Origin of the sequence: Streptomyces sp. NPDC001315, from assembly GCF_042896175.1 — a bacterium.
Lineage (GTDB): Bacteria > Actinomycetota > Actinomycetes > Streptomycetales > Streptomycetaceae > Streptomyces.
Window position 1 is genome coordinate 283,356 of sequence record NZ_JBIAWZ010000005.1, and the last position, 56,962, is coordinate 340,317.

The following is a 56,962-nucleotide window of genomic DNA, read 5'->3' on the forward strand; positions in this document are numbered from 1 at the left end:
CCGCGTCAGCACGGCCGGCCCCTCCGGATCGGCGCGATACCGGTCGCCCCACTGCAGGAGCCCCATCACGGCCGGCACGAGATCCATGCCCTTCGGGGTGATCACGTACTTCGGCCGGCTCCGCGCACCCGGCTCCTTGTAGGTCTCGGTGGCCAGGATCCCTTCCTCCACCAGCATCCGGAGTCGCGCCGCGAGCAGGTTGCGAGGACAGCCCAGGACGCGTTCGAAGTCACCGAAGCGGGACGAGCCGTACCAGACCTCGCGGAGGATCAGGATCGTCCACTTCTCCCCCACGACCTCAAGGGTCCGCGCGATCGAGCAGTTCGACATGTCCCGGTCGAGACGGGGGTCCATGCCGGAGTCCTGAAGAGCTTCGGTCCACACATCCATGGGGTGATACTAACCTCGCCTAAGTTTACTTTCCTATACCCAGCAAGTAGCGTCACAACTGGCACATCAACCCGGCCGCGCACGCGAAGCGGGGCCTCCCAGAAAGGCGGCCGGCATGAAGGCATTCGTCGTCGCGAAGTACGGCAAGAACGGCGCCCGCGCCGCACAGGTACCCGAGCCCACCGTCGGGGACCGCGACGTCCTGGTCAGAGTGAGCGCCGCCAGCATCAACCCGCTGGACAAGATGGTCCGCAACGGAGAGTTCAAGCAACTCCTGAAGTACAGGCTTCCGTTCACCCTCGGCCACGACGTGTCCGGCGTCGTGACGCGTGTCGGTTCCGCCGTACGCGGCTTCGAAGTGGGGGACGAGGTCTACGCCCGTCCCCGCGACCTGCGGATCGGCAGTTTCGCGGAGTTCATCGCGATCGACCAGGACGACGTCTCGCCCAAGCCGGCCTCACTCACCTTTGAAGAGGCAGCCGCAGTACCGCTGGTGGCCCTGGCTGCCTGGCAGATCCTCGTCGACCGCGCCCGCGTGCAGCCGGGCCAGAAGGTACTCATCCACGCCGGTGCCGGTGGCCTCGGATCGACGGTCATCCAGCTCGCCAAGCACCTCGGCGCCACAGTGGCGACGACGACTGGCACCGACACCGAGAAGCTGGTCAGGAGCCTCGGCGCCGACGTCGTCGTCGACTACACCAAGGAAGACTTCTCCAAGGTGCTGTCCGGCTACGACCTGGTGCTGGACTCCCTGGGCGGGACAAACCTCGAGAAGTCCCTGACGGTGCTGAGGCCCGGCGGTCTGGCCATCGGTGTCGTCGGCCCGCCGGACGCCGGGTTCGCCAAGCAGCTCGGCGCCCCCTCGTTCATGGGCCTGGTGATGAACACGCTCAGCCGCAAGGTCCGCAAGCAGGCCAAGGCGCTGGGCGTGCGCTACCAGTTCCTCTTCATGCGGGCCGACGGCTCCCAGCTGCGCAAGCTCAGCGCCCTCTACGACAGCGGGAAGCTCCGCCCGGTCGTCGACAGGACCTTCCCGTTCGACCAGACGCTCGAGGCGATGGCGTACGTCGAGCAGGGCCGCACCAAGGCCGGCAAGGTCGTGGTCTCGATGGTGCCCGACGGCGACTGAGATCAGGCCGGGCCGCTACGCCGCCCCGAGCCGTGGTCGATACCTCGCACCCGTTGCGCGTCAGGCTGGGTCACGGCTCCGAACCACTGCGCCTATGCGAGCCCGCCGAGGCGGAGAGACGGAGATTTCACCGCGCCAGGCGAAATCCCCTTACGGCTCGCGGTAATCGCCGCTCATGACGGACAGGGCCTGACAGGCTTGCATCGACCACGCACCGGCGCCGTGGACGGCTCCGCGTCCCTCCCGACCCCGCGGAATTACTCAGGACTGCAGCGTCCGTCCGCCGTGCGACGCGCGTTGCCAGTGGGGACTGCAGTCCTTGTCGACCAGGGCCGCACGGACGCCCTCCAGGAAGTCCGGCGTGCGGATGGTCGTGCGGGTGAGAGCGAGTTCGATGGCGAGGCATTCGCGCAACGTGTACTGCCTGCCCCGCGCGAGCAAGGCGTGAGTGATCTCCAGGCTCTGCGGCGAGGCCCCCTCCAGGGCGGCCAGCGCTGCTGCGGCCCAGGGGGCGTCGAGGTGGTGCAGGCGTTTCTCGATCTCGCCGAGGGTCGGCGCACCGAACGCCCAGTCCACGTCACCGCGTACGTCCGCCAGCCTGCTCTCCGCCACCGGGGAACGGCCGGCAAGACGGTTCAGGACGACGTCCACCGGGTCACCGGGGCTGTCGGCCAAAGCGTCCGCGACCGCGGCGAGCCGGTCGCTGGGGACGAAGTGTGTGGCCAGCCCCGTGTACAGGGCGTCGGCCGCGTCGAGCCGGTGCCCGGTCAGTCCCAGGTACATGCCGATCGCGCCGGGCAGCCTCGGCAGAAAGTAGCTGGCCCCGATGTCCGGGAAGAACCCGATCCCGGTCTCGGGCATCGCCAGCACCGCGCTCTCGGTGACGACGCGGAAGCCGCCGTGGACGGACAGCCCCAGACCGCCACCCATACAGAGGCCGTCGATGAGCGACACGATCGGGACGGGATACTCGGCGATCCGGGCGTTGAGCCGGTATTCGGAGGCGAAGAACCCTTCACTGGCCGCGGCATCCCCGGCAAGGCTGTGCTCTCGGATCGTGCGAATGTCTCCGCCGGCTCAGAACGCCTTCGTGCTGGTGCTGGCGAGCACCACAGCGGACAGGCGGGTGTGCTCCCGTGCGGCGAGTGCGCCGTCGATGGCGCCGACCATGCTCGTCGTCAGGGCGTTGAGCGCCTTGGGCCGGTTCAGCAGGATCCGGCCGACGCCTCGGTGCACGTCGGTGAGAACCTCGACCGCAGCGGTATCAGTCATGGCTCGTCATCTCGCACTCCGCGTGGACCTGACTGTCGTGGCCATCACGGTTCCTCACTCGCCGGGTGTCAGGCGTAGATCTGGGCGTAGAGATCCTGGATCTCGTCCGCGGTGGGTACGACGGGGCTGTTGGCCGGGGATCCGGACTCGAGCGCCTGCTCTGCCATGAGGGGCAACAGGCGGAACCACTCGTCCTCGTCGATGCCGTGGGCCCGAGGGGTGGGCACTTCAAGATCCTTGCACAGGTCACGGAGCGCCTCCACGAACCTCTCGGCGGCCATGGCGTCACTGTCGCCGTCGGTGGCGGCTCCGAGGGCGCGGGCGCAGTCGGCGTACCGGCTCTCGGCGGCGGGCACGGAGAACGCCGTCACCGCGGGGAAGAGCATCGCGTTCGACAGACCGTGGGCAACGTGGAAGTGAGCGCCGATAGGACGGCTCATGCCGTGCACGAGCGCCACGCTGGAGTTGGAGAAGGCGATGCCGGCCTGGGTCGCGGCGAGCATCATCGCCTCGCGAGCCTCGACGTCTCCGCCGTCGACGTAGACGCGGCGGAGGTGGCGGCCGATGGTCCGGATCGCGTTCAGGGCAAGGCCTTCGGAGAACGGATTGGCCCTGCGGCTCACGTACGCCTCGACGGCATGAGTGAGCGCGTCGACACCGGTGTCCGCGGTCAGCCGGGCCGGCATCGACAGGGTCAGTTCGAAGTCGACGACGGCGGCGACCGGCAGGAACGCCGGCCCCGGACAGAGCATCTTCTCGTCCGTCGCGCTGTCGGTGATGATGGTGAACTGGGTGGCCTCCGAGCCGCTGCCCGCAGTGGTCGGGACCGCGATCACCGGAAGCGCCGGGCCGAGGCTGGTGTGCGGGGCCTTGTAGTCCCGCATCCGGCCGCCCTGGACGCCCAGCAGGCCGAGGGCCTTGGCAGTGTCCATCGGGCTGCCGCCGCCGAACCCGATCACCGAGTCCGCCCCGTGTTCCCGCAGCACGGCCAGGCCCGCCTCGAGCGAGTCGGTCGTCGGATCCGGGACGGTGCCGGCGAACAGGCACGGCTGTAGCCCGGCATCCCTCAGCGTCGACATCAGGCGTTCCGCCACACCCGTCCCGGCAAGGAACGCGTCCGTCACCAGCAAGGGGCGGTGCAGGCCCAACCCTGCAACGACGTCACCCAGCTCGCCGACGGCACCGCCGCCGACGCGCAGGATCCGCGGGAGGGAAAGGCTGGCAACCATGGCGGCCCTTTCGGCAAGAACAGCGGAGCATGTCGCGCCCGCTGCCCCGACTGTGCGACCCCGCACCGTGTGCAAACAACCACCAATGGCGCACACCGACTGTGCAGAAACGCAGATACGGTGGGACTGTGCATCCCCACTCCCCGGACGAGAGCCCCGCTCCACGGCCGGCCGGCTCGCCTCGCTCCATCGATCCGCGCAGACTCCGCGCGGACGACCTGCGCTACCTGCTCGCGGTCTCCCGTACCGGAGTCGTTGACCGGACAACGGAAGGACACGCCGGACGGGTACGCATCCCCCGCTTGGTCTAGTCGGTAGACGTTGTGCATCCCGACGACGAAGGAGCGCAACGGAGTTGAACGAGCAATCCCGTGACGTCCGCACCATCCAGCTTCCGCAGTGGGGGCGGGTGGCTGCAGACCCAGGCGTCGTGCCCTGGCTGGTCCTCGATGAGGAGGGGAAGGCCGTGCAGCCGGTCCGCAGGTTCCTGATCGACTTCATCGCCCGGGACAACCGAACCGGCAGCGTGCGCAGCTACGCCTACGACCTGCTGCGCTGGTGGCGGTGGCTACGGGTGATCGATGTCGAGTGGAACCGCGCGACCTCGGCGGAGGTGCGGGACTTCGTGCTGTGGCTCAGGGCCGCGACGAAGCCGCGCAGATCGGCGCGTACACATTCCGCGTTGACCGCGGGCACCACGAATCCGATCACGAAGAAGACGTACCTGGACGACCGCTACAAGCCGCGGACGATTCGGCACAGCAACGCGGTGCTGCGCAGCTTCTACGACTTCTGGATCGAATCGGGCGGCGGCCCGCTTGTCAACCCGGTGCCGCTGGCGCGATCCGATCGGCGCCGGCCGCATGCCCATCACAACTCGCTGGAGCCTTTCCGACGGGGCGAGGGACGGCTGCGCTACAACCCGAAGGTGCCCCGGCGCAAGCCCCGGCAGATGCCGGACGAGCGGTGGAACGAGCTGTTCGGGGCCCTGCGCTCAAACCGGGACCGGGCGATCCTGGCGCTGGCGGTCAGCAACGGCGCCCGCGCGTCCGAGCTGCTGGGTGTCCGCGGAGTCGACCTCGACTGGGGTGATCAGCTCATGCGGGTCGTGCGCAAGGGCACGTTGGCCGAGCAGTGGCTGCCCGCCAGCCCGGAGGCGTTCGTCTGGACTCGTCTCTACCTCGCCGAGGGACCGCCGACCGATCCCCGGGCCCCGCTGTGGTGGACCCTGCGCCGCCGGGATCACGGTGAGGGGCTGGCCTACCAGTCCATGAACTACGAGGCTCTGCGCGCCGTCTTCCGCAGGGTCAACGCCCTGCTGGGTACGAACTGGTCGATTCACGACCTACGCCACACCGCCGCCCTGCGCATGGCCCGCGACGAGAGCCTGTCCCTGCGGGACGTGCAGACCATCCTTGGCCACGCCCACCTGAGCACGACGGCCGACGTCTACCTGGTGGAAGAAGAGTCCCAGGTCATCCGACGCGTTCAGGACCACCTGGCCGAGCTCAAGGAACGGGCGAAGCGCCCCGCCCCACCCGTCGCGGCGGGCTACGACGCGAGCGACCTGGACGTGTTGTTCGGCGGGGGTGCGGCATGACCCGCCAGGCACCCCGTCGCGCCAATTCCATCCGCCGGGCCGGAACCGGCCCGACGCCACCACGACCGCTGTTCGTCGAGCACGACCTGAAGGCTGACGAGGGCCGCATCGGCCCGCACGACCAGCTCGGCCGAGACGAAGTCCTCGCCCTGCTGCCCACCTTGCGGGCCTGGCCGCAGAGAACGTACTGCCGCGGAGTCGCTCCTGGGGCTCGACGCCTCGCAGGAGCGGGCAAGATCCTCGACTGGCTGTTGACCCACCCCGGGGAAGGCTGGCAGGCACGCTGGCGCGCCGCCGACGCCGACCGCAGCAAAGAGTGGGTCAGCGCCCTGACCGAGGGCGATCCACGCTGCGAAGAGACGCGGCGCAGCGAAATCCTCCTGGGCCTGAACAGCCTCATGATCAGCAAGATCGTGCTGCCCCGCCACGGGTTCCTCCGCCGCTTCAAGGCCCTGACGCTCCTCAAGGACGTTCAGCGGATGTTCCCCGCCGGCCGACTCGATCGCATGCGCGAGTACGGGGCCGAACTCGGCATGACACCTCGACACATCGACGAGGGCCTACGGGTGATCTCCGCGATCATCCTGCACACCGGGCGTGACCTCGAAGAACTCACCAGCGAGGACATCTTCCACCTGCGGGCTGTCGCCCGCCGGGACCGCGGAGAAGCCTACGTGGGCACGCACTCCGCCTGGGACCTGCTGCGCGGCATCGGCGTCATCGACTCCAAGGACACCCTCAAGGACGCGCTGCGGCACGGCCAGCGGCCCACCGCCGAACTGGTCGACGCCTACAACCTCCAGTCCAACCCCGTCCGTAACATGCTGGTCCGCTACCTCGAAGAACGCCGACCGGGCGTCGACTACGGAACCTTCCGCGGGCTGGTAAGCGAGTTGGCGGGCATCTTCTGGGCGGACATCGAGGCCCACCACCCTGGCATCGACACCCTGCGCCTACCCCAGGACGTGGTCGACGGCTGGAAGGAACGTCTGACGACCTACACCGACAAGAGCGGCCAGGTGCGTGAACGCCGTTCCCGCATCGACGTGATGATGCGTGTCCGCGGCTTCTACCTGGACATCCAGGAATGGGCCCACGACGACCCGTTCTGGGCCCAGTGGGCGGTCCCCAGCCCGATCACCCGCGGCGACGGAGCGGGCAACCACAAGATCATCGCCCAGGTCCACTCCCGGATGCACCAGCGCGTCCGTGAACGCTTGCCACACCTGCCGCTTCTGGTGGAGACCGCCGAGCGCGTCCGGCGCGAAGCGGCCGCGCTGCTGGAAGCCGCCCGCGCCACCCCCTTCGAAGAGGTCTTCGAGCACGAAGGCACCCGCTACCTGCGCATCCTGCCCAAGGTCAACCAGATCCCCAGCCGCCTGGACCACGGTTCCCAGCACGTCTACATCAAGGAGGTTGGCAGCACAGGTCGTCGGATCAACCAGAGTGTTGTCGAAGACGACGCTTTCTGGGCCTGGGCAGCCATCGAAACCCTCCGCCACACCGGTGTCCGCGCCGAGGAACTGACCGAGCTGACTCATCTCGCGCTGGTCTCCTACAAGCTCCCCGAGACCGGCGAGATCGTCCCGCTGCTTCAGATCGTGCCGTCCAAGAGCAACGAGGAACGGCTTCTGCTCGTCAGCCCCGAGCTGGCTAGTGTCCTGGCCACCATCGTCAAGCGCCTACGTGACGCGAACGACGGCAGGATCCCACTGGTTGCCCGCTACGACCACCACGAGCGCGTCACCGGCCCGCAGCTCCCTCACCTCTTCCAGCGTCGGCCCTACTGGCAGGCGCAGGTCATGAACGAGACCAGCATCAAGCGCCTCCTCGACCGCACCCTCGTGGCGACCGGGCTGCGCGACGCCGCCGCGGGCGAGCCCTTGCGCTACACCCCGCACGACTTCCGTCGGATGTTCGCCACCGAAGCTGTCACGGGCGGCCTGCCCGTCCACATCGCCGCGCGAATCCTCGGTCACAAGACGCTGACCACCACCCAGGCATACCTCGCCGTCTTCCAGGACGACCTGGTGCGGACCTACCGCAGCTTTTTGGACCGGCGCAGGGCTGACCGGCCCCAGGAGGAGTACCGCGAGCCCTCCGAGCAGGAGTGGCGCGACTTCCAGCAGCACTTCGAGCTACGCAAGGTTTCCCTTGGCACCTGTGGACGGCCCTACGGCACTCCCTGCAAGCACGAACACGCCTGCATCCGCTGCCCTGTCCTCCAAATCGACCCCTGCCAACGGGGCCGCCTCATCGAGATCATCCAGAACCTCCGCGAACGCGCCCGCGAAGCTCGCGGCAACGGCTGGCTCGGCGAAGTCGAAGGACTCCAGGTCAGTCTCGACGCCGCCACTGCCAAGCTCAACAGCCTCAGCCGGGCCCCGGCCGACGGCCGACCCCAACTGGTCGACCTCGGCATGCCCGTCTTCACCGACCCACCCGCCACTCCCACACCCCCAGGAGAGTCCCCGCATGCACCCGATGCGCCTGATCTCGTTCGGCTGCCTGCACCTCCCCACGGGTCCGGGCGGCAGGCCGATCCCGCCAGCCGCTGACCGCGTCGAGGGTGGAACCACCGGAGCCGGTGGCGGTCGACTGGCCTGGTCCGCGGCCCGGAATCTTCTTGGGTCAGCGCGGCGAGCTGCGGCAGAACTACCACGAGGGTATGAAGGACCAGCTCGGCGCGCTGGGACTGGCCCTGAACGCCGTGGTGCTGTGGAAAAGCCTCTACCTGGACGGGCGGTCAAGCAACTCGCCGCTGGCGGCTTCCCCGGCACCGACGACCTGCTGGCTCGCCTGTCACCGCTGCAGTTTGACCACATCAACTTCCTCGGCCGCTATGCGTTTTTCCGTCCGCAGGAGGCCGGCCGCAGGCCGCTGCGCGAACCCTCGACCGGCGGGGAGGACGACGGCGAGTGATAGGAGCGCCAATCGCGCAACGGAAGGGCTGCGCGGACGCGGACAGCCGGCCTTGCGAAGGCCGCGCCCGGATGGCGACGGCATTCCTGAGAGTCTTGGGCGGACCGCGCAATGCGCGGCCCGACGCTTCTTACGGGATGAACTTCACCTCTGGGAAGGCCGCGCTCGGGCCGTCGAGCAGATGTCCCCGGCGGTGTCGCAGGTGTCGGTCGAAGAACGCGAGCGGGTAGGCCTGCTGGATCCGGACCGCCCGAGCCGGATCGAGGGTGCCGATCATGTCCTGGATCTGCTGGCTCGTCATGCCGAGGACCTTGCCCGCTTGCGGGATCAGTGTCGCGTCGTCGCCGTACGTCTGGTGGATGGCCCCGTCGGCCTGGATGTTCAGCCGCCAACCGCGAAGGTGTGTCCAGAACTCGGCGACGTCCGGCATGGCAGCCCGGGTAAACGAGGCGGTCATCATCATGAACGGCCGGTCCAGGTCGGTGGTGATGGTCGGCTGCATCGGACCGTCGATACTGAGCCCGGCGCCAACGCGCTGGTCGGCAAGCATGGTGAGCGCGGTGGCGGTGCCGCCCTTCGACCAGCCGAACGCGCCGATGCACCTCGGGTCGAGGGCGCCGGGCAGTCCCTGGGGCAGTGGCCTGCCGTCGACGTCGGGGTTGTGCCCGGCGGCCATGGCCTCGACGGTGTCGAGCACGAACCGGAGGTCCGTGGCGAAGTCCCGGGGACCCAGGAACGGCGGGGCCTCTGCCGGCACGGTGAGTCGGCCGTCGGGGAACTCGCTGAACGCGTCGTACGTGTGGTCGACGGTGACCACGGCGTAGCCGTGGCTGGCGAGTTCCTGGACCATGATGGTGTGGTCGCCGCGATGGCTGCCCGCGCCGTGCGAGTACACGAGGATGGGCAGGCGGTGGTCCGTTTGGTGCACGGGTGCGCCCATGTGTGCGGCGGTGAGTGGGCCGAGGGCGGGATCGAGGGGGAAGCCGACGTCCGCCAGAATCGCCCGCAGCGCACCCTGGGTCATCCAGGGAGCACGCGGCAGGTCCTTCGTCTTGCAAGCGGGGTACCAGACGCTGGCCATCAGCTCGCGGTGATGTCCTGGGCCGGCCGCAGGATCCGGACGCGAGGTGTCGACGAGGTGGAGCGGCACCGTGCCCACTGGGTGCGGCCCGGTGGGCTTGGGCAGCGTGAGCCGCGACAGACCGGGGGCGGTCGGAGCCGCCCACGCCTGGCGCGCTGCGCTGATCGGCACGGCGGCCCCGACCCCCGTTATCAGTGCGGTTGCGAGCATGCGACGGCGCGTCATGTCCGTCGTGGTGACCGGTGTGATGGTCACGTGTCCTCCCTGGGTTTCTTGGACGATGTTCGGCGTGCTGTCCGGGTCCGCCGGACGTCGGCGGGAGCCGCTCACGGCTCACCACGGTTCGCCGGGATGCGGATCAAAACTCTGGGGCTGAGCTGCCGTGCTCGATCTGGTGGATGAGTCGCTTGAGCTGGGTTACCTCGTCCCGCAGGGCGCGGTCCCCCGCGGGGGTGAGGGAGAGCCAGGTGCGGGCACGTTTGCCCTCGTAGCCCTTCTCGATCTCCACCAGCCCGGCCTTCTCCAGCACGGACAGATGCTGGCTGAGGTTTCCGGCAGTGAGGCCGAGCGCCGTGCGCAAGAAGCCGAACTCGACCCGGCGCGCCTGGTGGGCAACGGTGAGGATGCCCAGGCGCACGCGCTGGTGGACCACGTCGTCCAGGCCGGTGACGGGGTGCTGCTCGGGCTGATCGGTCATGACGCGTTGCGCCTGCCGGACAGCTCGGCCAGGCCGAAACCGAGGGCACCGAGCAGGAGAAGCACGCCGGGGATGCCGAAGGTGGGCAGAGCGGACCACGGCGAGGTGAACGGGATCCCCGACCAGCCGGTGGTGAGCGGCACCAGCTCGATGGCCAGGTACACCACAGCGAGCAGCAGCAAGGCGAGGCTGCGCTCCACCCAGGCCAGCACCAGCAGTGGCAGCCCGACGGCCATGGCGCTCCCGGCGAGCCGTTCGAGGAACCTCGTCACCTCGGAAGCGGGGTCGAGGTGCAGGCCCCAGAAGTCGAGTGGTTCGCCGAGCTGTGGCATCCCGTGTCGCAGGCTCCACATCGCGGTGGCACTCGCCAGGGCGACCAAGACGATCCCCGTCAGGACGTAGGGCCGGACCCGGGTCCCGACGCCGCGGTTGCGGGAGCGGCGGATGTAGAAGAACGCCGTCGCGGCGTAGGCCAGGGCGAGACCGAGGGGCCAGTAGACCGCCGAGCCCTGCGTGACCAGGGTGCAGCCGCTGCCCGCGGCTTCACCCGCTGGGCAGGCAACGGTCTCGACCTTGAAGGTGAAGCGGCCGACCAGGATCCCGCCCAGTGTGAGAACGCCCAGCAGCAGGAGGGGGAACCAGGTGCCGCGCTGCGCGGCACGGACCTGGCGGGTCAGGTCGCCGAGGCCTGCGAGGACTTCGTGGGGAGTGCCCGGAGAGGACGTCGATGCGTCTGTCATGCCGTCAGCTTTGCATCACAAACTAGTTATGGCAAGAAATCTGTGTGCACTCCAAGTTCGGATCCGGGAACCCGGCGGGCAAAAGCTCGACCGCCAGATCGACGCACTCACCGCCTCCGGGTGCCGACGCATCTTCGCCGACAAGAAGTCCGGCAAGGACGACCTCCGGCCCGAGCTCAAGGCCGACCACGCCTTCCTCGCCGTCGGCGACACCTTGGTGGTCCCCGCGCTCGACCGCTACGGCCGCTCCTTCAAGGACTTGGGGAACATGGTCGGTAACTGCGCCGCCGGGTGATCGGGTTCTGCTCGCTGCACGAGTCCCTGGACACCCACCCCGGCGGCCGACTCGTCTTCCGCGTCTTCGCCGCGCTCGCCGAGTTCATCCGCGAGCCGATCGTTTCCGGCACCCGCGAGGGCTTGGACGCCGCACGCTCCCGCGGCCGGGTCGGCGGTCGGCCCACCGTGGCCCCGAGATCATCCGCGCCGCCCGCGACATACAGCCCAACCCCGCGAACTCGATTACCTCGATCGCCAAGCTCCTCGGGGTCAGCCCCGGCACCCTCTACAACCACATCCCGGATCTGCAGGAGCTCTGAGCCTCCGGCCGCGTTCCGAACCAGCTCACTGGCAGCTGACCGCTCCTGCTACTGGCCGTTCCGATCCTCCCCGAGGGCCACCTTCCTCGCGCGCTAAAGGGCGCCGAATCGTGATCGTTTTCTTAGTCCGGAAAAGACGCCTGGTGACAGCCGCCGACGCACTCGGGGTGGACCACACCACCGTGTCACGCCGTGTCGCCGCGCTGGAGAAGAGCATCGGCCTGCGCCTCATCGAACGCGGCCCGGACGGATGGACGCTGACGGAGATCGGAAGAGCCATCTCGGACAGCGCGCGCGTGATCGAGGAGGCCATCGACCGCGTCGTCGACACCGTGGAGGGCCAGGACTCACCAACCTGCACGGCACGGTGCGCGTCAGCGCGCCCGACGGCTTCGGCACCGCCTTCGCCACGCCCGCCCTCGTACGGGTGCGCCGCCACCATCCCCAGCTCCAGGTCGAACTCATCACCGCGACACGGCAGCTCGCCCTGCGCCCGTCCGGTTTCGATCTCGCCGTAGTCATCGGCGTTCCCTCCAGCAGCCGCCTGGTGACCGAGCACCTCACCGACTACACGCTGGGGCTCTACGCCTGCGACGACTACCTGGCCAAATACGGCCGGCCGAAGTCGCTGGCGGAGCTGCGCGAGCACCCGCTCATCTTCTACATCGAGTCCATGCTGCAGGTCGGCGACCTCGACATCGAGCGCCACCTTCCCGGCATGACCCCCGCCTTCTCCTCGACGAACGTCTTCGCCCAACTCGAAGCCACCCGGCAGGGAGCCGGCATCGGCGTCCTTCCGGCCTTCCTGACCCAGCGGACGCAACTGCGCCGGCTACTCCCCGACGAGATCGACATCCGGCTCCCCATCACCCTGGCCGTCCGCCGGGAGACGGTGACACACGCCGCCGTGCGCGCCCTGTGGGCCGCGCTACGGCAAGAGGTCGCCGAACGGGCCGATGAACTGCTTCCGGAGTGAACGCCGGCGAGATGCAGGTGCGGTGGAATCCCGCCGATCGAACCACAGCCGCCGCCCGGTCGCGGCGGTCGGGATCAGAGCCATGGCGTAGCCGAAAACCATCCTGATGATCGCCTGGGACGGAGGGCGGCCGCGCTTCAGCGAGGCAGCAGGACGTCGACCTGCCCCCGGATGTCCTGCAGGATCTCCTCGACGCTCAAGCCGATGTTCACGCTCACCGCCATGCTGAGGAACATCACGGCGGACACGATGTGTGCCAGCGTCGCGGCGTCGCCCTCTGCGACCCGCTCGTCTCGGCGGAGCACGGCGGCGACGGCCTCCTCGGTCTGCGCGACGATGGCGAGTGCCGCACCGTGCCGGGGCTCCTCGGGGTCGCCGAAGACCATCTCTCGCAGGTAGGTACGTCCGTTGTCGATCTGGGTGCGATTGCACTCGACGATCGGCCGGACGATCGCCATCACCGCGTCCAGCACGCCGGGGACGGTCTCGGCGTCGGCCCGGCCCTGCTCGAGCGCTTCGATGTACTTGGCGTTCTGCACGAGCAGGAGGAGTTCGCCCTTGGTCTTGGCGTAAAGGAACAGGGTCCCGGTGCCGATGTCGGCCTTGTCGGCGATCTGCTGGGTCGTGACGTCGTCGACGCCGTGTTCGGCGAACAGCTCCGTGGCGGCGGCGACGATGCGGTCGAATTTCTCCTGCTTGTTCCGCTCGCGCCGTCCGACCGGTCGGGGGGCGACAGACATGGCGGTGTCCTCCGGAATAGATTCTGACTGTAGTCAGTTATGATTACACTCGCTACCGCGTGGGCTCGAATATGGCTGTGCTCATTCTCCCATGGCAGGGCGAGCAGTCATTGCTCCACCCGTGCAGAGCCACGCACCTCACATCCCCCTGGAACGAAGGAACACCCATGCCCTCCCTCGATGGAGCAGTCGTCCTCGTCACCGGCGCCAATGGCGGTATCGGCACCCACTTCGTCCACGACGCCCTGGCTCGCGGCGCCGCCAAGGTCTACGCCACCGCCCGTTCCCCCCGCGCCTGGGACGACGAACGCATCGTCCCCCTGACCCTTGACGTCACCGACCGCGCGTCGATCGACGCGGCCGTCGCCGCCGCGGCGGACGTCACCGTGCTAGTCAACAACGCGGGCGCCACCCCGCCGAGCGCGAGCCTGCTGGACGTCACCGAGGCGGACATCCGGGCGAACATGGAGACGAACTTCTTCGGACCAGTCCTCCTTGCCCGCGCCTTCGCACCGATCCTCGCCGCCAAGCAGGGGTCAATCCTCATCGACGTGCACTCCGTTGCCAGCTGGTACGCCTTCGGCGGCGCCTACAGCGCGTCCAAGGCCGCCCTGTGGTCGGCCACCAACTCTCTGCGCATCGAGCTCGCACCCATGGGCGTCCACGTGACGGGTGTGCACATGGGCTACGTCGACACCGACATGGCCGCGCACGCCGAGGGACCCAAGATGCTGCCGACGCAGCTGGTGACGACGGTCTACGACGCGGTCGAGGCCGGCGAGTACGAGGTCCTGGCCGACGAGTTGACCCAGGGGGTCAAGGCGGCTCTGAGCGGCCCGGTCGAGGCGCTCTACCCGGACCTGCGCGGCACGAACGCCTGAACTTGTCCTTCGGTCCCGATGTGATCTCCTGACGTCGGGACCGCTTGATCCATGGGGTTCGAACGGTGTGCCGGCATCGCGGAGGCGTGCACCGTCGTATCGGCAGTCGGCCCAAGCAGCAGTCCGATCGATCAGCAGCCCGGCACCATCGGTGCAGTCACCCAGCGACCGCCAAGGACACTTCCCCGACACCACCCGCAGCCCTGTCGGCGTACAAACCGCGCCACTGGGTGGTGAGCCCTGGACCACGGTACGGAAGACGTCGAACACCGCACCGCGTCCGCAGCAGCCCCGATCCGTCGGTCGTCCTCGATGGTGACCGGGCTTCGCGCCATCGTTCCCCTCCTCCATCGGGCAGGCGTACGACGACCCAGATGGGACTCGCGACAAAGCGAGCACGGCCGCGGCATCTGCTGCGTACGTGCTCGCTTCCTGCCGGGTGTCAGCGTTGCTGGTTGGCGACGCCGATGTGGTGCCCGAGACGGTATTCGAAGTCGATGCCGGCCTGTTCGGCGAGGGCCTGCGTGCCTGCGGCCCGGGTGAGGAAACCGGGGAGGGTGAGGGAGTGGGCGAACTCGCCGTACGCGGCGACCAGGTCCGCGTCCGGGGGCAGGGATGCCCGGTTGATCTGGGCTTTGGCCGAGGCGAGTGAGGTGCGGTCGAAGGAGGCCAGCCGGGCGGCGACGGTGCCGACGAAGGCGTCGAGTTCGCTGTCGGGGAGGGCGCGGGTGACCCAGCCCCAGCGCTCGGCGGTGTCGGCGTCGTAGTCGTCGCTGGTGAGGATGGCTTCCAGGGCGCGGTCGCGTCCGATGGCCCGGGGGAGGCGTTCGGCGCCGCCACCGCCGGGCAGCAGTCCGCTGCCGACCTCGGGCTGTCCGAAGATCGCCTTCTCATGACTGGCGTAGCGCAGATCGAGGGCGAGGGCGAGTTCGTTCCCGCCACCGCGGGTGCGTCCCCGGATGGCCGCGATGGTGATGTAGGGCGCTTTGGAGAGTTCCAGGACCAGATTCGTCCATGCCGGCACTGCTTCCGGGTCCTCGGGGGCGGGGAAGTCGGCGGCGGCAGCCAGGTCGAAGTGGTTGTAGAAGAAGTCGGGGGTGGCGCTGTCGAACAGCACGACCTGGATGTCCGGGTCGGTGGCCAGTTCTTCGACGATCTCGATGAGGCGCAGGACGGTCTCGCCGGTGATGAGGTTGACGGGCGGGTTGGCGAAGGTGATCTTCGCGATCTGCGGTGAGGTGCGCTCGAAACGGATGGGGCTGTGCTCGCTCATGGCTGGCTCCGGATACGGATTCGGATGTGTGAGGGGTGTCAGACGGCTACGGGGGCGCGAGGAGGGCGGGGAAGCATGGCGCGGATGCATTGCTGAGCAGAGCCCGCGCCGCTCACTCCTCGTAGTGCGGGAGGATGTCGCCGTTCCTGACGTATGTGAGGGCGGCGGTGACGTCGTAGGCGTGGATCGCGGAGACCTGCGGTGCCAGACGGTTGGACAGGTCCTCGATCGCGTTGCCGGTGAAGAAGGCGTCCCGTGCTGCGGTGTCGGCGAACCCGAGGCTGACCGAGGCGTGGAAGTGCTGGTCCTGGGGGTTGTCGTGGGCGACGTCCGGGGTGTCCCAGAGCTTTTCGCTCCAGGGCAGGAACGTCTGCGTGCGCAGTTCCGTCAGCGCTCCGGTGCCGGCGAGCGTGGGGGCGAGCTGCTCGTTGACGAACTTCCGGAAGGCGCCGGAGACGACCCCGTTTCTGCGGCGAAGGTAGATCAGCGCGCGGGCACCGACCGTCTGTCCGGGGCCTGCGACGTCGTACCAGCGGGATGAGTTCGGCGGGCCGGCGTAGAGCAGGGTGCGGCGGAACACGTTGATCTCGTCGGCGTAGGCCAGCTTCGTCTGCTTGCGCCCTTTCAGGGGTGCAAGCACCGATTGGAAGGTGACTTCCGCGACGCCGTCGATCTTCCGGTCGGCGGGGATCGCGGTCTGGACCCCGTCGATGGCCGGCCACAGGCCCGGGTTGTGCTCGGCGAGGTGGATCTGCCGGTACTCGTCCAGGCCCGGGGTGGCGGAGATGATCCCTGAGTGCGGGCCCTTCCAGTGGTCCATGCCGGTCTGGCGGGGCTGGTCGGTGCGCACCCACAGCAGGATCGAGGAGGTGAGAGGCTTCTTCACTTCCGGGGGCGCAGCGACCAGTGACGTGCTCATGATGTTGCCCCTTTTTCCTGGTCAGGTGGTGGTCATCGGGCCAGGAACTCGACCGCTACGGGGGCGAACTCCTGGTGGTACTGGAAGATGCCGCCGTGCCCGGAGTCGGGGTAGATGATCAGCTCGCTGCCCTTGATGCGCCGGTGCAGGTCCTCCGACAGGACCGACGGCACCATGCGGTCGTTGTCGCCGTTGGCGATGAGGGTGGGCTGCGTGATCGACGACAGGTCGTCGGGGGCGGAGCGCCCCCACTTCTTGATCGCCTTCAGCTGTGTCTGGAACGCCTTGGTCTTGATGTCCGCGTCGCGGTCGACGGTGCGCTCCTTGAGCCGGTTGACGAACGCGCGTGCGGCGGGCTTGCCGGTGGCGTTGCGGTTGAAGAACAGGAACTCCTTCGGGTCCGAACGGGTCAACGTGGCACGCAGGATGTCCCAGTAGGTGACTCGGGCGACCTTGTCCATGTCCTTGCCGCCCTTGGGCCCGGTGCCGGTGAGGACGAGCTTGCGGACGAGCTCGGGGTGCTTGACCACCAGGGCCTGGGCGACCATGCCGCCGAGGGAGAAGGAGAAGACGTCGATCTTGTCGTACCCGAGCGCCTTGACGAAGGTGTAGGCGTCGTCGGCCATCGCCTCGACACTGTCCGGCACCTGGCCGGTGGACGCCCCGACACCGCGGTTGTCGAAGGCGATGACGTGACGGCCCTTCGCGATGGGATCGATGATGCGGGGGTCCCAGTTGTCCAGGGTCGCGGCGAGGTGGACGAAGAAGACGACGGGGATGCCGCCCTTCGGTCCCAGCTCGCGGTAGGCGTAGGTGACGCCACCGGCACTGACGGTGCGGGCCGGGGCCTTCGCATAGGACGTGATGACGGCTTCGTTCGGGATGTCGGTGCTGCTCATGACGGATTCTCCTTGCGTGTTCTGTGTCGCTGTGTGTTTCGTGTCGCCCGTCGCGGTTGCGGCGGGTCAGCTGTTGCCGATGACGGCCTTGCCGCGGATGCCGCCCTGGGACAGGGACTGCAGCGCCTGCGGGGTCTGGTCGAAGCCGGCCACCTTTCCCACGACTGGGCGCACCACGCCCTGGTCGATGAGGGTGGTGATCTGGCGGAGCTGGTCGCCGCTGGCGCGCATGAGCAGGAACTCGTACGTCACGCCGAGCTTCTTCGCCTGCTTGCGGATCTTGCGGCTCAGGGCGGCGACCGCCAGGCGCAGCAGCGGGTTGAGGCCGGCCTCGCGGGCGAAAGTGGGCTCCGGGGGACCGGCGATCCCGATGGCTTTGCCGCCGGGCTTGAGCACCCGCAGGGACTTCTCGAGAGTCTCCCCACCGAGGCTGTCCAACACCAGGTCGTAGCCGGTCAGGAGCTGCTCGAAGTCCTGGGTGCGGTAATCGATCACCGTGTCCGCGCCGAGCGCGCGCACGAAGTGCGCGTTGTAACTGCTGGCGGTCGTGGCGACGCTCGCACCGAGGTGCGCGGCGAGCTGGATCGCGATCGAACCGACCCCGCCGGCGCCGGCGTGGATGAGAACCTTCTGCCCGGGCCGCACCTTCCCGCGCTCCACCAGCGCCTGCCACGCTGTGAGCGCCACCAGCGGCAGCGAGCCGGCCTCATTCATGCTGATCGATGCGGGCTTGAGCGCCAGGTCGCCCTCCGCGACGGCGATGCGTTCGGCGAAGGTGCCGATGCGGTCCTGGTCGGGCCGGCCGTAGACCTCGTCTCCGGGCTTGAAGCCGCGGACCGCCGTCCCGACGCCGATGACGGTGCCCGCGACATCGTTGCCCAAGATCAGCGGCAGCTTGTAGGGCAGGATCTGCTTGAACTCACCGGCGCGGATCTTCTCGTCCAGCGGGTTCAGCCCGGCGGCCTCCACCCGGACCAGTACGTCGTGCTCCCCGACGGTGGGCTCGGGGACTTCCGCCTCTTGCAGCGGCTCCTTGTACTTGGTGACGACGAACGCTCTCATGGGGCGCCACTCCTAGAATTTGTCTTATTTATCCATGTCTGCGATTGGATCGCCCAACTCGGTGCGACATCCGGGGTCTCGCCCCGCCCGGCCAATCCGAGTACACTCAACTATGAGTCCACTCAGAAATATTGTCAAGGGAGGTCCCCATGGGAAGCGGTCATATGCCGATCGGGCGCCGCGAGAGGGCCAAACAGGACAAGCGCGAGCGCATCATGACCGCAGCCCGCGAGCTGTTCGTCGAACACGGCGTCGACAAGGTCACGACGCAGCAGGTCGCCCGCCGGGCCGATGTCGCGATCGGGACGCTCTACCTGTACGCGTCCACCAAGGCCGAGTTGCTGATCATGGTGCAGAACGAGAAGTTCGCCGCCGCCGTCGATACCGGCCTCGCCGCCGCGAACACCACCGTCGGACAGGGCGCGCTGGAGCGGGTCATCGCTCTCATCCGTCCCGTCGTGGAGTGCGTGAGGGAGCACATCGAGAACGGCCGCACATACCTGCACGAACTCGTCTTCGGCGACCCGGCCGAGCCCTACCGGCGAGCGGGTCTGGCCCTTGCCGGCCGCCTCGAGGACGGCATCACCGGCCTGCTCACCCGCGACGAGCACGTCGGCGCAGCCGACGCGGCGACGCTGGCACGGGTGATTACCGCGATCATCCACATCAGCACCACCGCCACCCTGTATCTGCACCGCAGCGACGATGCCGTCCTCGCCGACATCCGCGACCAGATCCACGCCACCCTGGCGCCCCACCACCGCGCCGCATGACCGCTCGCTCCACGAGCCAGCCATCAAACCCGAAAGGGGGCACTTCATGAGCACGCACTACGGCGTCGTCGCCCTCGGCGCCGGAACAGCGGGTACGTCGCCGCGATCCGCGCCGCGCAACGCGGCAAGACCACTCGGCTGCGGTCAGGCTTCCGGGCCCCCCGCCTCCGCCCCGTCGACATCGCCGTGTGTCAGTGATGCAAGAATCCCCGCGCGGCAGACATCGAGGATTTCGTCCGCCAGCGGAGAACCGTCGGGGCATGCGCGCGACAACATGACCGCGCCGACCGAGTGGGCGAGCATGTCGATCACCATGGGGCGGGTCGCGCGCTGGTCCGCATCCCCCGGCGTATCACTCTGAGCCTGAAGGGCCGTCAGCAGGTTCTCGATCCCGGCTGCGAACTCTGTTCTGATGTCCGCCGGCTGGCGTGCGGCGTCGCCGCTGAGGGCCGCGATGGTACAGCCGTCACCGCGCCCGTCGCGATGCTCCCTCGAGACGTAGCGCTCGACGAACTCGGCGGGGTCCAGGCCTTCCGCCCGTGCCGCGGTCTGCGCGAGCCCGCTTGCGGACGCTTCGGCCATCAGGTCGGCCTTGGAGCGGAAGTGCCTGTAGAACCCGCCATGCGTGAACCCGGCGTCCGCCATCAGTTCCGCCACACCGACACCGTCGTAGCCGCGCTCGCGGAACAGCCTGGCGGCTGTCGCGACGATGTGGGCACGGTTGCGCTCTGCCTGCGCCTTGGGGACCCGCACGATCGGCCGCCCCTTCCTCAATTGACGCTCGACGATCAAGCGTACATAGATGTCGATCGACATCAAAGGTCTTGACTTATTAAATTACGATCGTCATCCTATTGCTTACCTGTTCCAGAAAGGCCAGACCATGAGTGACACCCATGTGACCGCACCGACCCAGTACATCGAGGTCGACGGCGACCGCTTCGCCTACCGACGCTGGGGCAAGCCCTCCGGCGTCCCGATCTTCCTGCTCCAGCACTTCCGCGGCGGAATGGACAACTGGGATCCGCTGCTCACCGACGGCCTGGCCGAAGGCCGCGAGGTCATCCTGTTCAACGGGCGCGGCATCGCCTCGTCTTCGGGCACCCCACGCAACCGGATGGAGGACATGGCCGACGACATCGCCGCCGTCATCCGGGCGTTGGGACTGGAGCAGGTCGATCTGCTCGGCTTCTCACTCGGCGGCTACCAGGCGCAGGAGGTCACGCTGCGCCACCCCCAGCTGGTACGCAAGCTCCTCCTGCTCGGCACCGGCCTCCGCGGCGGGGACCCGACGAGCGACCCCCAGGTGCCTCAATACGCGCTCAATCCGGTCCCCACCCTGGAGGACTTCCTCTTCCTGTTCTTCGGCCGCTCGGAAGCCGCGGTCGAAGCGGGCCGGGCCTTCTGGGAGCGCCGCCACCAGCGGGCCGACCAGGACACGCCGAGCTCGCCCGCAGTCGCGCAGGCACAGTTCGAAGCGGTTGTCGCCTACGCAGAACCGCTGCCGGGCGAGAATCCCTATGCCTTCCTGAACGCGATCACCCAGCCGACGCTGGTCCTCAACGGCGAGAACGACGTGATGATCGCCTCGATCAACTCCTGGCACCTCGCCCAGAACATCCCCAACGCGCAACTGCTGATCTACCCCGATGCCGGGCATGGAGCGCAGTTCCAGTACCCCGAGCGCTTCCTGAAGCACGCCATTCAGTTCCTCGAGGAGTAGCACCCGTGCAGTCGCTGATGCCTGGTGTGCAATGACGGCCCAGCCCAACGGGTCCCAGGACTGCGACAAGCGCGCCTTCTCATCCATGAAGTCATGTGCGCCTCCACGGTCGCGGACACAGGACAGTCCGGCGGCCGGATCGCCGCCGATCCCGTCGGCCTGACCAGTTGCTCGGCAAGCCGACAGGCCTACCGGTACGGCCGGCCGAGGCAGGCAAGCCCGCGCGATGCAGGCAGGGCGCACTGGCGCCCTGCTGTCGCGCCCGCACCCACCGCCACGCGACCGCACCGAAGCCAAGCTGGACGCGGCGGCAGAATCCCCGGATCGCCGGCGCGGGCGCCGCCCACAGGCGCGTCGCACGCACTCGCCCCACCGGCCCCAGGCGGTCCGGTCCACAGGTCGCGACCCGCCCGGCAGGCGCCCTGAAGGATCCATGCCCGATGCCCCGTCATGGGCCTCCGCGCATCCATCAGGTGACTCCGACCCATCTGAGTTTACTTTCATATACTCAGCCACTAGCGTCATGACCAGTACATCGCCCCGCCCGCCGCGGGGGAACGCGGCACGGCACCCGCCCGACAAGGAGCAGCGCCATGGCAGTAAGCCAAGAGGCACACGAGTTCGCGGAGTTCCTCGCGAGCGTGAGCGCGAAGTCGTCGACACCCGGTCTCGACCTGGCCGTCATCCGCGACATCGTGGACTCGAACCACAAGGCGTCGACCGAGCCGGAAGGCGTCACCTACGCCGAGGTGAACGCGGGCGGCGTCCCCGCCCTCTGGGCCATCCCCGAGGGCGCCGACCCCGACAAGGCACTGCTCCACTTCCACTTCGGCGGATCCGTCACCGCCTCCATGCACTCCGACCGCAAGGCCGCCGGCCACATCGCCAAGGCCGCCGGCGCCCGCTCCCTCGTCGTGGACTTCCGCCTGGCGCCCGAACACCCCTACCCCGCGCAGCTCGACGACGCCGAGACGGCCTACCGCTGGCTGCTCTCGCAGGGCTACGAGCCGCGGAACATCGGCAGCACGGGCCACTCGATCGGCGGCACCCTCGCGGTGCTGCTCCCGCTGCGCCTGCTCGCGCAGGGCGAGGCGACCCCGGGCGCGATCGTCAGCGTCTCACCCTGGACCGACCTCACCATCCAGAACGCGTCGGTGGACGAGAACGAGGACAACGACAAGATGCTCAGCAGGAACACCCTCGAACTCTTCCGAGCAGCCTGGCTCCAGGATCCCGGAGTGGACTTCGCCGACCCCGCGATCAGCCTCGTGAACGCCGATCTGACCGGCCTGCCGCCCACGGTCGTCCACTACGGCGAGTACGAGACCCTCGCCGACGACGGCGCCGAACTCGGCCGCCGCCTCGCGGACTTCAAGGTCACTTCCGAGGTCCACCCGCTGCCTGAGGGACAGCACTCGTTCGTCCTGGGCGCGGGGCGCGTACCCGAGGTGGACGAGGCGATCCAGCAGATGGGTCAGTGGCTCCGCAAGCACCTCGGCGCGTGAGCTCAAGCCGCACCTGGCGGAGAGGCCTGTCGGCCGGACCGCCGCACCACCGCGATGCCGGTGACCGGACCGCCGGTCGCCGGCATCCTGCTCGACCAGATCGGCCAGCATGCCGTACTTGTGTCCGACACGGTTCCGCACACAGCCACACCACCGTCCCTTGATGCCACAAAGGAGTGCGCGATGGGAACGTACGAGGATGTCTTCCGCGCCAGTACCGAGGACCCGGAGAGCTTCTGGCTGAAGGCGGCGGAGGGCATCGACTGGGATGTCACCCCACGACGCGCCCTGGACTCCTCTGGCGCCCCCTTCTACCGCTGGTTCCCCGACGGTCGGCTCAACGTCTGTTTCAACGCGCTCGACCGGCACGTCGAAGCCGGCCGCGGCGAACAGGCTGCCCTCATCTATGACTCACCGGTGACCGACACCCGGCGCACCTACACCTACGTGCAGTTGAGGGACGAGGTGGCGGCGTTCGCCGGGGCGCTCTCGCGGCTCGGTGTCGAGCACGGCGACCGTGTGGTGATCTACATGCCGATGGTCCCCGAGGCCGTTGTCGCGATGCTGGCCTGCGCACGTATCGGCGCGGTGCACTCGGTCGTCTTCGGCGGGTTCGCCCCGCGCGAACTCGCCCTGCGCATCGACGACGCGGCTCCGAAGGTGGTCGTCTCCGCCTCCTGCGGCATCGAGGGCAAGCGTGTCATCGCGTACAAACCCCTGCTCGACCGGGCGATCGAACTCGCGGCCCACAAGCCGGAGAAGAGCGTGATCCTGCAACGCCCGCAGGAGACGGCCGAATTGGGTCCCGACGATCTCGACTGGGGCGAGCTGGTAGCCGCCGCACCGCCCGCCGACTGCGTTCCCGTCGCCGCCACCGATCCCCTCTACATCCTCTACACGTCCGGAACGACCGGAAAGCCCAAGGGAGTCGTACGTGACTGCGGCGGCTACGCGGTCGCCCTCCACTGGTCGATGGGGTCCGTCTACGACGTGGGCCCCGGCGAGACGATGTTCACCGGCTCCGACGTCGGCTGGGTCGTCGGGCACTCGTACATCGTCTACGCACCGTTGCTCGTCGGAGCCACGACGGTCCTGTACGAGGGGAAGCCGGTCGGCACACCGGACGCGGGCCAGTTCTGGCGCGTCGCCGCCGAGTACCAGGTCAAGACCATGTTCACGGCGCCCACCGCGTTCCGGGCCATCCGCAAGGAGGACCCGAAGGGAACGCTCACCGCGGACTACGACCTGACCGGCCTGCGCCACCTCTTCCTCGCCGGTGAGCGCCTCGACCCCGAGACCTATCACTGGGCGAGCGATCTGCTCGGCATCCCGGTCATCGATCACTGGTGGCAGACCGAGACCGGGTGGCCCATCGTCGCGAACCCGGTGGGCATCGAGGCGGCTCCCCTCAAGCCCGGGTCTCCCACCCGCCCGCTGCCCGGGTGGGACGTCCGTGTCCTCGACCCCTCGGGCAAACCGGTGCCCGTAGGCGTCGACGGCGCAATTGTCGTACGACTCCCCCTGCCGCCCGGCGCACTGCCCACGCTCTGGCAGGACGACGACCGCTACATTGCCTCCTATCTCTCCGCCTACGACGGCTACTACCTCACCGGCGACAGCGGTCACATCGACGACGACGGCTACGTCTTCGTCATGGGCCGCACCGACGACGTCATCAACGTCGCCGGGCACCGTCTGTCCACCGGCAGCATGGAAGAGGCCCTGGCCGCCCACCCCGACGTCGCCGAATGCGCCGTCATCGGCGTCGCCGACGCCCTCAAGGGACAGGTACCGCGCGGTTTCGTCGTCCTCAAGGCCGGCGTCGACCGCGAACCGGGACAGGTCGAGTACGAACTCGTCCAGCTCGTGCGTGAACGCATCGGAGCCGTCGCCTCCCTCAAGGAGGTCGCGGTCGTGGCCGCCCTGCCCAAGACCCGTTCGGGAAAGATCCTGCGCAAGACGATGCGCGGCATCGCCGACGGGCACGACGAACCCATCCCCTCCACGGTGGACGACCCAGGCGTCATCGAGGCCCTGCGCCCTGTTCTCCGACGCCCTGGCCAAACCGCGTGAACGGCTGACCCGCAGCCCGGTCGACGACGGGCGAGCTTCCGGACCGTGCCGTGCGGCACACCAACTCGGAGGCCCCAAGACTGCCGACTCCTGCTTGCAACTGCCCGCACACCCACATAGTATTACGATTGTAATTCCATAGATCGCGCCGACACAGCTCGGCCGACAGGGGTCATGACGGGTCCCCATCGGGCCCCAAGCAGGACGGCCCGGTCCTCCCGCTCGGCTGATCACACCTATTGCCGGCCCCCGCCCTCAGCGATCGACTACTCATCATCTGAGGAATCACCCATGCTCAACGCCCTGTGGAACCCGACCGTCGCCGGAGAGATCTCCCTGCCGCACCGGCTCGCCATGGCCCCCCTGACCCGAAGCCGGGCCACCCTCGACGGCGTGCCGACCGAGCTCAACGCCGAGTACTACGCTCAGCGCGCCTCGCACGCGCTCATCATCACCGAGGGCACCCAGCCCTCCGCCGACGGCCAGGGCTACCCCGTGACCCCGGGCATCTACACCGAGGAACACATCGCCGGCTGGCGCAAGGTCACCGACGCGGTACACGAGGCCGACGGACGCATCGTCATCCAGCTCATGCACGTCGGGCGCATCTCCCACCCGGACAACACCCCCCACCACCGGCAGCCGGTGGCACCCTCCGCGATCAAGCCGGCCGGACAGACGTTCACCCCGTCCGGGCTCCAGGAGATGCCGGTGCCGCGCGAGCTGTCGACAGCAGAAGTCGCTGCGACGGTCGACGACTTCCGGCGTGCCGCCGCGGCCGCCATCTCGGCCGGCGCCGACGGCGTCGAGATCCACGGGGCCAACGGCTACCTGGTCAACCAGTTCCTCTTCCCCAGCACCAACCAGCGCACCGACCAGTACGGGGGCTCCCTCGACAACCGCATCCGTTTCGCGGTGGAGGTCGCCACGGCCGTGGCCGACGAGATCGGCGCCGGCCGCACCGGCATCCGGATCTCTCCCGGCAACCCCTTCCAGATCAACGACCTCACGGAGAGCGATCCCCACGAGCTCTACCCGCACCTCCTGCGCGCCCTCGCTCCCCTCAACCTCGCCTACCTGCACATCGGCCACGGCGGCGACGAGGAACTCCTGCACACCCTCCGGAAGCTGTGGCCGACCACGCTGCTCCTCAACCGGGGCGGTGCCGATCTCTCCACCCGCGCCAAGGACATCGAAGACGGCCTGGCCGATGTGGTCACCGTCGGCACCATGGCACTCGCCAACCCCGACCTCGTCGAACGCGTACGCTCCGGCGCACCCCTGAACACCCCGGACCCCGCCACCTTCTACGGCGGCGGCGCGACCGGCTACACCGACTACCCCACCCTCCCCGCCTGACGAAAGACCGCGCGTCCGGGCGAAATCATCGCCCTCGCATGCCTGGAACAGGCCTACGCCGCACGGTGGTGACCGCCCCGAGGAGCAGCGGGCCGTCACCACCGCGCCCGTAGGCATTTCCCTCGCACCTTCGAGAGGGAGACACACCGAAAAGAGCATGCGGTTGCTGGAACCATGGGCAAGGAGGAGGTCCGCCCGGGCTGCCAACTGCGCCTGGGCCAGGGAGGTTTGACAGCCCTTGCCGACAACGGCGCCGATGGCCCGCACCGTGCCCGTGTCATGGAAATGGACGTTGCCGATCCCGCGTGACGCGACCAAGGAGTCCGACGCTTCGACGACTTCCAGCGCCACATCGGCATGTCGGAGGCGTCCCCAGTGACCGTTTCCAGAAGTTGATCTCGGCCGGCATCCTTAAGGCCGTCCCACTGAGCCAGTGGGGCGAAGCATACGTACTCGGCCCCGAGGGTCCCGTCCGGAGAACCGGCACCCGAATGGCCTGCCGATCGTAATATTACGTACATCAGGTCATGGATTAGGCTTGACTGCGAGGCATCGGCCTTACGGAGCGAACGGAGGATTCTCGTGGTGCGCTACGCCAAGGAGCACAAGCAGGCGACACGGCAACGGATCATCGAGACGGCGGGCCACCGATTCAAGCAGGACGGCATCGACGGTTCGGGCGTCTCCACTCTGATGTCGGATGCCGGGCTCACCAACGGAGCCTTCTACGCCCACTTCGCATCCAAGGACGACCTCGTCGCCAACGTCGTGACCGACCAACTGCGCACACAGGTCGCGAGGTACGGCACTCTGCGGCCCGGCCGCCAGGGTCTCGAAGACCTGGTTCGCGACTACCTGTCGCCTGAGCAACGGGACCACCCCGGCGACGGATGCCCCTCCGCCGCGCTGCTCGACGAGATCAGCCGCTGCGGGGACGAGACGCGGCAGGCTTACACCGACGGCGCACGAGACATCGTGGACGAGATCGCCGCCCGCCTGACGCCTGCGAATCCGCAGTCCGCCCGGGGCAAGGCCATCGGGCTCTTCACCATGATGGTGGGCACGTTGCAGCTTTCCCGAGCCCTCTCCGACCAGAAGTTCTCAGACGAGGTCCTGGCGCAGGGGATCGAGAACGCCCTCTCCTTCATGCGCTGAGGGGAACCGTTCACGGCCTCGCACAACGCCGCCGAGGGCAACGGCCGCGAGGCTGGAAGCCGCCCGATGCGACGGTCACGGCCAGTGGAATCACGATCATCGCGGACGGCGGCCATCCAAGGGAAACGCCATCGCGCGCGCCACGAGGCTCGTCCCCGTGTCGACCACGCCCTCGCCCGGCCGACGGACGGGGGCGGCCGGGCGTCCACCAGGCCAACCCCCCGTCTCATACGGCGACCGCACTCGACGCCTACTACCGTTCGAGGAACTCGAGAGCCGTCTGCACGAACTGTCGGTGGAACTGGAAGATGCCGCCGTGACCGGCGTCGGGGTAGATCACCAACTCGCCGTTCGGCACCCGCCTCGCCAGGTCGGCCGAGTTCTGCGACGGAACCATCCTGTCGCTCTCACCGTTCGCGACGAGCACGGGCTGATGGATGACGGAGAGATCGTGGGGCTGCTCCAGCCCCCAGCGATGAATGGCCTTGAGCTGAGCACCGTACAACGTGAGCGAGATCGCCTTGCCCCTGTCGTGGGTACGTTCCTTTAACCGGGCCAGGAACTCCTTGCCGGCCCGGCGCCCGCCTGCGGTGCGGGTGAAGAAGAAGAACTGCTTCGGGTCCTGAAGGGTGGGCAGCCCACGGACAGTGTCGAAGTGGGACAACCGGCTCACGTTCTTGATGCCCTCACCGCCGGCCGGGCCGGTACCCGCGAGGATCAGCTTGCGGACGAGCTGCGGTTCGGTCTGCGCGATCACCTGGGCGACCATGCCGCACATCGAGAAGCCATGGAGATCGACGTACTCGAGCCCGAGCGCCCGGATGAAGGTGACGGCATCCTTCGCCATCGCCTGAATGGTGCGCGGAGTCGTACCGGTAGAGGCGCCGACGCCCCTGTTGTCGAATGTGATGACCGAGTCCGTCCAGCACTCCGCAGACCTGACGGCCGCTACCGCAACGCCGGCCGGCCCGACCTCACCGTCAACGGCAAGAACGCCAACGACCAGGCACTCTCCGCCGCGCCGCCCAGCGTCGTCGTCCGGCATTGGAAACGCCACCGGCAAGTCCCGCACGCTCAGCGTCAACACACCTACGGCTGGCACGTACGCCATGTCGGCCGAACGGATGTCCCTGGGCAAACGCGACGAACACACCGGCACCGCGTCCCGCGTGTCGTCACCCTTCCTGGCAGAGCCATCGTCGACACCGGCATGTCTACCTGCCCGACGGTTCCACGCTCCACGCCGCGGTGTCTCAGCGTGAGAGCCGGACAGCCCGGCACAAGCGACTGTCGGCCGCCCGCTTGGGCAAGATCCGGACCAGGTCCGGGCTAGCTGACTCAACGAGGAGCCACAGGCGCGCAATTGACCTGGTAGGCGGCCTGCCACGCTGGTACCACCAGCAGACGAAGAACCGTCCAGTGACCGCCTCCCGACCCTCGGGTTCGGCAGCCGCTGACGCGACCAGGCGCATGACGTCTGATCACGCTGTTGACCTGCAGCAACCGACCGAACGTGGCGGGAGGAAGGCTAATTCGACCCCGATTCGACCCCGCCCCCTCCCTGCGCGGCAACGACCAGCCCTGATCTGCAGCCATGCGAATTCTGCCGCTGTACCAGCCATACACAGCCAGGAAGTCACCACAAAGAAACCAAATCAGCCACTCTTCGCAATTCATCGAAGCTGCAGCGACACGAGTCGTAGGCGAAGAACAGAAGGCACGGCTGCACGTTCCACTCGGGTCGAACTCCGAGGCGTATCCATGCCAACCCTCTGACCAGGCCCTTTACATCGACCCTTCCGTGAGGCGGAAGCAGTGTTGCGCCCCCCTGACGCCCTTCCGGACGATGTGGCCATCACCCAACGACGGGAGCCGCAGCCATGCCGCACATGACGACCTTCGCCAGAAACCAGTGGTACGTCGCCGCCTACAGCCATGAGGTCGGGCGCGAGGAGTTGCTCGGCCGGACGATCCTCGGGGAGCCGCTGGTCTTCTACCGGACCGAGGAGGACGGGACGCCCGTCGCGCTGCACGACCGGTGCGTGCACCGCCGCTTCCCGCTGTCGGAGAGCCGGCTCGACGGCGACCGGATCGTGTGCGGCTACCACGGGTTCACCTACGACACGACCGGCACGTGTGTGTACGTGCCGGGCCAGAAACGCGTCCCGCGCACCGCCCGTGTCGCCTCCTACCCGGTGGCCGAACTGGACTCGCTGGTGTGGGTGTGGATCGGCGACCCGGCGCTGGCCGACCCGCTGTCGATCCCGCGGGCCCGCCACCTCGACTCCCCCGGCTGGACCACCGTCCGCGGCATGGAGCCGATAGACGCCGACTACGGGCTGCTGGTCGACAACCTCCTCGATCTCTCCCACGAGACGTATCTGCACGGCGGCTACATCGGCACCCCCGAGGTCGCCGAGACGCCGATCAGCACGGAGGTCGACGAGGGGGCGGGCATCGTGCGGGTGAGCCGGCGCATGGACGACGCCGAGTGCCCGCCGTTCTATGCCCGTTCGACCGGCATCGAGGGCCGGATCACCCGCTGGCAGGACATCGAGTACCACGCGCCGTGCCTGTACCTGCTGCACAGCCGGATCGCCCCGGTCGGCGTGCTGCCCGAGGCGGACGGCAGTGACCCGAACGGCTTCCACACCGAGATCACGTACGCGATCACGCCGTCGTCCGACGGCAAGGTGTACGACTTCTGGATGGTCTCGCGGGACTGGGCGACGGACGACGACGAGGTCACCGAGTTCCTGCGGGGCAACAACCACACCGTCGTCATGCAGGACGTCGACGCGCTCAACCTCCTGCAGAAGACGCTCGGCACCGAGCGCGGCGGCTACCAGGAGCTGAGCATCAACATCGACACCGGCGGCCTGGCCGCCCGCCGTATCCTCGCCCGGCTGGTCGAGGAGGGCGACAAGCCGGTGGAGAAGGTGGTCCGGTGAGCAGTCTCTCCTCCGAACGACCGCGTGAGATCTACCGCGTGGACTGGCTGCCGGGCACCGACGTCCTGCACGGCACCTGCCACTGCGGCGCCGAGCACTCCGCGCAGGACCCGGTCGAGATGTGGGAGTGGATGCTCGGCCACCCCGAAGGACACCAGCCGCGAGGAAACAGCTCATGACCGCCTACGAAGCCGAACTCGTCGTCGACCGCCTGGAGTTCGCTGCTGACGGGGTGCTCGCCCTCACCCTGCGCCATCCGCTGGGCGAGCGGCTCCCGGGCTGGGAGCCGGGCGCCCACATCGATGTCGTGCTCGGCCCGGACCTGGAGCGGCAGTACTCGCTGTGCGGCGATCCGGCGGACCGCACCGCCTGGCGGGTCGCGGTGCTGCGGGAGCCGGACGGACGGGGCGGATCCGCCCATGTGCACGAGCAGTTGGGGGAGGGCGACAAGGTCCGGGTGCGCGGCCCGCGCAACCATTTCGCCCTGCGGCCCGCTCCCCGCTACCGCTTCATCGCGGGCGGCATCGGGATCACCCCCATCCTGCCGATGCTCGCGGCGGCGCAGGCGGCGGGCGCCGAGTGGTCCCTGCTGTACGGCGGTCGCAGTCGCGACTCCATGGCGTTCACGGAGGAGTTGGCCGGATACGGGGCGCGGGTCACCATCGCTCCCCAGGACGAGTCCGGTCTGCTCGACCTCGGCCCGGTGCTCGACGCGCTCCCCGACGGCACCCTCGTCTACTGCTGCGGGCCCGGTCCACTGCTCGACGCGGTCGAGGAGCGGTGTCCGTCCGGCGTTCTCAACGTCGAGCGGTTCCAGCCCAAGGAGGGACAGACCGGCGAGGACGGCGAGTTCGAGGTCGAGCTGGCGCAGAGCGGCCGCACGCTGACCGTCGCGCCGGGTGTCTCCGTGCTGGACACCGTCCGCGCCGCCGGCGTGGAGGTGCTCTTCTCCTGCACCGAGGGCACCTGCGGCACCTGTGAGACGGACGTGCTCGACGGCACCCCGGAGCACCGGGACTCCGTACTCACCCGGGAGGAGCGGGAGGCCGGCGAGACGATGATGATCTGTGTGTCCCGGTGCCGGGGGAAGCGGCTGGTCCTGGATCTGTGATCCGCAGGTCCGCCCCGATCCGCGCCACGGCCGCGAGCAGCCGCGGCAGCAGGTCGCGGCGGACCGTCGCGACGGAGACCCGGCCGGCGTGCACCGCGATACCGACTCCGGCCACCACCGCGCCGCCCCGGTCCCGCACCGGGGCGGCCACCGACCGGAGCCCCTCCTCCAACTCCTGGTCGACCAGCGCGTAGCCCTGCCGGCGCACTCGGCCGGGTTCGGCCCGTAGCGCCTGAGGCGTGACGATCGTGTACGCGGTCAGGGGGCGCCGCGCCGCCCGGGCGAGCCGGGCGTCGAGGTTCTGGGCGGAAGCGCGGTCCAATAACTGTCAACAATTTTGTCAGCCAAGGCCATTGACTCGGCCGGACGGCCGGATCCAGGTTCCCGCTGAGCACCAACCGAGCAGTACTGTGCGATCGGGCCGCCGCCCGGGACGGCGTTGAGCAGGACGCGACGCGGGGAGCTGGTCACCGACGCGCTGCGGTCGGTGGGGCTCGCGGACGCCGCCGGGGCGTATCCGTGGCAGCTGTCCGGCGGCATGCAGCAGCGGGTCGGCGACGAGGCCGTCTACCTCGGCGAGCGGGTCGTCGTCCTGTACGCCTCCCCCACCGTCGTCCAGGAACAGCTGAAGGTCGATCTCCCGGACGAACGGGACCAGTTGCACACCCGGGTGGCGCCGCGCTTCGCCGAACTGCGCACCCGTGTCTACGCACAGATCCAGGCGGCGAAGCGCGGGGCCCCTCAGGAGGCGGTCGGGCCGGACCTGGCCAAGACGGATACGCCTCCCGCTCGCTGAACTCGCCCGCCGACCAGCCCGCAGGAAGCTCCAAGCCCGCGGGAAGCTCACTGACCGAAGCGCCGTCGGCGACCTGAACGCCGGCGGTGCCCGGTCAGGACTGGGGGAACGGCACCACCGTGAGGTGGGCCGCGGTGCGGCGCGGACGCCGGGGGGCGAGGACGGGGCGGCGGGTCTCGCGCAGGACCATCGTCAGGCGGCTGTAGCCCATGTCGTGGAGGCTCTTGGGGGTCTCGCCCACGATGCGGCAGTCGGTGGCGCCCCAGCGCGGGTCGGGATGCAGCAGCGGCCGCACCGCGCCGTCGTGCTCCAGCGCCCCCTCGCCCACCGCGCGGATCCAGTGGGGCAGGCCCTGCCGGTAGGCGGCGTCCATGATCGGGTCCTGGGCGATGTCCCGGCGGATCGCCTGCAGTGCGAGGTCGTGGCCGTGCCTCTGCACGGCGGCCTCGAAGTGCGCCAGCATCGGCAGGCACCAGCTCGACTCGTGGTCACCGAGGACCGTGCCCGCGTCTGGGTGGAACAGCACGAACCTGAGGAAGTTGTCGCCGGGCATCGCCGTCGGGTGCGGACTCACGGCACGGAAAAGTGACTCGAAAGCGGTGTTGGTCAGGACCACGTCCCAGACATGGTCGACGACGAGGGACGGAAAGGGGGTCGACTCCAGGAGCACGGCGTAGTCCTGGAGGTACGCCCGGGCCTCGGGACTCTCGGGGACGGGCCGCGGCGCCGACCGCTGCCCACCTGCCTGATATGCCATCGGGAGGTCACCCCTCTTGCCTATGCGGCCTTCACGCGGCGCCCCGATCCTGGTGCCCAGACGCGAGGCGTGTCAACTATCGTGGCATTTCATGCTCGTTGACGGCTGAAATTGGCCACAGTTGTGGCGAGACCTGGATGTGAGTTCGAACCACGGGCTAATCTCCGGGCAGTTCACGGCGACCGCCGGGAGAAGCGCGCGCTCGTGAAAGGTCTGTGAGAGACGTAGGAGATCTGTCGGTGGCCGATGGCTTCGAGGTTCCGGGCGCCGCGGCGACGTCTGTACTGTCCGCCGTCGTCGCCCGTGTCACCGCGCTCGCCGACCGGCTCGGCGTGGCGCACGCGGAGGTCTTCCGCACCGGCCGTCTGTCGGTGGCCTCCGGCGTTCCCGAGGCTGTCGTCAAGGCGCTGCTCAGCGGCCGGCCCGCGGGCGAGCCGGATGTGCAGGCACGTTTCCTGCAACGACTGGACCTGCTGCGCCGCACCCGGCTCAAGCCCAACGGCCGCAGGTACACCCAGCAGGAGATCGCCGACGGCGCGGGCATGTCGCGGCAGCAGGCGGGCGCCCTCATCAACGGCGACCGGCGCCCCACGATGGAGCACTGCGACGCCCTCCAGCGCTTCTTCCGCGTGCACGCCGGCTTCCTCACGGCCGAGGACCCCGAGGCGCTCGCGGGCGCCCTCCAGCACACCGAGCAGGACCTCCTGCAGAAGCTGGCCGACCGCGAACGGGAGTCGGCGGCCGCCGCCGACGACCCGTTGGAGAGGCTGTTGCAGGACCACGGCGTCCGCGGCATCGCCTGGCGGGCCGCGCAGCTGCCCACCGACCAGCACCGCGACAAGGTCGCCGAGTGGCTGGACATGCTCTTGGAGAGCGTCAAGCGGCCCGAGTCGTGATCCGGGGGAGAACTGTGGGCATCGCCAGGGACATGCGCCGCCTCTGCGGCGAGCTGGTCGCGGAGCTGTCGCTCTCCGGACCGGTACCGCCCGCCGACCTGTACGCGGCACTGTGCGACGCGATGAGCCGGCGCCGCGGCCGCCCCGTGCAGTTCCGTACGGCCGCCTTTCCGGCCGGGACGGCGAGCGGGCTGTGGGTGGACATGGCCGATCAGGACCTCGTCGTCATCGAGGAACGCACCGCCCCCGACCACCAGTTGGTGATCCTGGGTCACGAGCTGTGGCACATGAAGGCCGGGCACTGCGGCCACCACGTCGACGGCACCGTGGTCGCGGCGCGGCTGCTCGGCGACGGGGCCGACCTCCAGGCGACCGTCCGGAGGGTGGTCGCGCGCACCCGTTTCGACCAGGCCGAGGAGCGGGACGCCGAGGCCTTCGGCCTGCTGCTCGCCAGCAAGTGCCGTACCTGGCTTGCAGGTTCGGCGTTGCGCGGTCCGGTGCCGCGGGATCATCTGGCGGGGCGGATCGAGGCGTCACTGGGGTATCTGGGGCCTCAGGGCTGACCATGAGTCGGGCCCGGTGAAGACCGAAGGCCCGAGTCCCGAGGTTCAAGGTTCAAGCCCCAAGGGCAACTGCCAAGGCGCTCCCCTCCACGCCGGGCCGCGTTCACGCGCCTCGCGCGGTTCACGTTCCTTGGCGCGGTCGTGCTCGTGGTCGAGGCGGCCACCGCTCGGGCGAAGAACGGGAGTGGGCCGGAATCCGGATTGTCAGTGGTGGGCGGCAAGCTGGAGATGCGCCGCCGTGCGGGGGCGCACGCGCCGACAGGGCGCGGGAGACGACGACGCCGACGCGGGGAGAGCCGACCGATGCGCACTGCCGTGATGACCGACCGTGAGCGCACCGCCGTACAGGCCTATCTGCGGCTGCTGCACACCGTGCGGGCCGCCTTCGACGACGTGGATGCCGGTCCGCCGGACAGCCGGCGGCCGGCCGTCGTCCCGCCCGGTGTGCTCGCCGAGGCGGAGCGGGCGCTGGCGGACGCGGGACTCGCGGGGAACGAGGAGGAGTTCTTCCGGCTGCTGCACACCTGGTGCCCGCAGCCGTGACGGTGCTCAGGCGTGCGGCACGGTGACGGCCGTGGCCACGAGCCCCCGCCGGGCGGTCCACAGGCCTTCGAAGTACCGCCGCCGGTGGCCGCCCAGCACGGGTCCGGGGACGAGGAGTTCGGCGCGCAGACTGCCGCGCAGCCGCTCACCGGGGTGGACGCGCAGGTCGATGTCGGCCTCCGTGAACTCCAGCCATTGCCCCGTGAGGGGGAACCATGCCTTGTAGACGGACTCCTTGGCGCTGAACAGGAGCCGGTCCCAGTGGATCTGGGGGTGGTCCTCGGTCAGGTGGCGCAGCCGCTGCGCCTCCGCGGGCAGCGCCACCATGGACAGGACGCCGTCCGGCAGCGGCTGGTGGGGCTCGGCGTCGATGCCGAGGGAGGCCAGGTCGCCGGCGCGGGCCAGGGCGGCGGCGCAGTAGCCGTCGCAGTGGGTCATGCTGCCGGTCAGCCCGGCCGGCCAGCGCGGCGCTCCGCGCTCGCCCGGCAGAATGGGCTGCGGCGGCACGCCGAGCTTCTCCATGGCGCGGCGGGCGCAGGAGCGTACGACGGCGAACTCGCGGCGGCGTTTGGCGACGGCCCGGACCACGACGGCCGCCTCCTCGGGGTACAGCGCCGCCTCCTCGGTCCCGTCCGTCCCTTCGTCCCCGTGCGCCTCCACGACGACCACCGACTGCGGCAGCAGCTCCTCGATCACCGGGCCGCGACCTCCTCCGGCAGGATGCGGCGCAGCCGTCCCGGCGGCTGCGGGCGCCCCCGCCACTCGCGGGGATAGCCCACGGACACCTCCTCGAAGCGGACGCCCTCGTGCCGGGTGGTCCGCGGGATGTGGAGATGGCCGTAGACCATGGTCGCGACGCGGAAACGCCGGTGCCAGTCGGCGGTCAGCCGGGTCCCGCACCACATGGCGAATTCGGGGTGCCACAGGACGTCCGTGGGGTGGCGGTCCAGCGGGTAGTGGTTGACGAGGACCGTGGGCAGGTCGTCCGGCAGGGCGGCGAGCCTGCGCTCGGTCTCGGCGACCCGGGCCCGGCACCAGTCCTCACGGGTCGGGTAGGGGTCGGGGTGCAGCAGGTACTCGTCGTTGCAGACGATGCCGGTGCCCTGCGCGTACGCCAGCCCCTCCTCCTTCGTGGCGCAGCCGACGGGCAGGAAGGAGTAGTCGTACAGCAGGAACAGGGGGGCGACGGCGACGGGGCCACCAGGACCGTCCCAGACGGGGTACGGGTCCTCGGGAGTGGTCACGCCCAGTTCGCGGCACACCTCGACGAGGTGCTCGTAGCGGGCGACTCCGCGCAGGGTGACGGAGTCCTTCGGGTGGGTCCACAGTTCGTGGTTGCCGGGGGCCCAGACGACCTTGCGGAAGCGGCTCGCGAGGGTCTTCAGCGCCCAGCGGATGTCGGAGACGGTCTCCGAGACGTCGCCGGCCACGAGGAGCCAGTCGTCTTCGTAGTCGGGGCGCATCCGCTCGACGAGCGCGCGGTTCTCCGCGTAGCCGATGTGCAGATCGCTGATGGCCAGCAGTTGTCCGGCACCGCCGGCCGTCGACGTCACCTCTCGCCTCCCGGTCGCCCGCACCTACGTCCGCTCCTACGGCACCACGAGATCACATCAGTGTCCGGGGGACAAGAGCGGCCCGCCGCTGCCGGAAGCAACACGGGCATACCGGATCCGTCAGCCGACTGGACATGATCGGAAAATCCGTAACACGCACGTTGCACGCGGGGGCCTCGGCAAGCCGTATGATCGCCGCAACACCACCGCCACGAATCTCCCTTCGCACAGGGCGGCTTGGTGTCCCTCCACTCACCCTGCCCGGGCACGGGCTGCTCCGCCCTGCCCGAAATGCCCCGAAAGGCGGCCTGCATGCTCTCTCGCGTACGCGTCTGGCTCAACCGCACGTACGCGGAGAACGTGTTCTTCATGGATCAGCTACGGCGAAATCCCAGCGATCGGGCCGTCGAGATCCACGCCACGCACGGCGACGCGGACTCCCCCGTACTGGCCGCCGCCGACACCGCCGACCTCGAGCCGGAGGGCCTGTCCCCGGCCGCGTACGTCGAATACGCCCTGGACCAGTGCCGGCGTCGCAGCATCGACGTGTTCGTACCCCGGCTGCACCAGTCGGCGATCGTGGCGCACCGCGCCGACTTCGCGGCGGCGGGTACGGCGCTGCTGGCGCCGACGCCCGAGGCCGTGGCCGTCTTCCACGACAAGGTGATCGCCTACGAGGCGGTCCAGGCGATCGGCGTGCCCGTGCCGCCCTGGTGGCGGGTGCGTACGGCGGACGAACTCGTGGCCGCCGTAGAGGAGTTGGAGGCAGCCGGGCACAAGGCGTGCTTCAAGCCGGCGTCCGGGGCGGGCGGTGTGGGCTTCCGCGTCGTCACGCGCGCCCCCTTCTCGCTCGTTCACCTCAACGGTTTCCCGAGCCCGTATGTGCCGCTCGACGTGGTCGAGGACGCGCTGCGGCGGGCCGAGGAGCCGGTCGACTGGCTGGTGATGCCGCGTCTGGAGCAGCCGGAGGTCTCCGTCGACTGCCTGACCGGCACCGACAACCGCGTCCGGCTGGCCGTGGGCCGCACCAAGAACGGCCGCCGCCGGGGCTTCACGCTCCACGAGCAGTGGCTGGAGCCGGCGCGGCGGATCGCGGAGGGCTTCGGGCTGCACCACCTGTCCAACATCCAGTTCCGGATGTTCGGCGACCAGCCGGTCCTCATGGACGTCAACACCCGCCCGGCGGGCGGGCTGCACCAACTGTCCCTGTGTGGCGTCAACGCGCCTTGGGCGGCGGTGCAGTTGGCGCTCGGCGAGGACCCGGGCGAGATCGTGCCGCCGTTCCTGGGCCAGGACTACACGGTGGTGTCGGGTCCGCGCCCGCTGCGGCAGGTGTCGCTGCCGCAGCAGCGACTGGAGGAGACCGAGGCACTGCTGCCGGCTGTCCCGGCCCAAGCGGTCGAGCAGGCCGGACAGGTCGAGCCCGTCACCTCGGAAGCCGGAGCCGCGGCCACCGCCCCCGCGTGAACGCGGGCCTTCCCCCACCACATCCTCATACCGGTCTGGACCAATCATGGCGCAGCATCTTGACACCAGGATTGGTCCATACCAACTTGGTTGCGCACCTCTCCGCACTCCCTCTGCACACCTGTGCACTCCCGAACACCCCCATTCCTCCAGGGAGATCACGTGCGCACCACACTTCTCGTACGTTCCAGACGTCGTCTTCTCGCCCTGCTCGGCTCCGTGGCGCTCGCCGTCACCGGAGCCATCGCCCTCCCGGGCACCGCGCAGGCGGCCAACATCCTGACCAATCCCGGCTTCGAGTCGGGCGCCCTCTCCCCCTGGTCCTGCACCGGCAACCTCGGCTCGATCGTCTCCTCTCCCGTGCACGGGGGCTCCAAAGCCCTTGCAGGAGCGGTGAGTTCGAGCGACAACGCCAAGTGCAGCCAGACCGTCTCCGTCCAGCCGAACACGGCGTACACGCTTCAAGGCTGGGTGCGCGGCAGCTACGTCTACCTCGGCGTGGACGGCGGCGCCTCCACCTGGACGACGTCGCCGTCGGCGTACAGCCAGCTGTCCGTGTCCTTCACGACCGGCGCCGCCCAGACGAGCGCCACGATCTACGTGCACGGCTGGTACGCACAGGGCACCTACTACGCCGACGACGTCAGCCTGGACGGACCGGGCGGCGGCGGTGGCGGTGACACCCAGGCGCCGAGCGCGCCGACCGGCCTGACGTCCACCGGCAAGACCTCCTCCAGCGTGTCCCTGTCCTGGGGCGCCTCGACCGACAACACCGGTGTCACGGCGTACGACGTCTACCGCGGCTCCAGTCAGGTACTGAGCGTCTCCGGGACGACCGCCACGGTCAGCGGACTCTCCCCCAGCACCTCCTACACCTTCACCGTCAAGGCGCGGGACGCGGCCGGGAACACCTCTGCGGCCTCCAACTCCGTGACCGTCACCACCGACGCGGGCAGCGGCGGCGGCACCGGCTTCAAACAGGCCGCGCCCTACCTCTACCTCGGCTGGGGCGACCCGCCGAGCGCGACCTCGGTGATGAGCGCGACCGGGATCAAGTGGTACACGATGGCGTTCATGCTGGACTCGGGCGGCTGCAACCCCGCCTGGGACGGAAGCCGGCCGCTGACCGGCGGCACCGACCAGACCGTCATCAACCAGATCCGTTCCGCCGGCGGTGACATCGTCCCCTCGTTCGGCGGCTGGCAGGGCAGCAAGCTCGGTGCCAACTGCTCCTCCGCCGGCGCGCTCGCGGCGGCCCTGCAGAAGGTGATCGACGCCTACTCCCTCAAGGCGATCGACATGGACATCGAGAACTCGGACGAGTTCGAGAACGAGGCCGTGCAGGCGAAGATCCTCACCGCGCTGAAAACCGTCAAGGCGAACAACCCCGGCCTGAAGACGATCGTCACCTTCGGCACCTCGACCACCGGCCCGACCTACTACGGCAACCGCCTCATCGAGCAGGCCAAGTCGCTCAACGCCGACATCGACGTCTTCACGATCATGCCGTTCGACTTCGGCGGCGGCTCCGACATGTACGGCAACACGGTGGGCGCCACCGAGGGGCTGAAGACCAAGCTGAAGTCCACCTTTGGGTGGGACGACGCCACGGCCTACGCCCACATCGGCATCTCCGGCATGAACGGCCTGTCCGACCAGCAGGAGAACACCACCCCGGCGATCTGGACCCAGATCCGCGACTGGGCCAACTCCCACCACATCGCCCGACTCGCCTACTGGTCGGTCAACCGCGACCGGCCGTGCGCGGGCGGAGGCGTGGTCAGCAACTGCTCCGGCATCAGCCAGACCAACTGGCAGTTCACGTCCATCACGGCCGGCTTCACCGGCTGAGCCGTCCCGAACGCGACCCGAACGCGAGACGTCCCCCCGGATCCTCGGACCGGGGGGACTTTTTTTTCCGTGTGGGGTGTATCAGGGAGCGGGCCGGGGGCTCTTAGGAGTGAAAGACAACGGGGGTACGGGGGAAGCACGGGGGAACGGGGGCTCGGGTCGGTCGGCCGCTGTCACGGGGAGCGACCGGCCGACCCGAAGGGGGCAACCTCAGAAGCGACCCGATCCGCGGTACAGCTCCAGCTCCCCGCCCAGTTCCACGGCGAGCACGGTGGCGTGCGGGTCGAGGTCCGCCGCCGCGGGCGGCTCGATCCACAGCACGCCGGGGGTCTCGTGCAGGCCGCCGGTGATCCGGTGGGCGAGTTCGGTTCCGCTGCCGAGCACCGTGACCCGCCGCACCGAGCCGAGCAGTCCGCGTACGTTGATCTCCGCTCGTGGGGCGTCGAAGAGGATCAGGTACAGCGTGCGCCGGTCCGCCGAGAGGGTGCTCGGGCCGTAGTGGTGACCCGCGGGGAGCCCGCGGCCCGTCCCGTACACGGCGTCCGCGTGCTTGGCGATCCAGTCACCGAGCCCTTCGAGCCGCTCGGCCTGTTCGGCCGGCATCGTGCCATCCTCCCGGGGTCCGACGCTGAGCAGCAGATTGCCACCGCCGCCGATCGTCTCGGCGAAGTAGCGGATCAGCTGGTCGACCGACTTGTGGTTGTGGTCGTGATGCTGGTGACCCCACGAATCGTTGATCGTCAGGCACAGCTCCCAGGGGCCCTCGGGCGGCACGACGGGGGCGCCCTGCTCGGGGGTCGCGTAGTCGCCCTCGCTGAGCATGCGGGCGTTGAAGACGACGTCCGGCACCTCGGAACGGATGAGCGCGGCGAGCTCCGGGATACGCCACTGCTCCTCGCTGCGGTCCCACTCGCCGTCGAACCACATCAGGTCCGGCTTGCAGCGGGAGGTGAGTTCGCGGATCTGGCCGTCCCGGTAGGCGATGAACCGCTCCCAGGCGTCCAGGTCCTCGCACTCGGCCGCGACCTCGGAGTACCGGTTGTCCTCCAGCTCCGGCGGACGGCCGGGCTTGCGCGTGGAGGCGTAGTCGGGGTGGCTCCAGTCCGAGTGCGAGTAGTAGAGGCCGACCTTGATGCCCAGCTCGCGCAGGGCGTCGGCGTAGCCGGAGATCAGGTCGCGGCCCACGTTCAGGTCGCCGTGGGCGGTGTCCCACAGGGCGACCCCGTCGTGGTGTCGGCTGGTGAGCACCGCGTACCGGGCGCCCGCGCGGGCGAAGAGGGCGGCCCACTCGCGCGGGTCGTAGCGGGCGGCGGTGAAACGGTCCAACTGGGACATGTACCGGTCGTACGGAACGATGTCGTCGTAGAACGACCAGGACTCCTGGACGCCGTCGACGGCGTAGATGCCCCAGTGGATGAAGATCCCCAACTTGGCGTCGGTGAACCAGGGTTGCATGGGCACGTCTGCTGCGCTCCTATCGGCCCACGTCGGCGCGCTGGAGGCGGAGGGTCAGGATCTGGAAGGGCCGCAGCTCGACCGGGACCCCGCAGTCGCCGTCGGTGGCCGCTTCCTCCAGCGGTCGCTCCAGCAGGTCGGTGACCTGGGCGCCGGCGAGCGGGAAGCCCGTGCGCAGGGTGCCCTGGGCCCGGCCGCCGCGGGACTCGTAGAGGCGTACGACGACATCGCCGGACGCGTCGTCGGCGAGCTTGACCGCCTCGACGGTCACGCCGTCGCCGTCGACGGAGACGACCGGCCGCGGCGCGCCCGCCGAATCCGCCACCCGCAGCGGGAGGTTGAGGGCGTAGCCCTCGGCGACCGCGTCCTCGATGCTCGCGCCGGGCAGCAGCGAGTACGTGAAGCGGTGACGGCCCTGGTCCGCCTCGGGGTCCGGGATGCGCGGGGCGCGGACCAGGCTGAGCCGGACCGTGGTCGTCGTACCGCCGTCCTCGCGGACCGTGCGGGTCACGTCATGGCCGTACGTCGAGTCGTTGATGACGGCGACGCCGTAGCCGGGCTCGCCGATGTGCACCCATCGGTGGCCGTACACCTCGAAGCGGGCCGCCTCCCAGCTGGTGTTGGTGTGGGTGGGCCGCTGGACGTGGCCGAACTGGATCTCGGCGGAGGAGTGGGGCGCCCGGATGTCCACCGGGAAGGCCGCCTTGAGGATCTTCTCGGCCTCGTGCCAGTCGATGTCGGTCTCGATGTCGATACGGGGGCTGCCGGCGCGGACGGTGATCGTCTGGGTGATCTTCGAGCCCCTGCCGAAGCTCCGCTCGACGCGGATCGCGCCGAGCAGCGGGTCCTCTTCGACGATCGTGACGGAGTCGGCGTCCAGCAGGTCCGTATAGCGGTTGTTGTAGTGCTTGTCGATGTCCCAGGCGTCCCAGTAGTTCGGGAGGTCGGTGTGCAGGCGGAGCAGGTTGCCCTTGTCGGCCAGCACTTCGCGCTTCGCCCGCAGATCGTATACAGAGGACAGTGTGCCGTCTTCTGTCACCTCCACACGGACCAGACCGTTGTCCAGCACCCGACCGTCGACCGTCACGGGCTGCGGCGGCTCGGCGTCGGTGACCGGCGCGCTGCCGCTCGCGGGCACCTCCACGTACACCGGTGCGCCCTCGGCCGTGCGGACCACCTCGGCGCGGTCGTACGGGCTCGTGTTGAACACGCGTGCCCCGTCGGCGCCACCGCCCAGCGCGGCGACCGCCTCGGCTGTCAGCGCCTCCAACTCCTCGGCCACGCGGGCGTACTCGGCCTCCGCCTCGCGGTGCACCCAGGCGATGGACGACCCCGGCAGGATGTCGTGGAACTGGTGGAGCAGGACCGTCTTCCACAGCCGGTCCAGCTTCTCGTACGGGTACACGTACCGCGGCGCGTGCAGCGCGGCGGTCGTCGCCCACAACTCGGCCTCGCGCAGCCTGTGTTCGCTGCGCCGGTTGCCCTGCTTGGTGCGGGCCTGGGAGGTGTAGGTGGCGCGGTGCAGCTCCAGGTAGAGCTCGCCGACCCACACCGGTGCGTCGGGGTACTCCGCACGGGCGGCCTCGAAGAACGTGTCGGGGTGTTCGACGACGACCTTCGCGGAGCCCTCCAGGTCGGCGAGCCTACGCGCCCGTTCCATGATCTCGCGGGTGGGTCCGCCGCCGCCGTCGCCCCAGCCGAACGGGGCCAGCGAGCGCGTACCGCGGCCCTTCTCCTCGTAGTTGCGGACCGTGCGGGACATCTCCTCGCCGCTGAAGCGGGCGTTGTAGGTGTCGATCGGCGGGAAGTGGGTGAAGATGCGGGTGCCGTCAATGCCCTCCCACCAGAAGGTGTGGTGGGGCAGCTTGTTGGTCTGGTTCCAGGACAGCTTCTGGGTCAGGAACCACTCGTTGCCGGCGAGCTTGGCGAGCTGCGGGTAGGCCGCGTTGTAGCCGAAGGAGTCCGGCAGCCAGACCCCCTTGGTCTCGATGCCGAAGTGCTCGATGAAGAACCGCTTGCCGTGGATGAACTGGCGGGCGACGGCCTCGCCGCCGGGCAGGTTGCCGTCGGCCTCGACCCACATGCCGCCGACCGGCGCCCACTGGCCCTTCTTCACCGACTCCTGGATCCGGGCCCAGACCTGCGGGTAGTTGTCGCGCACCCACTCGTACTGCTGGGCCTGCGAGCAGGCGAAGATGAAGTCGTCGTACTCGTCGGCGAGTGCGGTGACGTTGGAGAACGTGCGGGACGTCTTGCGCTTGGTCTCGCGGATCGGCCACAGCCAGGCGGAGTCGATGTGCGCGTGGCCGACGCCGGAGACGGTGTGGGCGCTGGCGTGCGCGGGCTTGGACAGGGCCGGCTTCAGCGCGGCGCGGACGTCCGCCGCCGAGCCGGAGATGTCGTCCAGGTCGAGCAGGTCCAGGGCGCGGTCGAGGGTGTGCATGATCTCGTGGCGGCGCGGGTCGTGCTCGCCGAGTTCCAGCATCAGTTCGCGCAGTACCTGGATGTCGAGGTCGAGGTGGAAGACCTCCTCGTCCAGAACGGCGATGTCGGCGCGACGGAAGGTGTAGAGGGGCTTGTCGCCGGCGGTCAGGACGTCACCGAGCGGGGTCGGCGCGGCGAAGTCGCCTGCCAGGATGTCCGGGTTGGAGGCCGCCTCGACGAGGTAGTGGATCTCCTCGCTGCCGGTCGCCGGGTTCGCTATCGGGACGTACTGGTTGAGCGGGTTGACCGCCTTCAGGGGCGTGCCGTCGGTCCGGTGGACGAGGGCCTCGGCCTGGTTGCCGGGCCAGTCGCCCACGAAGCCGAGGTCGATGACCGCCTCGACGCGCCGGCCGGCGAACGCGGCGGGCACCTGTCCGCGCATGCGAAACCAGGTCGTGCCCCAGGGCGGACCCCACGGGGTGTCCATCGCGAACGGCTCGTACGGCGCCGAGGCGGCCTCCTCGAAGGGCACGGGCTCCCCCGGGGCCTGCCAGGCCTCGACCTCGAAGGGGACGGTGGCCGCGTAGATCGCGGGCTTGATGCGCTGGTTGTGGACGCGCTCTACGCGCTCCTCGATGCGGCGGCGTTCGTCGTGCATGGGAAGTCTCCAGGAAACAGCGGGAAGCCGGCGGGCCGGGAGGCCAGGCGGCCAGGAGGTCGGACGACAGGGAGGCCAGACAGGGGAAAGCGCTTACGGGAAAGCGCTTACTCAAGGTACGCCAGCCCCGGATGCACCGCGGCGTAGCCCTCCACCAGCCTGCGGGCCACGTTCACGGAGTCGACGAGCGGATGCAGCGCGAAGGCCTTGACCGCCGTCGCGCGGGAGCCGGACTCGGCCGCCGACAGGACCTCACGCTCGACACCCTTCACCGCGCACACCAGGCCGGTGGCGTGCTCGGGCAGCGGGGCGACGGCGACGGGGTGCGCGCCGTTGGCGTCGACCAGGCACGGCACCTCGATGACGGCGTCGGCGTCCAGGACGGAGAGGGTGCCTTGGTTGCGCACATTGAGGATCAGGGTGGTGCGTTCGTCACGGGCGATGGCCCGCATCAGGGCGAGGGCCACCTTCTCGTAGCCGCCGGACAGGTCGTCGGCCTCGCGCTCGCCCGCACCGGCCGTCTCCCGGTTCTCCGCCATGTACGTGGCCTCGCGCTCGGCGCGGGTGCGGTCCCAGGCCTGAAGGGCCGAGGCGCCGGCACGCCCGGCCTCCGCGTAGAAGCGGGCCTGCTGATCGCGCAGGAAGGCGCCTCGGGTCTTCTCCGCCTGCTGGTAGGCGCGTACGGCTTCCCGGTTGAAGTAGTAGTAGTGCAGGTATTCGTTGGGGATCGCACCCAGGGACTGGAGCCAGTCGACGCCGAAGAGCTTGCCCTCCTCGAAGGAGCCGAGCAGGTCGGGGTCGGCGAGCAGGCGCGGGAGTTCGTCGCGGCCCGCGACCCGCAGACCGCGCACCCAGCCGAGATGGTTGAGGCCGACGTAGTCGATCCAGGCCTCGCGCGGGTTAGCGCCGAGCACCCGGGCGATACGGCGGCCGAGGCCGACGGGGGAGTCACAGATGCCGATGACGCGGTCGCCGAGGTGGCGGGACATGGCCTCGGTGACCAGACCCGCGGGGTTGGTGAAGTTGATGACCCAGGCGTCGGGGGCCAGACGGGCCACCCGTCGGGCGATGTCGACGGCGACGGGAACCGTCCGTAGACCGTACGCGATCCCTCCCGCGCCGACCGTCTCCTGGCCCAGCACGCCCTCCGCGAGCGCCACCCGCTCGTCGTTCGCGCGGCCCTCCAGACCGCCGACACGGATCGCGGAGAACACGAAGTCGGCGCCGCGCAGGGCCTCGTCGAGGTCGGTCGTCACCGTCACGCGGGGGGCGTCGGATACCGTCGACGCCTGTTCAGTCAGTACACGGGCGACTGCATACAGACGACTGTCGTCCAGATCGTGCAGAACGACCTCCGTCACCCGCCCCTCACCGCGGTCGGCCAGCAGCGCCCCGTACACCAGCGGCACCCGGAATCCTCCGCCGCCCAAAATCGTCAGCTTCACGCTGCTCCCGCCTTTCCTGCCAGGACCACCTGCACCCCCGCCTCCTCCAGGGAGGACCGGGTCACCGCGTCCACCGGCGCATCGGTCACCACCACGTCCAGGTCCTCAGGACCGCAGACCTTCGCCATACCCGTACCCGGGAACTTCGCCGAGTCGGCGAGCAGCACGACCTTGCCACTGGCCTTGATCATCGCCCGCTTGACCGGCACCTCGACCACCGTCGTGTCCATCACCTGCCCACCCGGCCGCACCCCACTGGTGCCGAGGAAGAGCCAGTCCGCATGCAGCTGGCGCAGGTTGTCCTCAGTGAGGAAGCCCACCAGGGAGCGGTACTCGCGGCGGACCATGCCGCCGAGCAGCACCAGCTCGATGCCCTCGTCGTCGGCGAGCTCCTCGTAGACCACCAGGTTGCTGGTGATCACGGTGAGCCGGCGGCCGTGCAGCTGCCGGGCCAGCCGGAAGGCGGTGGTGCCGATGTCGAGCAGCACCGACTGGCCGTCGGCGACCATCGCCGCCGCGCGCGCCGCTATGGCGTCCTTCTCGGCCACGCGCACCTCGGCGACCTCGGCGAAGGGCTGGTCGCCCTCGTCGACGACGGCGCCGCCGTGCACGCGGGTGAGCAGGCCCTCCTCCTCCAGTTTGAGCAGGTCACGCCGGACGGTGGCGGGGCTCACACCGAGCTGTTCGGAGAGATCCGTCACGGCCGCGGGACCGCCCGAGCGCAGGGCCCGCAGGATGAGTTGATGTCGTCGTTCTGCCAGCACGACCTGAACACTACTCGTCATCTTCAATCATTTCTATGCTCAGTTCTGCTCGGGTATTGACCAATGTCGCCGAGCGGCGCACGATTCCGGTCACCGAATTGAAGAGTTTTGACAACCTCCTGCACGTGTCGACGAGAGGAAGCGCCGTGGACGACGACCGGCCCGATGTGCTGCTGACCGGGCTGCTCTTCTACGACCTCGTCCTCACGGGGCTGGACAGGCCGCCGACGCCGGGCGAGGAAATCTGGACGGCCGGAATGGGCTGCGGCCCGGGCGGCATCGCCAACCTGGCGGTGGCCGCGTCCCGGTTCGGCCTGCGGACCTCCCTGGCCACCGTCTTCGGGGACGACTTCTACGGCGCGTACTGCCAGGAGGTCCTGGCCGGACAGGAGGGCGTCGACCTGTCGCTCTCCCGCAGGGCGGACGGCTGGCCCACCCCTGTCACCGTCGCCCTTGCGCTCCCCCACGCCCTCGGCTCCGCTCGAGCAGGGGGGACCCCCGTCCACGACCGGGCCCTCGTCACCCACGGCCACGAGCCCCCGTACTCGCAGGACGCGCTGATGGGCCACCCGCCCGAGGCGCGCACGGCCCTCGTGCACATCGAGGCCGAGCCGCGCGAGTGGCTCGCGCAGGCGGCCGCGAACGGCACACAGATCTACGCCGACGTCGGCTGGGACCCCACCCAGCAGTGGTCCACCGACCTCCTCGACCAGCTCGCCCTGTGCCACGCCTTCCTCCCCAACGAGGCGGAGGCGATGGCCTACACCCGCACCGACAGCGCGATCGCGGCCCTCGGCAGGCTCGCCGAGCTGGTGCCGGTGGCCGTCGTCACGCGCGGCGGGGAGGGGGCGGTCGCCGTCGACCAGACGACGGGCGAGTTCGCCGAGGTCCCGGCCCTTGACATCGATGTCCTGGACGCGACGGGCGCCGGTGACGTCTTCGGCGCGAGCTTCGTCGCCGCCTCGCTGGGCGGCTGGCCGCTGGAGGAACGGCTGCGGTTCGCCGTACTCGCCGCGGGGCTGTCCGTGCGGCACCACGGCGGGGCGCTGGCGGCACCCGGCTGGTACGGCGTCGACCGCTGGTGGCGCTCACTGACGGACCCCGAGCTCAGGCGCGCCTACGGCTTCCTCTCCGACCGCATCCCGGCGGACGTCGGCCCGCCCGTGCAGTACGCCCCCGTGACCCCACCCGCTCGGCAGCACTGAGCCCCTGTACCCATGCGAAGTCCCGAAAAGATCCGAAAGGCGGTGGGAGCTGTGCGGCTCTCACGAAGAGGCCTGCTGCGCGCGGGCCTGGCCGGCACGGCCGCCACGGCGCTCGGCGGCCTGGCGACCGGCTGTGCCGTTCCGACCGGCTCCACCGGACGCAACATGGTCCTGTGGTACTGGAGCGGCGGTCTGAGTCCGAAGGTCGTCGAAGACGCCAAGGCCCGCTACGACAGCGCGGTGAACCTGCAGGCGATCCAGATCGGCGGGTACTACCGCTCCAAGCTGTTGACCACGATGACAGGACGGGCTCACATCCCGGACATCGTCGGGCTCAAGGGCGAGGACATGGCGTCGTACCTGCCGAACTCCGACCAGTTCGTGGACCTGCGCACACTCGGTGCCGACAAGCTCAAGGACCGGTACCTGCCCTGGAAATGGAACGAGGGCATCGCCGAGGACGGCTCGATGGTGGGCTTCCCGATCGACTGCGGTCCGGTCGGGCACTACTACCAGCCCGCCACCTTCGAGAAGGCCGGACTGCCGTACGAACCCGAGGACGTCTCGAGGGAGCTGGCCACCTGGGACCAGTTCATGGCGGCCGGGGAGCAGCTCAAGAAGCGCGTCCCCGGAGCGTTCATCCTCACCGACGCCCTCAGCATCTACGGCATATCCGTCAACCAGACGACCAAGCGGTTCGTCGACAGGGACCGGCACTTCATCGGCGACCAGGAGCATGTGCGCACCGCCTGGGACCGTGCCGTCGAGGCCACTCGCCGCGGCCTGGTCTCGAAGATCGTCAACGGCACGCCGGACAACATCTCGGCCACGGAGCGGGGCCTGCTGCCCAGCCAGCTGAACGCCTCCTGGGCAGCCGGCGACATCAAGCTCAACACGCCGAAGACCAAGGGCAAGTGGCGGGTGGCGAACTGCCCGGGCGGCCCGTCCAACATCGGCGGCTCCTTCCTGGCGATCACCAAGGCCTGCCGGGAGCCCGAGAAGGCCTTCGAGATGATCACCTGGATGCTCGACGCGGACAACCAGGCGCAGGGCTTCGTCGACTCGGTGCTCTTCCCGTCGACTCCGGAGTCGTACGGCATGAAGAAGCTGCGCGAACCCGACGCGTTCTTCGGCGACCAGATCACCATGGACGTCTTCGGACCGGCGGCGGAACGGATCCCGGTCGCCTTCAACAGCCCGTACGACATCGCGCTCAAGACCCCGATCGACGACGAGCTGCGGAACTTCTCCGTTCTCGGCAAGGATCCGGAGAACGCCTGGAGGGACGCCATGAAGAAGTGCCGGCGTATCGCCGACCATCTGGGGGTGACCTACTGACATGGCCACCGCACCCGTGTTGGAGACGCCTGCGCCGGCTGTCGCCCGGACCCCCGCCGTACGCCCCTCGAAGGGCATCCTCAGCCACTGGCGGCTGTACGCCGCGATCTCCCCTTTCTATCTGCTGTTCCTGGCCTTCGGGCTGATCCCGGTCGGCTTCTCGCTGTATCTGTCCTTCCATCGCTGGGACGGCCTCGGCTCGATGGAGTACGCGGGACTCTCCCAGTACCGCTATCTCCTGTCGGACAGTCAGTTCTGGAGTTCGATCGGGAACACCCTCGTCATCTGGGCGCTCGCCACCTTTCCGATGATCTTCCTGTCGATGGTGACGGCCGTGATGCTCAATTCGGCGGTCCGCTTCAAGAACGTCTACCGCTTCGCCTACTTCCTGCCGAACGTCACCTCGATCGTGGCGGTCGCGATCATCTTCGGCTCGGTCTTCTCCACCAACTTCGGCCTGGCGAACGCGCTGTTTCAGGCGGTCGGCCTGGACCAGGTGGCATGGCTGAACACCCCCTGGGGCATCAAGGTCGCCATCGCCACACTGATGACCTGGCAGTGGACCGGCTACAACGCGATCATCTTCCTGGCCGGCCTGCAGACCATCCCGGGCGAGCTGTACGAGGCGGCCCGGATGGACGGTGCCGGGCCCGTGCAGACCTTCTTCCGGGTGACGCTGCCCATGCTGCGTCCGACGCTGCTCTTCGTGCTCGTCATCTCGACGGTGACCGGGCTGCAGACCTTCTCCGAGCCACAGGTGCTGCTCCAGACCACGGACAACAACTCGTCGTTCGCGGGCGGTCCCGGCCACTCGGGCCAGACCATGGTCCTCTACTTCTTCCAGCAGACCTTCGACAACAACGACTTCGGCTACGGCGCCGCCGTGGCCTGGGGCATCTTCCTCGTCGTCATCATCTTCTCGATCATCAACTGGCGCCTGGTGCAGCGCCGGGGCGAAGACTAGGAGGCCCCGCCCATGTCATCCATCAAGGGTTCGAACCGCCGGGGCATCGCTCTCCATCTGACGCTGATCATCGGTCTGCTGCTCTCGGTCTTCCCGTTCTACTGGGCCGTGATCATGTCGACGCACTCGTCGACCGAGATCTTCTCCTACCCGCCGAAGCTGCTGCCGGGCTCGCACTTCCTGGAGAACGTCCGCCATCTCTTCGACAACATCGACTTCTTCGGGTCGATGTTCAACTCGCTGCTCGTCGCCTGTTCGGTGACGTTCCTGGTCCTGTTCTTCGACTCGCTGGCCGCGTTCGTGTTCGCTAAGTTCGAGTTTCCGGGCCGGCGTGTGCTGTTCGCCCTGATGATGGCGATCTTCATGGTGCCGGCCCAGCTCCAGGCCATCCCGCAGTTCGTGATCATGGCGAAGGTCGGCTGGATCGGCTCGATGACCGCGCTGATCGTGCCGGCGGCGGCCAACGCGTTCGGCATCTTCTGGATGCGCCAGTACATGAAGAGCGCCATCCATGACGAACTGCTCGACGCGTCGAAGATCGACGGGGCCGGATTCCTGCGCCAGTACTGGCACGTGGCGCTCCCGGTCGTCCGGCCGGGCCTCGCCTTCCTCGGCATCTTCACCTTCATGGGCCAGTGGAACGACTACGCCTGGCCGTTGATCGCCCTGACCAACCCGGACAACGTCACCCTCCAGGTCGCTCTGTCCCAGCTCAACGGCACCCACGGCACCACCGACTACGGAATGGTCATGACCGGCGCGCTGCTCGCCCTCGTCCCGCTGCTGATCGTGTTCGCGATCGGCGCCCGGCAGATCATCGGGGACCTCGCGAAGGGGGCCGTCCGCGGATGACGAGCGATCCACTGCTCACCCTGCGCCCCTGGGAGGCACCCGAGGTGACCTCGTGGGGGCGACTGCCGATGAACGCCGTGGACCGGCGGGCGGGGGCGCTGTCCCTGGACGGCGACTGGCGGTTCCAACTGCTGTCGACCCCGGACGCGCCGGTCGCGGACGGCTGGTCGTCGTCGTACGTTCCCGGTGTCTGGACGATGCAGGACACCGGCGACCTTCCGCAGTACACGAACGTCCGTATGCCGTATACAGAATTTCCCCCGCTGTCGCCCGCCGCCAATCCGACGGGCGTCTACGAACGTACGGTGGACGTCCCCGCCGAGTGGGCCGGCCGGCGGATCGTGCTCCAGGTCGGGGCCGCCGAGAGCGTGCTGCTGGTGCACGTGGACGGGCGGCCGGTCGGCATCTCCAAGGACTCCCATCTGGCCGCCGAGTTCGACCTGACCGAGGTGGTGCGCCCGGGCGAGCGGGCCGTCGTACGGCTCACCGTGGTGAAGTGGTCGGACGCCTCACACATCGAGGACCAGGACCAGTGGTGGCACGGCGGCGTCACACGGTCGGTGCTGTGGTACGCGACGGATCCCCTGCACCTCGCCGACGTGACCGTGCGGGCCGGACGCCACGGCGACCTGCGGGTCGACTGCGGCGTACGGGACGCGGGCGGTGCGCTGCCCGAAGGGTGGTACGTCAGCGGCGACCTGGACGGTCAACCGCTCACACGGGACACGGAGTTCGACCGGATCAACACCGAGGACGAGCGGGTCTCCGGCTTCCTCGGCGAGGCACGGCTGCTGGCCACCGTCGCGGACGTGCGCACCTGGAACGCGGAGACACCCGAGCTGTACGACCTGACCGTCCGGCTGCACCGCGCCGACGGAACGGTCGCCGACACCTCGTACCACCGCATCGGCTTTCGCGACGTCGAGATCGTCGGCCGGGACCTGCTGGTCAACGGCGAGCGCGTCTACATCCGGGGCGTCAACCGGCACGACTTCCATCCGCTGACGGGGCGGACGGTGACGTACGACGACATGCGCGCGGACCTGAGCCTGCTGAAGCGTTTCGGCTTCAACGCGGTCCGCACCGCGCACTACCCCAACGACCCGACGCTGTACGACCTCGCCGACGAGCTGGGCCTGTACGTCGTCGACGAGGCGGACATCGAGTCCCACGACCACGCCCACGAGATCGCCGACGACCCGCGCTACCTCGGCGCGTTCGTGGACCGGGTCTCGCGGATGGTGCTGCGCGACAAGAACCACCCGTCGGTCATCATCTGGTCGCTGGGCAACGAGTCCGACTACGGCGCGAACCACGACGCGGCGGCCGGCTGGGTGCGCCGGCACGATCCGACGCGGCCGGTCCAGTACGAGGGCGCCGCCAAGCTCGACTGGGCGGCACCCGACGACGCCTCCGACATCACCTGTCCCATGTACGCGCCGCTGGAGGACTGTGTGGCGCACGCCCTGTCGGGCGAGCAGACCAAGCCGCTCATCCAGTGCGAGTACTCGCACGCCATGGGCAACAGCAACGGCACGCTCGCCGACCACTGGGCCGCCATCGAGGCCACCCCAGGACTTCAGGGCGGCTTCATCTGGGAGTTCTGGGACCACGGCATCCTCCAGCGTGTGAGTGACGGAAGACCGGCCGGGCGTGGGGGCGCCGGGCTGTACGAGAGCGGTGTCGCCGCGCCCGGCCACCGCTGGGCGTACGGCGGCGACTTCGACGAGCCGGTCCACGACGGCGCCTTCATCGCCGACGGGGTCGTCTTCCCCGACCGCACACCCAAACCCGTGATGTACGAGCACCGGGAGATCGCGGCGCCGGTACGACTGGAGCTCTTCCCGCACGAGGGGCTCGTCGTCTCCAACCGCCAGCATTTCCGGGGCCTTGACCGGCTGACCGCCGAGTGGGAACTGTCCCTCGCCGACGGCGGCACACTGCGGGCACCCGCGGAACTGCCCGACCTGCGCCCGGGCGAGACAGCGGCTGTGCCGCTGCCGTTCGCGCTGCCGCGGGACGGGGGCGAGGCCTGGCTGACGCTGCGCGTGACGACGGCGGACGACCAGCCGTGGGCGCCGGCCGGCACGGAGGTGTGCGCGCCGCAGGTGAGGCTGCGCGCGGCCCCGGCGCAGGCGGACGTGCCCGCCCCGGGCCGCCCCGTCACGGTCGACGCCGACGGACTCCTGGTCCACCCGCTGCTCACGGCCGCTCCCACGCTGTCGCTGTGGCGGGCGCCCACCGACAACGACGAACTGGGCGGCATCGCGCAGCGCTGGCGGGCCTGGGGACTCGACGCGCTCGTCCGCAAGGTCGTCTCCGTACGACGCGAGGAGGGCCGGGTGAGCGTCCTCGCCGAGTACGCCGGCTCGGTCGGCGTGGTCCGCCACCGGCAGGTGTTCACTCCGGTCGAGGGCGGGATCCGGGTCGTCGAGGAGGCCGAACTGCCGGACGAGTTCGACGACGTGGCGCGGGTCGGCACGGTGTTCGAGACGGTGGCGGGACTCGATCTGCTGGAGTGGTTCGGGCAGGGTCCCTGGGAGTCGTACCCCGACCGCAGCGCGGGCGCTCCCGTCGGCCACCACTCCGTCCCCGTCGACGCGTTGTTCACCCCCTACCTGCGTCCGCAGGAGAGCGGCGGCCGGCACGGCGTACGGCGCTTCAGGCTGTCCGCGCCGGACGCCACCGGACTCGCGGTCGCGCTGGACGAGCCGCGCCAGGTCTCCGTCACCCGCTACCGCGCCGAGGATCTGACCGCCGCCGCGCACCATGACGAGCTGGTGCCGCGCCCCGGCTGCGTGGTGCACATCGACGCGGCGCACCGGGGGCTGGGCACGGCCTCCTGCGGCCCCGACACCTTCCCCTCCTACCTCGTCGCACCGGGCGTCCACCGCTGGAGCTGGACCCTGCGCGTTCTGTCACCTACCTGGGACTGAAGTTCCCGGGCTTGCACAACGGGCATCACTGGCGGTGATGCTGCGTTTGCGTCCCGCCCCACCCCGGGATGTCCGAGGTGGGGCGGGGGCCGTTGACGGGGCCCCGCGTCGCCACAACTCCCACGCACGTGCGCGGATGTGTACTTCGCATGCCCGCGACCACGGCGAGGCCGCGCAAGTCCGGCGCCGGACGACGAAGCTTTCTGACAGCCCCGGCACTTCTCGGTGCCGCTGCCACGGCCGGGGTCGCGCTGCCGACGATCATCGAGGCCGCGCCGTCGGTGAGCCGCACTGGGCGGAGACCGGCACGGCGCCGGCGGGGCCGAGTTCCTCCGGGCGCAGCTGATTCCGGCTGCGCCCGGCCGTGGATGAATCGGCGTAGCCGACCCCACCGACCGGGCGCGTGAACCGTCACGCCTGGAACCGTCAGGCGTAGAACCGCGACAGACTCTGCAGCACCGCCGCAGGCTTGGCGGCGCCCTCGATCTCGATCGTGCCGTCGACGGTGATCTGGACTCCGCCCGGCACGTCCTCGACCTCCGCCAGCCTCCCGACGAGGCGGATCCGGGAGCCGACCTTCACCGGGGCGGGGAACCGCACCTTGTTCAGGCCGTAGTTGACCTTCGTGGTGACTCCCTGGACGTCCAGCAGTTCGGTGAACAGGGGGATGAAGAGGGACAGGGTGAGGTAGCCGTGGGCGATGGGGGCGCCGAACGGGCCCTCCTTCGCCCGCTCGGGATCGACATGGATCCACTGGTGGTCACCCGTCGCGTCGGCGAAGGTGTCGATGCGTTCCTGGGTGACGTCGATCCACTCGCTGGTGCCGAGGTCGCTGCCGGCCAGCTTCTTGAGTTCGTCGAGGCCGTTGACGGTGATGCTCATAAGTGGCTTGTTCCTTAGGGGAGTTGGGTGCCGTAGCGCTGGCGCACCCGGGACTTGAGGAGCTTTCCGGAGGCGGTGCGCGGGAGTTCGTCCGTGACCACCACCGACTTGGGGATCTTGTACTTGGCGAGGCGGCCGACCAGGGAGGCGAGCACCTCGTCGGGGTCGAGGCGGGCGCCCTCGCGGGGCACGACGACCGCGCGCGGTACCTCGCCCCACTTGTCGTCGGCCACGCCGATGACCGCGCACTCGACGATGCCGGGGTGGGCGAGGAGGAGGTCCTCGATCTCGGCGGGGTAGATGTTCTCGCCCCCGGAGATGATCATGTCCTTGATGCGGTCGACGATGTACACGTAACCGTCTTCGTCGACGCGGGCCGCGTCCCCGCTGCGGAACCAGCCGTCGGCGAAGGAGGCCGCGGTCTCCTCCGGCAGCCCCCAGTAGCCGGGCATGACGTGCGGCCCGCGGACCATGACCTCGCCGGTCTCGCCGAGTCCGACCGACGTGAGGTCGGGGCGGACGACCCGTACGTCGCTGAAGAAGTGCGGCACGCCCGCCGAGCCGGCCTTGTTCACCGCGTGTTCCGCGTCCAGGAAGAGGGTCCCGGGCGCGGCCTCCGTCATGCCGTAGCCCTGGAGGAAGGTCAGCCCGCGTTCCTGGTACCCGGCGATCAGCGAGGTGGGCACCGGGGAGCCGCCGCAGGTGAGGATGCGCAGGGAGGTCAGGTCGGCGTCCGGCCAGCGCGGATGCCGGGCGAGCTGGTCGAACATCGTCGGCACCCCGAACATGAAGGTGATCCGGTGGCGTTCGATCAGGTCGAAGGTCGTGTCCGGGTCGAAGGCCTCGACCAGGACACAGGCACCGCCCTTCAGCAGCACCGGCAGGGCGAGCATGTTCAGGCCCGCCGTGTGGAACAACGGCGCGGAGACCAGTGCGCGCTCGTCGGCGACAAGGTCGGTGTCGACGAGGACGTTGATCGCGTTCCAGGTCAGGTTGCCATGGGTGAGCATGGCGCCCTTGGGGCGGCCGGTCGTCCCCGAGGTGTACATGATGATGCAGGTGTCGTCGGCGCCGACCGGCTCGTCGATGGGCTCTTCGGCGGCCGCCGCCAGCGCCTCCTCGTATTCGGCGCCGACCTCGACGTACGTCCGTACGTCCGTGCTGCCCGGCAGTCCGGCGACGAGGCCGGCGTACGCGGGGCCGTAGACGAGGGCTTTCGCGCCGGAGTCGGCGAGCTGGTAGGCGATCTCCGGTCCGGCGAGGCGGGTGTTGAGGGGGACGAAGACCGCGCCGAGCGTGCCCGAGGCGAACAGCGTCTCGAGGTAGGAGGGGTGGTTGGGGCCGAGGTAGGCGATGCGGTCGCCGCGCCGGATGCCCCGGGCGCGCAGGGCGTGGGCGAGACGGGTGGTGCGTGTATGCAGTGTGCGGTAGTCGGTCGACGTCTCGCCGTGGACCAGGGCAGTGCGGTGCGGGGTCTTGCGGGCCCGGCGTGCGGGCCACGACCCCAGTCCCTCGTTGCGCATGTCCGGCCCCTTTACGGTTTCGTCAGCCCAAGCAGACGGGCGGCGTTCTCCTTGAGGATCTTCGGCCTGACCTCGTCCTTGATCGGCAGCTTCGCGAAGTCGGCGAGCCAGCGGTCGGGGGTGAGGACGGGGAAGTCGGAGCCGAAGAGGACCTTGTCCTTGAGCAGGGTGTTGGCGTACTGCACGAGCTGCGGCGGGAAGTACTTCGGTGACCAGCCGGACAGGTCGATGTGCACACCGGGCTTGTGCGTGGCCACGGCGAGGGCCTCGTCCTGCCAGGGGAAGGACGGGTGCGCCAGGATGATCTTCAGCTGTGGGAAGTCGGCGGCGACGTCGTCCACGTGCAGGGGGTTGGAGTACTTGAGGCGGATTCCGCCGCCGCCGGGGACGCCGGCGCCGATGCCCGTCTGGCCCGTGTGGAACAGGGCGATCGCGCCGGTCTCCTCGATCACCTCGTAGAGGTCGTACGCCACCGAGCGGTCGTTGGGGAAGAAGCCCTGGATGCTGGGGTGGAACTTGAAGCCCTTCACCCCGTACTCCTCGACCAGGCGGCGGGCCTGCCGTACGCCCGCCTTGCCGCGGAAGGGGTCGATGGAGGCGAAGGGGATGAGGACGTCCGGGTTGGCGGCCGCCGCTTCCGCCACCTCCTCGTTCGGGACCGGTTCCGTGCCCGTCGCGGACTCGGCGTCCACCGTGAAGATCACGGCGGCCATCTTCCGCTCCCGGTAGTAGGCGGCCGTCTCCTCCAGGGTCGGCTTCCGCTTGCCCTCGACCTTGAAGTAGGCGGAGGAGGCGTCGTGCAGGTCGTCGTCCAGGGAGGAGTGCCCCTTGGAGGAGACCTCCGCGTGGGTGTGGACGTCGATCGCGACGAGCTCGTCGAGGTTCATGGAGGGGTTCGTGGAGGGGCCCATCACGCCTCCGGGAACTTGGGGGCCGGAATGCCCACCGTCTGGAGCTCGGCACCGACCGAGGTCGGCCAGACGTCGGCCAGGGCGCCGGGGGTCCAGCCGCCGTCGGCGTACGCCGCCCTGATC

48 protein-coding genes and 5 pseudogenes (2 of these 53 only partly in view) are annotated in these 56,962 nt (G+C 69.3%); 28 read left to right on the forward strand and 25 right to left on the reverse strand.

The features are described 5' to 3' along the window. On the reverse strand, window positions 1-390 hold the 5' portion of the coding sequence (locus ACFY16_RS17375; protein WP_316783501.1) for a helix-turn-helix domain-containing protein. The gene continues 120 nt to the left of window position 1, outside the view; only the first 390 of its 510 coding nucleotides appear in the window; its start codon is at window positions 388-390; the stop codon falls past the left edge of the window. Between the two features lie 115 nt (window positions 391-505). On the opposite strand from ACFY16_RS17375, the gene ACFY16_RS17380 reads away from it, so the two are divergent. Continuing rightward, the gene (locus ACFY16_RS17380) at window positions 506-1,519 is read left to right on the forward strand and encodes an NADP-dependent oxidoreductase (protein ID WP_390647969.1); all 1,014 of its coding nucleotides are present in this window, start codon (window positions 506-508) and stop codon (window positions 1,517-1,519) included. A gap of 261 nt (window positions 1,520-1,780) precedes the next feature. Here the strand turns inward: ACFY16_RS17380 and ACFY16_RS17385 are convergent. Both ACFY16_RS17385 and ACFY16_RS17390 read right to left on the reverse strand, forming a co-directional pair. After that, window positions 1,781-2,791: pseudogene (locus ACFY16_RS17385) on the reverse strand (enoyl-CoA hydratase/isomerase family protein). 68 nt (window positions 2,792-2,859) lie between these two features. Further along, complete coding sequence (locus ACFY16_RS17390) at window positions 2,860-4,020, reverse strand: iron-containing alcohol dehydrogenase (protein ID WP_390647970.1); 1,161 nt, start codon at window positions 4,018-4,020, stop codon at window positions 2,860-2,862. Window positions 4,021-4,375: 355 nt separating this feature from the next. Here ACFY16_RS17390 and ACFY16_RS17395 point away from each other — a divergent pair, with 355 nt between their 5' ends. The 3 genes from ACFY16_RS17395 to ACFY16_RS17405 all read left to right on the forward strand — a co-directional run bounded on the left by ACFY16_RS17395 (window position 4,376) and on the right by ACFY16_RS17405 (window position 8,542). After that, complete coding sequence (locus tag ACFY16_RS17395) at window positions 4,376-5,620, forward strand: tyrosine-type recombinase/integrase (protein ID WP_390647971.1); 1,245 nt, start codon at window positions 4,376-4,378, stop codon at window positions 5,618-5,620. Beyond that, window positions 5,617-8,178 (forward strand): tyrosine-type recombinase/integrase, encoded by a 2,562-nt coding sequence (locus ACFY16_RS17400; protein ID WP_390647972.1) that lies wholly within the window; start codon window positions 5,617-5,619, stop codon window positions 8,176-8,178. The genes ACFY16_RS17395 and ACFY16_RS17400 overlap by 4 nt, the downstream gene beginning before the upstream one ends. Before the next feature lie 160 nt (window positions 8,179-8,338). After that, window positions 8,339-8,542, forward strand: coding sequence for a Tn3 family transposase (locus tag ACFY16_RS17405; RefSeq protein WP_390647973.1), 204 nt, complete (start codon window positions 8,339-8,341; stop codon window positions 8,540-8,542). Window positions 8,543-8,672: 130 nt separating this feature from the next. On the opposite strand, the gene ACFY16_RS17410 is transcribed toward ACFY16_RS17405, so the two are convergent. The 3 genes from ACFY16_RS17410 to ACFY16_RS17420 all read right to left on the reverse strand — a co-directional run bounded on the left by ACFY16_RS17410 (window position 8,673) and on the right by ACFY16_RS17420 (window position 11,060). Further along, on the reverse strand, window positions 8,673-9,878 hold the full coding sequence (locus ACFY16_RS17410; protein WP_390647974.1) for an alpha/beta hydrolase family protein: 1,206 nt from the start codon (window positions 9,876-9,878) through the stop codon (window positions 8,673-8,675). Between the two features lie 103 nt (window positions 9,879-9,981). Beyond that, window positions 9,982-10,320: a winged helix-turn-helix domain-containing protein gene (locus ACFY16_RS17415; RefSeq protein WP_390647975.1), complete on the reverse strand. Its 339-nt coding sequence runs from the start codon at window positions 10,318-10,320 to the stop codon at window positions 9,982-9,984. Further along, window positions 10,317-11,060, reverse strand: coding sequence for a hypothetical protein (locus ACFY16_RS17420; RefSeq protein WP_390647976.1), 744 nt, complete (start codon window positions 11,058-11,060; stop codon window positions 10,317-10,319). The genes ACFY16_RS17415 and ACFY16_RS17420 overlap by 4 nt, the downstream gene beginning before the upstream one ends. 28 nt (window positions 11,061-11,088) lie before the next feature. Between ACFY16_RS17420 and ACFY16_RS17425 the strand changes: the two are divergent. The 3 genes and pseudogenes from ACFY16_RS17425 (at window position 11,089) to ACFY16_RS17435 (ending at window position 12,632) form a co-directional block, all read left to right on the forward strand. Beyond that, a pseudogene (locus tag ACFY16_RS17425) lies at window positions 11,089-11,753 on the forward strand (recombinase family protein). A gap of 13 nt (window positions 11,754-11,766) precedes the next feature. Then, window positions 11,767-11,919 (forward strand): annotated as a pseudogene (locus ACFY16_RS17430) (LysR family transcriptional regulator); the annotation flags it as partial. A gap of 104 nt (window positions 11,920-12,023) precedes the next feature. Beyond that, the gene (locus ACFY16_RS17435; protein WP_390647977.1) at window positions 12,024-12,632 is read left to right on the forward strand and encodes a LysR substrate-binding domain-containing protein; all 609 of its coding nucleotides are present in this window, start codon (window positions 12,024-12,026) and stop codon (window positions 12,630-12,632) included. 137 nt (window positions 12,633-12,769) lie between these two features. Here ACFY16_RS17435 and ACFY16_RS17440 read toward each other — a convergent pair whose 3' ends face one another. After that, the gene (locus ACFY16_RS17440; RefSeq protein ID WP_390647978.1) at window positions 12,770-13,372 is read right to left on the reverse strand and encodes a TetR/AcrR family transcriptional regulator; all 603 of its coding nucleotides are present in this window, start codon (window positions 13,370-13,372) and stop codon (window positions 12,770-12,772) included. Window positions 13,373-13,539: 167 nt separating this feature from the next. Between ACFY16_RS17440 and ACFY16_RS17445 the strand changes: the two genes are divergently transcribed. Then, the gene (locus ACFY16_RS17445; protein ID WP_351613369.1) at window positions 13,540-14,253 is read left to right on the forward strand and encodes an SDR family oxidoreductase; all 714 of its coding nucleotides are present in this window, start codon (window positions 13,540-13,542) and stop codon (window positions 14,251-14,253) included. A gap of 442 nt (window positions 14,254-14,695) precedes the next feature. Here ACFY16_RS17445 and ACFY16_RS17450 read toward each other — a convergent pair whose 3' ends face one another. The 4 genes from ACFY16_RS17450 to ACFY16_RS17465 all read right to left on the reverse strand — a co-directional run bounded on the left by ACFY16_RS17450 (window position 14,696) and on the right by ACFY16_RS17465 (window position 18,406). Next, on the reverse strand, window positions 14,696-15,526 hold the full coding sequence (locus ACFY16_RS17450) for an enoyl-CoA hydratase/isomerase family protein (RefSeq protein ID WP_316783514.1): 831 nt from the start codon (window positions 15,524-15,526) through the stop codon (window positions 14,696-14,698). Window positions 15,527-15,638: 112 nt separating this feature from the next. Then, entirely contained in the window at window positions 15,639-16,445 is an 807-nt protein-coding gene (locus tag ACFY16_RS17455; RefSeq protein WP_316783516.1) for a strictosidine synthase, read from the reverse strand. Between the two features lie 32 nt (window positions 16,446-16,477). Further along, window positions 16,478-17,344: an alpha/beta hydrolase gene (locus ACFY16_RS17460; RefSeq protein WP_316783518.1), complete on the reverse strand. Its 867-nt coding sequence runs from the start codon at window positions 17,342-17,344 to the stop codon at window positions 16,478-16,480. Between the two features lie 66 nt (window positions 17,345-17,410). Beyond that, window positions 17,411-18,406, reverse strand: coding sequence for an NADP-dependent oxidoreductase (locus tag ACFY16_RS17465; protein WP_316783520.1), 996 nt, complete (start codon window positions 18,404-18,406; stop codon window positions 17,411-17,413). A 149-nt stretch (window positions 18,407-18,555) separates the two neighbouring features. On the opposite strand from ACFY16_RS17465, the gene ACFY16_RS17470 reads away from it, so the two are divergent. Next, the gene (locus ACFY16_RS17470; RefSeq protein WP_316783522.1) at window positions 18,556-19,179 is read left to right on the forward strand and encodes a TetR/AcrR family transcriptional regulator; all 624 of its coding nucleotides are present in this window, start codon (window positions 18,556-18,558) and stop codon (window positions 19,177-19,179) included. Between the two features lie 144 nt (window positions 19,180-19,323). Here the strand turns inward: ACFY16_RS17470 and ACFY16_RS17475 are convergent, their stop codons facing one another. Then, window positions 19,324-19,995, reverse strand: coding sequence for a helix-turn-helix domain-containing protein (locus tag ACFY16_RS17475; RefSeq protein ID WP_316783524.1), 672 nt, complete (start codon window positions 19,993-19,995; stop codon window positions 19,324-19,326). Here ACFY16_RS17475 and ACFY16_RS17480 point away from each other — a divergent pair. From ACFY16_RS17480 to ACFY16_RS17500, 5 genes are all read left to right on the forward strand, one after another. Further along, complete coding sequence (locus tag ACFY16_RS17480) at window positions 19,982-20,902, forward strand: alpha/beta hydrolase (RefSeq protein ID WP_316783526.1); 921 nt, start codon at window positions 19,982-19,984, stop codon at window positions 20,900-20,902. The genes ACFY16_RS17475 and ACFY16_RS17480 overlap by 14 nt on opposite strands. A 593-nt stretch (window positions 20,903-21,495) precedes the next feature. After that, the gene (locus tag ACFY16_RS17485; RefSeq protein WP_316783528.1) at window positions 21,496-22,407 is read left to right on the forward strand and encodes an alpha/beta hydrolase fold domain-containing protein; all 912 of its coding nucleotides are present in this window, start codon (window positions 21,496-21,498) and stop codon (window positions 22,405-22,407) included. 183 nt (window positions 22,408-22,590) lie between these two features. Further along, a complete protein-coding gene (locus ACFY16_RS17490) occupies window positions 22,591-24,480 on the forward strand; it encodes a propionyl-CoA synthetase (RefSeq protein ID WP_390647979.1) in 1,890 nt (629 codons plus the stop codon). 291 nt (window positions 24,481-24,771) lie between these two features. Continuing rightward, window positions 24,772-25,839 (forward strand): alkene reductase, encoded by a 1,068-nt coding sequence (locus tag ACFY16_RS17495; protein ID WP_388341434.1) that lies wholly within the window; start codon window positions 24,772-24,774, stop codon window positions 25,837-25,839. A gap of 582 nt (window positions 25,840-26,421) precedes the next feature. Next, the gene (locus tag ACFY16_RS17500; protein ID WP_266695800.1) at window positions 26,422-26,994 is read left to right on the forward strand and encodes a TetR/AcrR family transcriptional regulator; all 573 of its coding nucleotides are present in this window, start codon (window positions 26,422-26,424) and stop codon (window positions 26,992-26,994) included. A gap of 253 nt (window positions 26,995-27,247) precedes the next feature. Here the strand turns inward: ACFY16_RS17500 and ACFY16_RS17505 are convergent, their stop codons facing one another. Further along, window positions 27,248-28,039, reverse strand: coding sequence for an alpha/beta fold hydrolase (locus ACFY16_RS17505; protein ID WP_390647980.1), 792 nt, complete (start codon window positions 28,037-28,039; stop codon window positions 27,248-27,250). Window positions 28,040-28,874: 835 nt separating this feature from the next. On the opposite strand from ACFY16_RS17505, the gene ACFY16_RS17510 reads away from it, so the two are divergent. From ACFY16_RS17510 to ACFY16_RS17520, 3 genes are read left to right on the forward strand one after another with little or no spacing between them, the layout of a single operon-like run. After that, window positions 28,875-29,945 carry a Rieske 2Fe-2S domain-containing protein gene (locus ACFY16_RS17510; RefSeq protein WP_390647981.1) on the forward strand — a complete coding sequence of 357 codons (1,071 nt, stop codon included), beginning with the start codon at window positions 28,875-28,877 and terminating at the stop codon, window positions 29,943-29,945. Further along, the gene (locus ACFY16_RS17515; RefSeq protein WP_390647982.1) at window positions 29,942-30,124 is read left to right on the forward strand and encodes a hypothetical protein; all 183 of its coding nucleotides are present in this window, start codon (window positions 29,942-29,944) and stop codon (window positions 30,122-30,124) included. The genes ACFY16_RS17510 and ACFY16_RS17515 overlap by 4 nt, the downstream gene beginning before the upstream one ends. Further along, window positions 30,121-31,056 carry a PDR/VanB family oxidoreductase gene (locus ACFY16_RS17520; protein WP_390647983.1) on the forward strand — a complete coding sequence of 312 codons (936 nt, stop codon included), beginning with the start codon at window positions 30,121-30,123 and terminating at the stop codon, window positions 31,054-31,056. The genes ACFY16_RS17515 and ACFY16_RS17520 overlap by 4 nt, the downstream gene beginning before the upstream one ends. Here ACFY16_RS17520 and ACFY16_RS17525 read toward each other — a convergent pair. Continuing rightward, window positions 30,971-31,354: pseudogene (locus ACFY16_RS17525) on the reverse strand (IclR family transcriptional regulator C-terminal domain-containing protein); the annotation flags it as partial. The gene ACFY16_RS17520 and the pseudogene ACFY16_RS17525 overlap by 86 nt on opposite strands. Window positions 31,355-31,495: 141 nt before the next feature. On the opposite strand from ACFY16_RS17525, the pseudogene ACFY16_RS17530 reads away from it, so the two are divergent. Next, a pseudogene (locus ACFY16_RS17530) lies at window positions 31,496-31,852 on the forward strand (ABC transporter ATP-binding protein); the annotation flags it as partial. A gap of 94 nt (window positions 31,853-31,946) precedes the next feature. Here ACFY16_RS17530 and ACFY16_RS17535 read toward each other — a convergent pair. Beyond that, on the reverse strand, window positions 31,947-32,609 hold the full coding sequence (locus tag ACFY16_RS17535) for a hypothetical protein (protein ID WP_390647984.1): 663 nt from the start codon (window positions 32,607-32,609) through the stop codon (window positions 31,947-31,949). A 239-nt stretch (window positions 32,610-32,848) separates the two neighbouring features. Between ACFY16_RS17535 and ACFY16_RS17540 the strand changes: the two genes are divergently transcribed. The 3 genes from ACFY16_RS17540 to ACFY16_RS17550 all read left to right on the forward strand — a co-directional run bounded on the left by ACFY16_RS17540 (window position 32,849) and on the right by ACFY16_RS17550 (window position 34,611). After that, window positions 32,849-33,505 carry a helix-turn-helix domain-containing protein gene (locus tag ACFY16_RS17540; protein WP_390647985.1) on the forward strand — a complete coding sequence of 219 codons (657 nt, stop codon included), beginning with the start codon at window positions 32,849-32,851 and terminating at the stop codon, window positions 33,503-33,505. A gap of 32 nt (window positions 33,506-33,537) precedes the next feature. After that, window positions 33,538-34,068 carry a toxin-antitoxin system, toxin component gene (locus ACFY16_RS17545; RefSeq protein WP_390648189.1) on the forward strand — a complete coding sequence of 177 codons (531 nt, stop codon included), beginning with the start codon at window positions 33,538-33,540 and terminating at the stop codon, window positions 34,066-34,068. A 303-nt stretch (window positions 34,069-34,371) separates the two neighbouring features. Next, window positions 34,372-34,611: a hypothetical protein gene (locus ACFY16_RS17550; RefSeq protein ID WP_390647986.1), complete on the forward strand. Its 240-nt coding sequence runs from the start codon at window positions 34,372-34,374 to the stop codon at window positions 34,609-34,611. Window positions 34,612-34,617: 6 nt separating this feature from the next. Here the strand turns inward: ACFY16_RS17550 and ACFY16_RS17555 are convergent, their stop codons facing one another. Continuing rightward, entirely contained in the window at window positions 34,618-35,307 is a 690-nt protein-coding gene (locus ACFY16_RS17555) for a 4'-phosphopantetheinyl transferase (protein ID WP_390647987.1), read from the reverse strand. Continuing rightward, window positions 35,304-36,164: a metallophosphoesterase family protein gene (locus ACFY16_RS17560; RefSeq protein ID WP_390647988.1), complete on the reverse strand. Its 861-nt coding sequence runs from the start codon at window positions 36,162-36,164 to the stop codon at window positions 35,304-35,306. The genes ACFY16_RS17555 and ACFY16_RS17560 overlap by 4 nt, the downstream gene beginning before the upstream one ends. Before the next feature lie 312 nt (window positions 36,165-36,476). On the opposite strand from ACFY16_RS17560, the gene ACFY16_RS17565 reads away from it, so the two are divergent. Next, window positions 36,477-37,631 carry an ATP-grasp domain-containing protein gene (locus ACFY16_RS17565; protein WP_390647989.1) on the forward strand — a complete coding sequence of 385 codons (1,155 nt, stop codon included), beginning with the start codon at window positions 36,477-36,479 and terminating at the stop codon, window positions 37,629-37,631. A 162-nt stretch (window positions 37,632-37,793) separates the two neighbouring features. Then, the gene (locus ACFY16_RS17570) at window positions 37,794-39,482 is read left to right on the forward strand and encodes a carbohydrate binding domain-containing protein (RefSeq protein WP_390647990.1); all 1,689 of its coding nucleotides are present in this window, start codon (window positions 37,794-37,796) and stop codon (window positions 39,480-39,482) included. 210 nt (window positions 39,483-39,692) lie between these two features. Here ACFY16_RS17570 and ACFY16_RS17575 read toward each other — a convergent pair whose 3' ends face one another. The 4 genes from ACFY16_RS17575 to ACFY16_RS17590 all read right to left on the reverse strand — a co-directional run bounded on the left by ACFY16_RS17575 (window position 39,693) and on the right by ACFY16_RS17590 (window position 46,228). Further along, window positions 39,693-40,943: an alpha-L-fucosidase gene (locus ACFY16_RS17575; RefSeq protein ID WP_390647991.1), complete on the reverse strand. Its 1,251-nt coding sequence runs from the start codon at window positions 40,941-40,943 to the stop codon at window positions 39,693-39,695. 13 nt (window positions 40,944-40,956) lie between these two features. Then, a complete protein-coding gene (locus ACFY16_RS17580) occupies window positions 40,957-44,019 on the reverse strand; it encodes an alpha-mannosidase (RefSeq protein ID WP_390647992.1) in 3,063 nt (1,020 codons plus the stop codon). A gap of 107 nt (window positions 44,020-44,126) precedes the next feature. After that, a complete protein-coding gene (locus ACFY16_RS17585) occupies window positions 44,127-45,464 on the reverse strand; it encodes a 6-phospho-beta-glucosidase (protein WP_390647993.1) in 1,338 nt (445 codons plus the stop codon). Continuing rightward, window positions 45,461-46,228: a DeoR/GlpR family DNA-binding transcription regulator gene (locus ACFY16_RS17590; protein WP_390648190.1), complete on the reverse strand. Its 768-nt coding sequence runs from the start codon at window positions 46,226-46,228 to the stop codon at window positions 45,461-45,463. Before ACFY16_RS17590 ends, ACFY16_RS17585 begins: the two co-directional genes overlap by 4 nt. Before the next feature lie 146 nt (window positions 46,229-46,374). Between ACFY16_RS17590 and ACFY16_RS17595 the strand changes: the two genes are divergently transcribed. From ACFY16_RS17595 to ACFY16_RS17615, 5 genes are read left to right on the forward strand one after another with little or no spacing between them, the layout of a single operon-like run. After that, window positions 46,375-47,433 carry a carbohydrate kinase family protein gene (locus ACFY16_RS17595; protein ID WP_390648191.1) on the forward strand — a complete coding sequence of 353 codons (1,059 nt, stop codon included), beginning with the start codon at window positions 46,375-46,377 and terminating at the stop codon, window positions 47,431-47,433. 51 nt (window positions 47,434-47,484) lie between these two features. Next, complete coding sequence (locus ACFY16_RS17600; protein ID WP_390648192.1) at window positions 47,485-48,771, forward strand: ABC transporter substrate-binding protein; 1,287 nt, start codon at window positions 47,485-47,487, stop codon at window positions 48,769-48,771. Between the two features lies 1 nt (window position 48,772). Beyond that, the gene (locus tag ACFY16_RS17605; RefSeq protein WP_390647994.1) at window positions 48,773-49,735 is read left to right on the forward strand and encodes a carbohydrate ABC transporter permease; all 963 of its coding nucleotides are present in this window, start codon (window positions 48,773-48,775) and stop codon (window positions 49,733-49,735) included. Window positions 49,736-49,747: 12 nt separating this feature from the next. Further along, entirely contained in the window at window positions 49,748-50,587 is an 840-nt protein-coding gene (locus ACFY16_RS17610) for a carbohydrate ABC transporter permease (protein ID WP_390647995.1), read from the forward strand. Next, on the forward strand, window positions 50,584-53,523 hold the full coding sequence (locus tag ACFY16_RS17615) for a glycoside hydrolase family 2 TIM barrel-domain containing protein (protein ID WP_390647996.1): 2,940 nt from the start codon (window positions 50,584-50,586) through the stop codon (window positions 53,521-53,523). The genes ACFY16_RS17610 and ACFY16_RS17615 overlap by 4 nt, the downstream gene beginning before the upstream one ends. 426 nt (window positions 53,524-53,949) lie before the next feature. Here the strand turns inward: ACFY16_RS17615 and ACFY16_RS17620 are convergent, their stop codons facing one another. The 4 genes in view from ACFY16_RS17620 to ACFY16_RS17635 are tightly spaced (at most 23 nt apart) and all read right to left on the reverse strand, a layout consistent with a single transcriptional unit that may run on beyond the window. Then, a complete protein-coding gene (locus tag ACFY16_RS17620) occupies window positions 53,950-54,405 on the reverse strand; it encodes a MaoC family dehydratase (RefSeq protein ID WP_390647997.1) in 456 nt (151 codons plus the stop codon). 14 nt (window positions 54,406-54,419) lie between these two features. Beyond that, on the reverse strand, window positions 54,420-55,928 hold the full coding sequence (locus ACFY16_RS17625) for a long-chain fatty acid--CoA ligase (protein WP_390647998.1): 1,509 nt from the start codon (window positions 55,926-55,928) through the stop codon (window positions 54,420-54,422). 11 nt (window positions 55,929-55,939) lie between these two features. After that, entirely contained in the window at window positions 55,940-56,815 is an 876-nt protein-coding gene (locus ACFY16_RS17630; RefSeq protein WP_390647999.1) for an amidohydrolase family protein, read from the reverse strand. Window positions 56,816-56,838: 23 nt separating this feature from the next. Continuing rightward, a protein-coding gene (locus ACFY16_RS17635; protein WP_390648000.1) for an SDR family NAD(P)-dependent oxidoreductase crosses the window boundary here: on the reverse strand, window positions 56,839-56,962 show its 3' end. 794 nt of this gene lie beyond the right edge of the window; 124 of the gene's 918 nt are visible here — the last part of the coding sequence; its start codon lies beyond the right edge, outside the window; the stop codon is at window positions 56,839-56,841.

Coding starts and splice junctions, on each gene's coding strand:
- ACFY16_RS17505 (WP_390647980.1), bottom strand. CDS start 28,039: ATGCCGGACGACGACGCTGGGCGGCGCGGCGGAGAGTGCCTGGTCGTT.
- ACFY16_RS17455 (WP_316783516.1), bottom strand. CDS start 16,445: ATGAGCACGTCACTGGTCGCTGCGCCCCCGGAAGTGAAGAAGCCTCTC.
- ACFY16_RS17380 (WP_390647969.1), top strand. CDS start 506: ATGAAGGCATTCGTCGTCGCGAAGTACGGCAAGAACGGCGCCCGCGCC.
- ACFY16_RS17545 (WP_390648189.1), top strand. CDS start 33,538: ATGCGCCGCCTCTGCGGCGAGCTGGTCGCGGAGCTGTCGCTCTCCGGA.
- ACFY16_RS17565 (WP_390647989.1), top strand. CDS start 36,477: ATGCTCTCTCGCGTACGCGTCTGGCTCAACCGCACGTACGCGGAGAAC.
- ACFY16_RS17615 (WP_390647996.1), top strand. CDS start 50,584: ATGACGAGCGATCCACTGCTCACCCTGCGCCCCTGGGAGGCACCCGAG.
- ACFY16_RS17625 (WP_390647998.1), bottom strand. CDS start 55,928: ATGCGCAACGAGGGACTGGGGTCGTGGCCCGCACGCCGGGCCCGCAAG.
- ACFY16_RS17400 (WP_390647972.1), top strand. CDS start 5,617: ATGACCCGCCAGGCACCCCGTCGCGCCAATTCCATCCGCCGGGCCGGA.
- ACFY16_RS17510 (WP_390647981.1), top strand. CDS start 28,875: ATGCCGCACATGACGACCTTCGCCAGAAACCAGTGGTACGTCGCCGCC.
- ACFY16_RS17465 (WP_316783520.1), bottom strand. CDS start 18,406: ATGAGAGCGTTCGTCGTCACCAAGTACAAGGAGCCGCTGCAAGAGGCG.
- ACFY16_RS17460 (WP_316783518.1), bottom strand. CDS start 17,344: ATGAGCAGCACCGACATCCCGAACGAAGCCGTCATCACGTCCTATGCG.
- ACFY16_RS17445 (WP_351613369.1), top strand. CDS start 13,540: ATGCCCTCCCTCGATGGAGCAGTCGTCCTCGTCACCGGCGCCAATGGC.
- ACFY16_RS17495 (WP_388341434.1), top strand. CDS start 24,772: ATGCTCAACGCCCTGTGGAACCCGACCGTCGCCGGAGAGATCTCCCTG.
- ACFY16_RS17630 (WP_390647999.1), bottom strand. CDS start 56,815: ATGAACCTCGACGAGCTCGTCGCGATCGACGTCCACACCCACGCGGAG.
- ACFY16_RS17480 (WP_316783526.1), top strand. CDS start 19,982: ATGTCGATCGACATCAAAGGTCTTGACTTATTAAATTACGATCGTCAT.
- ACFY16_RS17550 (WP_390647986.1), top strand. CDS start 34,372: ATGCGCACTGCCGTGATGACCGACCGTGAGCGCACCGCCGTACAGGCC.
- ACFY16_RS17450 (WP_316783514.1), bottom strand. CDS start 15,526: ATGAGCGAGCACAGCCCCATCCGTTTCGAGCGCACCTCACCGCAGATC.
- ACFY16_RS17470 (WP_316783522.1), top strand. CDS start 18,556: ATGGGAAGCGGTCATATGCCGATCGGGCGCCGCGAGAGGGCCAAACAG.
- ACFY16_RS17605 (WP_390647994.1), top strand. CDS start 48,773: ATGGCCACCGCACCCGTGTTGGAGACGCCTGCGCCGGCTGTCGCCCGG.
- ACFY16_RS17390 (WP_390647970.1), bottom strand. CDS start 4,020: ATGGTTGCCAGCCTTTCCCTCCCGCGGATCCTGCGCGTCGGCGGCGGT.
- ACFY16_RS17490 (WP_390647979.1), top strand. CDS start 22,591: ATGGGAACGTACGAGGATGTCTTCCGCGCCAGTACCGAGGACCCGGAG.
- ACFY16_RS17520 (WP_390647983.1), top strand. CDS start 30,121: ATGACCGCCTACGAAGCCGAACTCGTCGTCGACCGCCTGGAGTTCGCT.
- ACFY16_RS17620 (WP_390647997.1), bottom strand. CDS start 54,405: ATGAGCATCACCGTCAACGGCCTCGACGAACTCAAGAAGCTGGCCGGC.
- ACFY16_RS17440 (WP_390647978.1), bottom strand. CDS start 13,372: ATGTCTGTCGCCCCCCGACCGGTCGGACGGCGCGAGCGGAACAAGCAG.
- ACFY16_RS17535 (WP_390647984.1), bottom strand. CDS start 32,609: ATGGCATATCAGGCAGGTGGGCAGCGGTCGGCGCCGCGGCCCGTCCCC.
- ACFY16_RS17415 (WP_390647975.1), bottom strand. CDS start 10,320: ATGACCGATCAGCCCGAGCAGCACCCCGTCACCGGCCTGGACGACGTG.
- ACFY16_RS17475 (WP_316783524.1), bottom strand. CDS start 19,995: ATGTCGATCGACATCTATGTACGCTTGATCGTCGAGCGTCAATTGAGG.
- ACFY16_RS17420 (WP_390647976.1), bottom strand. CDS start 11,060: ATGACAGACGCATCGACGTCCTCTCCGGGCACTCCCCACGAAGTCCTC.
- ACFY16_RS17610 (WP_390647995.1), top strand. CDS start 49,748: ATGTCATCCATCAAGGGTTCGAACCGCCGGGGCATCGCTCTCCATCTG.
- ACFY16_RS17580 (WP_390647992.1), bottom strand. CDS start 44,019: ATGCACGACGAACGCCGCCGCATCGAGGAGCGCGTAGAGCGCGTCCAC.
- ACFY16_RS17485 (WP_316783528.1), top strand. CDS start 21,496: ATGGCAGTAAGCCAAGAGGCACACGAGTTCGCGGAGTTCCTCGCGAGC.